This window comes from Pseudoalteromonas sp. SG44-1 (assembly GCF_014164315.1).
Classification (GTDB): Bacteria; Pseudomonadota; Gammaproteobacteria; order Enterobacterales; family Alteromonadaceae; genus Pseudoalteromonas; species Pseudoalteromonas rhizosphaerae.
Window position 1 is genome coordinate 57672 of record NZ_JACJEW010000003.1, and the last position, 57671, is coordinate 115342.

Genomic DNA, 57671 nt, shown 5'->3' on the forward strand with positions numbered 1-57671 from the left:
CGAATAAGCTAAATCTAATTGGGGCGCTTATTCAAATGGGTAAAAATGAGCAAGCAATCGAATTGATCGGCCAAGAAAGCCAAGGTTCACAAGCACAGATCCACCATTTATTAGAACGTATTCAAGATCCTGTGTTAGCCGGTTTGCTGGTGGGTAAATACCATAAAGCCCGCGAGTTAAACGTAGTATTGGAATTAAACCCAGAAAGTTTACTTGGTGCCATCGCACGTACTGAAATGTTAGAACGAGTAGTATCAATCTTGGGCAACTTAATTGATAACGCCATTGATGCGGCGATCAGAGCCAGTAAAGATCGAGAACCTCATGTACGAGTCACGGTTGATGAAACGAGTAAGACATTATTGTTTGATGTCGAAGACAGTGGTTTTGGCTTGGGTAACGACCATGAAGTGATATTTACCCCACAATACAGTTCAAAAGCAGGGGCAGAGCATGGCATTGGTTTATATTTAGTGAAAACTAATTTAGATTCGTGTGGTGGTAGTTTAGAAATTGGTGAGTCAGATTTAAAAGGCGCGCGATTAAGCGTCTATATTCCTAAATAACCCTAAGGTAATTTAGGCTAATAAGCAGTGGCCAAGCAAACAATAATAAAAGTAAATGGGCTAACATTGCAACGCTAAAATGAGTAATAAAAAATGACATATTCAGTAGTTATCATCGAAGATGAGCTCGAAGTTGCACAACTTCTTGCTCAATACCTGCTTTTACCGAATGGGGTTGCGGGGAATCAAACTGCCCGACAAAGCTTGCGTCAAGGTCAGTATCAAGTAGTTGGTATTGCAGCAAACTTAAGTACAGCTACCGCGCTATTACAGGCGATAGAGCCCGATTTGATCTTACTTGATATCCATCTACCAGATGGCAATGGCCTTGAGTTATTAACAGACTTGCGTCGGCGCTCAATTAAAAGCGAAGTGATGCTACTGACTGCCGCCAAAGAAGTCGAAACTCTTGAAAAGGCAATGCAGTTAGGGGCGTGTGATTTTTTGGTTAAACCTTTGATGCTTAATCGACTTGATCAGGCGTTAGCGCGATTTGAGTCACGCCAGCAGTGTTTGTCTGATGCTAACGAGGTGACCCAATCTATGGTCGACACTTTATTTGGCTCAAGCGAACAAAGTAAAGCACCGGTTAGACTGCCGAAAGGGGTTGATCAGCTTACTTTAAAAAAGATTATTGATGCATTTAAAGAGCACAAAAAAACGCCTTTTACAGCACAGCAAATGGGCGATCTTGTAGGAGTAAGTCGCTCAACTGCACGCCGTTACTTAGAATATTTACTAGAGGCAGAGCAAGTCAGTGCCGACCAAAGCTATGGCAGCATAGGTCGGCCAGAGCGCTGTTATAAAATGGCTTAGTTATCTGGCAAAGCGCTTAAGTCTACCTCAGGCGCTTGACCAACTGGGCGTTCAAATTCACTGTGTAATTTAGTTGGGCCTGTAAAAAAGCCAGTGTTGCGTAAGTAAAAACCTGCGTTTTCAGTGCCTCCTTGATAATCCATTCTCGATTGCTTGGCAGCCGTTGCATCATAAGTAAATTGTGCTTTATCAAGAGAGTGCCATTGGCCTTGAGTATCTCTGAGCCACTGATTACTGTATAACGCTTTGCGCTCGAATTGCCCTGCATCAGGGATGAAGTTTTCTAAGAAGCTGTGTGGCCTTGCCACATATGTATCTGTACTAGGGCGTCTAAATGAAGCAATGAACAGCCACTTTGCGGCGATAGGGTCATAAAAATATGCGCTGTAGTCGGTATGATTAGCAAGGTTTTCAGTCGGATTTACTTTCAATAAAAAGCGGTAGGTTTGTTCTGCTTGCCAAGGGAATACTAAATAGCTTTGCCCGCCAGAACCTTCATTACCAAACTTACCGGTATACACATCATGTCCTTTAGCTAATTGCTGAATACGCATTTCCACAGGAATAGCAGCTGGATCATCGGTCTGAAAAGGACTCCATACTGAAAATAATACTCGCCGTTCAGTGTCAGAGTTTACTTGCATACCAAAGTAACCCTCAGCAAAACCATTGGCCATAAAATACGAGCCTTGATGATCATACCCTTGTGGTACGCTCAGCTCTGAATAGAACCATTGATAGTTTTTAGTCTTGTCAGGTATGGGATAGTTTAAATGCACGGAAGGCCCGCGACGACCCCAATAAATATCATCTTTTACATATAAAGGCGCCGCCGACTCTTTATCTAGCGTGACAATAAGACCTTGAATATCAGCAAAGGTGTCAGCTGTTTTAGCGATACCGGTAAGTTGCAACTGTTGGTATCCGATTTGATCTGGCAGAAACTCGCCAAGATCGATATCTTGAAATTGCTGATTAGTGAGCGTAATTAACTGACTCTGTTGATTAAAGTCGACTTTAAGCTGGCTGCGATCGCCTGCAACTTTTACGCGCAACTTTAAATTAAAAGCCGCTTTTGTTGGCAGGTAAAAGTAGTGATTAACTGGTATTGCAGAGTCTTGCCAGTGCGTGATCCCCACATCACTAATCAGTTTTTTATTTGCTGCGATACTATGGCTAGTAGCACTATTACCATAACTGGGAATAAAGTAATCCGTGGTTTGGTTTGCCACTGCAAATGGCGAAAATGAAGTCCATAATAATGAACCAATAAATAGTAAAACTCTCATAGTGAGCTCCATAAAAAGCGCCGACAAACGGCGCTAATATAAGAGGGTATACCCAAGCCTCCTTAAGATGTGAATTCTGCATCTTGAGGTGGTTTGGGTATAAGCTTAAAATGATGCTGAAAAGCCAAGGCTAATCGAGCGACCATAGCGCGCTAAGCGACGAATTTGTTCTTCTGTTTTTACGTATGACCACTGTCTTTCATTGGTTAAGTTGGTTACGCTTAAATCAACTCGCACTTTCTCAGTGATATTGTAACTGGCACTGAAATCGTATTGGCCGTAGTCTGCCGCCCACTCTGGTCCGCCCCATGCATCAGGATAGACTAAGTAGTCGTCGCGCCAGTTATAAGCAATACGGGTTTGATAATCACCTTTTTCATAATAAATAACCGCGTTATACGAGTGCTCAGACATCCCCACAAATGGCAGATCATTTAGCTCTTCGTCGTCATAGCTGCTGTCTGTGAAAGTATAGTTTATTTGTACACCCAGGCCATCGAATGGTGCTGGAAGTATTTCGTCAAAAGACTGCTGATAAGCTGTTTCAAAGCCTAAAATTGTTGCGCCTTTTTCCGATGTAGGTGAGATTTTTGTAAAAACTGGGCCTTCTACAGCCACTCCATCTTTAAAATAATTACCCACTTGCGCAGTGCCTACTCGGCCGCGGGCAATCACTGATTCGATGTCTTTATAGTAGGCTGCAAAGGTTAGTGCACCATAGTCAGAGAAATACCATTCAATCGTCGTATCTATTTGATTGGCTCTTAGTGGCTTAATACCCGGGTTTGAGGCATGGTATTCGGCATTATTAAAATCTAAGTAGCTATAAGGCGATAGATAATCTAAGTTTGGGCGTGTGATTACTTTAGCCGCACTAAAACGATAGAGTAAGTCATCACGTAGATGCAATTTAAAGTTTAAGCTCGGTAGTACGTCTGTGTAGCTTTCTTCAGTGGTAGAGCGGGTGTAATAATCTTCAATTTCACCCTCAACGCGATAGCTTAATGCGCCATCTTTTTCGGTTATATTGTAACGAACATTATCAACATCAAAGATGTAACCATCTGATGTGACATCGGTTTGTATTACACGGACGCCCATGTTTAGTGCAAAAGGCAGTTTAGCAATATCGCCTTGTAGATTTGCTTCAACAAAAGCCGCTAGGGTCTGCTCAGTAAGGGCGAATGAATCCTTTGGGCTGTTCTTTGCGACAATTTTATCTTGCGCCGCTTGTGGATTAATTGATTCATAAAAAGCATACAGTTTGTCGTAATTAAAGCTTGCCCATGGATCCGGATGTTTACCAGGCTCACCATCTAAGAAGTTATCAAAGTTAGCTGGCACGAGTACATCTGCTGGTAAACGAAATAGGTTTAAGCCGCCTAGCTCTTCAACACTTGAGTCGTCAAAACTGTCGTATTCTGAGTTTTTAAAATAAGCGCCACCATTACTGAACATTGATGCGTTTTTTGATTTATAAACACTGCGTTCTTTGGTTTGTTTGCCGTAATGAACGCCAAATTGAATATCTTTCACTAGTTCAAAAGAGGGAATATAGGTTGCTGCTAAGCGCACCTCTTCTATTTGGTCTTTCACATCGGTGCCTGAATTGTAGCTGTAATGCGCACCAAAAGGTTGTGCTGCACTCAGTGCTGGGGTCATGGTCACATCTGGCAGCATATTACTACCGGTTTGGTCGATAGTGATACCATCAACAAAACCACGTGCAACAATAAAACGATTGTTACCATTGCTGACATTTTTAGCTTGTGACTGTGAAATATCTAAATCAACCGTTAAGCTCTCTGTGGCATACCAAACCGTATTAAAACCCCATTGCCAAGTATCTGTATTACGTGGCACAGACACATTTAACAGCTCAGCCATTGCGCCATCAACTAGTTCTACATAATTAGCATTACCATCTTCATTGAACTTTACTTCACCGATAGCGGGGATCCCCGGTGTCCAAGATTCATCATAGGTTACAAATGAAATTTGATATTGCTCACCATTGGTTTCGTATTGTGAGTACATGCTGTCAAAGTTAACATCTATACTATCTGACGGGCGCCATTGCAGCGCTAAGCTTGCACCCAGTCGCTCACGCGTATCCTGCCAATTTGAATAACGTACATAGCCTGGAATAATCGATGGGTATGATTGCTCATTATCTTCAAGCTTGCCGTTACCGTTACTATCGATTGGGATACGTACATCAACATTCTCGTCTGGATCATAAAAACCTTCACCTTCATAAGAGTCTTCACGCTGTGTACGTTCAGAATATACCGCTGTAAACAGCGCTCCAAAGGTATTATCAAAAAAGGTATCACTAATTAAAAACGAAGCTTGTGGATTGGTGTCGCCAGTACGTTCTTCATAAATGCCTTTGGCACTGCCTGATAAAGTGAAACCATCTAAATCCAAAGGTTTGCGGGTTTTGATATTGATAACTGAGCCAATGCCGCCTTCTTGTGTTTTACTTTGTGGGGATTTGTATACTTCGAGGGATTGGACTATTTCGGGGGCGATTAAATCAAAATTAAAGTTACGGCTAGAATGCTCTGATGCCATGCGTCGGCCATTAACGGTGGTAACGTTGTAGTCACCACCTAAACCTCGCACGGTAACATTTTGGCCCTCGCCGCCGTTACGCGTAATTGCAATCCCCGTCATCCGTTGCAATGCCTCGGCAATGTTTTGGTCGGGAAACTTACCGATATCTTCAGCAACGATAGCATCCATAACCCCCACAGCTTGTTGTTTTAAATACAGGGATTCTTTAATACTCGAGCGAACACCTCTAACTTCAATTACTTCGACTTCTTTTTCTTTTTTTTTGTCTTCATCAGCTGCCAGCGAGGTGCCACTGAAGATGGCGCTCATAGACAAAAACAGTGTGGACAGTTTTAGTTGTGCTTTCATAATAGTTACCTGTATTTTACTTGTTGATGGTTGTTTTTTATTGAGTTATTGCCACGCGTGTTGAGTGTATTTTTCTCCAACACGCGTGAGGTTAATTACGAAATAATGCCAAGTGGTTTTGCTTGCTGCCAAAGACCACGGGTGAAATCTGGGAAGTCTTTGCTGTTACTTCTATCGGCTACAGAATCAACAGATAGCGGGAAAACAGCTGACCATGCGGCTGCGTCATACACATCTTGATCAAGTGGTTCGCCATTGCGTAGGCAAAAAATAATCCGCCAAAACATCAAGAAGTCCATGCCACCATGGCCGCCGTTGCGTTCAGCCTCAGCGCCCATTTTTTGCCAGAGCGGATGATCGTATTTGTTATACCAATCAGCCATGTCGTAATCCCACTCGTGATAGCTTTTACTGCCACCTTGCTCAAGTGCGATCCTATTTGGAAAGCCAGCAAACACACCGTTAGTGCCTTGAATTAAGTTATGACGAGAATAAGGACGTGGGGTGGTGGTATCGTGTTGCACCATAATGCTGCGACCTTTAACCGTTTTAATAATGCTGGTATTCATATCACCCGCAATATAGTTAAGTTTGTTGCGGCTATGATCTGCGGGGAATTCTTTTTTAGCGTAGGCTGCACGGCCTAATGATGGCGAGCTCATCGAGCTTATATAGTCAAAACGATCGCCACGATTGATATTCATGTATTGTGAAACAGGGCCTAAGCCATGAGTTGGGTATAAATTACCATTAACTGCTGCATGCCATGGTGTACGCCAAGAACCTGTTTTATGGTCAATTTCTTTCATTTGCCAGCGTAGCTCATGGATATATGCTGCTTCACCATGCAACAATTCACCAAAAACGCCTTGGCGAACCATATTAAGAACCATTAATTCGTCGCGTCCGTAGCAAACATTTTCCAACATCATGCAGTTTTTCTGAGTTCGCTCAGAGGTGTTTACTAGTTGCCATGCCTCTTCTACAGTCACTGCTGCTGGTACTTCAACAAAAGCATGCTTGCCGCTTTCCATGGTATCGACAGCCATCGGCGTATGCCACTGCCATGGTGTTGAAATAATAACAATATCAATATCTTGTCTCTCTAGCATACGGCGCTAATCGTGATCGTTTTTGCCATAGGTGTCTGGTTTTTTAAAACCTTTATCAACAACAATCTTCACGGCCCTGTCTACAACGGCCTGATGGGTATCACAAATTGCTTTAATTTCAACGCCATCGAGATGACAAAAATGCTTAACAGCACCAACACCACGTTCACCCACGCCAATAAAACCAACCCTTACTACGTCCATTTTTGGCACAGTTAAGCCAAGGGTTGAACGTCCTTGTTGTGCAGTTCTTAATATCGATTTGGAATTGGTGGTAGAAGCACAACCCAAAGCCGCGCTGGTTGCTGCAATTGCGGCCATTGATTGTAAAAATCGTCTACGGTTGAGATCGCCCATAACATTGCCCTTATTGTTTATTATTTGTAAATTTGTTTTCGCAGGCTTTTATTTGTACACACAACAAAATGTCAATGCAAGATAAAAATCTTTCGTTTGCTTTCATTTTAAAGGGTGTTGTTTTTATTTTTTATTTTAAAGTCTTTATTTACAGTGGCTTAATTGCGTTTTTTAATGTTTAAAGATAAATGTAAAAAATTGAATTGAAAGTAAACGAAAGCTGCGTACAATGAATGAAAGTTAACAATGAAAGAGAGCGGACATGCTTAACACTATCGAAAGGCGTCATGAGATTGTGCAATTGGTCTACAAACAAGAGCGGGTGCAGGTTCCTGAGTTGGCTCAGTTGTTTGGTGTTTCAACGGTAACTATCCGTAACGACTTAAATGAGTTGGATGAAAAAGGATTGTTGGTACGGTCCCGTGGTGGTGCAGTTGCCAGTAATCGCTTAACTCAAGAATTATCATTAAAAGAAAAACACGATGCAAATCGCGGTATTAAAGAGCGCTTAGGTAAATTTGCAGCGAGTCTAATTAAGGATGGTGAATCGATTATTTTAGACTCAGGGACAACAACTGAAGAAGTCGCTAAAAATCTAACCAGCCACCACGGCGTAGTTGTCATGACCAATGGCTTAAATGTGGCGCACTCACTACTTAATGCGCCATCGGTTGAAGTGTTAATGACTGGTGGCACGCTACGTAAAAAATCACTGTCATTTTATGGCCGCCAAGCTGAACAGCACTTACAACAATATCACTTTGATAAGTTAATTTTGGGTGTTGATGGCTTTGAAAAAGATATTGGTATTACAACGCACTTTGAGCTTGAAGCTCTGCTAAATCGGGTGATGTGTGAAGTATCGCGAGAGATCATAGTAGTAACAGATTCTAGTAAATTTAATCGTAAAGGCGTGCATAAAATTATTGCCGCCAGTGAAATAAACGTACTGGTTACAGACAGTGGAATTCCAGCAGAGATAAAAACCGCGCTCGAAGATGCAGGTGTGCGGTTACATATTCCCGATCTTTAACTTTCATAACTAAACAAAGATTATCTAACGAAGAGGCTTGCAATGACGATATTACAGCAATTAATCGCAGCGAATAAACGCGGCGAAAAACAGGGTATTTATGCCGTTTGTTCGGCTCATCCATTGGTGCTAGAAGCTGCCATATTGCAAGCCAAACAAGATAATAGTTATTTATTAATCGAAGCAACCGCTAATCAGGTCAATCAGTTTGGTGGTTATACGGGTATGTTACCTGCTGATTTTATGGAATTTATTGAGCAGCTGGCGACAAAGCAAGAGTTTGCAATTGATAAGCTGATCCTTGGCGGTGACCATTTAGGCCCTGTGTGTTGGTGTGATGAAAGCGCTGAATCGGCGATGCAAAAAGCTGAGCAGTTGATCGCCAGTTATGTTGGTGCAGGATTCAAAAAAATTCACTTAGACACCAGTATGCGCTGCGCCGATGATGAATTAATTTTAGCAGATGAAACAGTTGCAACACGTGCGGCGCAGTTGTGTGCAGTGGCTGAACAAACAGCATTAGATACCTTTGGCCGCAGTGACTTAGTTTATGTTATTGGTACTGAGGTGCCGCCGCCCGGTGGTGCCGATGAGCAAATAGATACGCTTGCAGTCACAGAAACTGACCATGTTGCTAGTACATTGGCATTGCATCACGATGCATTTTTACAGCAGGGGTTATCATCGGCATGGCAGCGAGTGGTTGGCTTGGTTGTACAGCCAGGTGTGGAATTCGATAACACGCAAGTATTTGATTATGATAGCGCTAAAGCGCAACAGTTAAAGCAATATATAAAGGCCGTTGATGGCATTGCCTTTGAAGCACATTCAACTGATTATCAAACGCCCATCGCGTATCAACAATTAGTAAATGATCATTTTGCGATTTTAAAAGTGGGCCCAGAGCTTACCTTTGCTTTGCGTGAGGCATTATTTGCATTAAGCCATATTGAAGATGCGCTAATAGACACTGAGCAATGTTCACATATACGCACTGTTATTGATGCTGATATGCAGCAGTTTCCGAAAAATTGGCAGCGTTTTTATCAAGTTGATAAATCAGTGCAGCAACTTTATCGTCGCTTTAGTTTTAGTGACCGAATCCGTTATTACTGGGGACAACAAGGCAATCAAGCTGCCGTTGATAAGCTATTTAGTAATTTACAAAAACAACCGATACCACTGCCGTTACTAAGCCAATATATGCCATTGCAGTATCTTGCAGTGCGAAATAACACCCTGCAAAACAGCCCTAAATCTTTGGTACTTCATCACATAATGCAAGTAACCAGTCGCTACGCAGATGCGTGTTTTAAACAACAATAGACGTAAGTGAGGTAGTAATGTCTAGTTATTTAGCAATTGATGAAACCCTTTTAGAAGCTAAAAATAGTTTATGGACTGCAAAAGAAATTATGCAGCAGCCCGATTGTTGGCGAGCAACGCTCAGTATTGTAAAAGCTGCACGAGCGCAGCTAGATAGTTGGCTTGCGGGCGTATTAGATAAGCCAAATGCGCAAATAATTTTTACCGGTGCCGGTACCTCAGCTTATGTTGGTGAGGCGGTTGTTGGTTACTTGAATCAACAATTGGATATTGCTTGTCGAAGTGTTAGTAGCACAGAGCTTGTTGCCTGCCCAGAGCAGTATTTACAGCCAAATAAGTCAACTTTATTAGTGTCATTTGCACGCTCTGGCAATAGTCCTGAAAGTGTTGCCGCTGTTGATGTAGTGAATAACTATGTAAAACACTGCGCGCATCTATTTATTACTTGTAACCCCGATGGAGCACTGCATAAACAAGTAGCGCAAGATGAAAACTATTTCTCGTTATTGATGCCTACGCAAACACTTGATCACAGCTTCGCTATGACCAGTAGTTTTACCTCAATGTTGGTGGCAAGTGTGGCAATATTTAGTGATGCAGATAACGCTGTTTTAACTATTGCAGAAGCGGTTGAAAAAAATATTGCTGGTAAATTAGCTGAACTAAAAACATTGGCTGAACTGCCTATGCATCGCTTAGTGTATTTAGGCGCAGGATCCTTAAAAGGCTATGCGCAAGAATCAGCATTAAAATTATTAGAATTAAGTGCGGGTCAAGTTATGGGGTATTTTGAATCCCCGCTTGGTTTTCGTCACGGCCCAAAATCATTGGTTGATGATAAAACTTTAATTGTTTTATTTGGCTCAACTAATACCTATACCAAGCAGTACGATATTGATTTGTTGAATGAGTTACGTCGCGATAATAAAGCTATTGATGTTCACGCCTTGACGCTGCCAGATGACGCGGTGATGCAGCAATTAGACGATGTATTTAATGGCTTATATTATATGGTCTGCGCGCAAATAATGTCGTTCTATAAAGCGTGGCAATTAGGCATTACAGTAGATAACCCATGCCCAACTGGTGAAGTAAACAGAGTGGTGCAAGGGGTGACGATTTACCCGCTAAAACAAGGTGATATTAATGACTAAGCAGTATATTTATGGCATTGATATTGGCGGTAGTAAAATTGAACTTGCTGTATTTGACGCTTCATTAAAGCAACTTGAATCATGGCGCATTGCGACTCCGCAAAATAGTTATCAAGACTTTCTAAATGCGTTAGTTGGTATGATTTTAAGTGCTGATCATAAATATCAATGTCACGGTGCGGTCGGTATTGGTATGCCTGGCATTGTTAATGCAAACCAACAAGTACTGTCGGCTAACGTGCCTCATGCGACCGGTAAAAATGCCGCGCAAGATTTAGCTCAGTTAATAAATCGCCCGGTTGCGATCGAAAACGATTGCCGCTGTTTTGCACTCTCAGAAGCGCGCAGCAGCGTTGGTTTGCAACATACCCGAGTGTTCGGTGCAATTCTTGGTACTGGTGCGGGTGGTGGGCTGTGTATTGATGGTCAATTGTATAAAAGCGCCCAGGGAATTGCAGGTGAATACGGTCATTACGCACTTTCTGCAGTGTTACAGCAGAAGTACCAGTTACCTATTTTAAAATGTGGCTGTGGTTTAACAGGGTGCATTGAAAGTTATATTGCAGGCCCTGGCTTGGCGAGAATTTACCAGCACTTTTCTGGCGAAGTATTAACTACTTTTGAAATTGTTGAAGGGTTGAGAAAAGGCGACGTATTTTGCCAACAAAGCTTTGCCTGTTATTTGGATTTAATTGGCAGTACTTTTGCGGCAATTATTATGGCCTATGACCCTGAGGTGATTGTAGTTGGTGGCGGTATGTCTTTAGTTGATGAACTAATGAGCAAGCTTGAAGAGGCAATCGTACCGTATGTATTTGCTGATATTCGGGTGCCAAAAATAGTGCTTGCTGAATTTGGCGATGCCAGTGGCGCTCGCGGTGCCGCTATTTTGGCCAAAGAACAAGTGGGAGCGCTGGCATGATTGGATCCGTGTTTTACGTCAAAGCTGATGTAATTTATTGTCAAGAACGAGTACTTAAAAATCACTTCATGTTAGTTGAAAATGGCATTATTAGTCATTTTACGCAAAACCCTACAGCCGGTGTGCCTATTGATGATTATGGTAATGCTGCAATTATTCCAGGCTTAATTGATTTACACATTCATGGTCGCGAAGGTTGTGATGTGATTGATTGTAAAATGAGTAGTATTGAAACGATTTCATGCTCACTTGCAGAGCATGGAGTGACAGGCTTTTTAGCAACGACTGTGACCACCGATTGGCAACAAACACTTAATGCTATGAGTGTAATTGGTCAGGCATACACGCAGCAACCTAGCGGGGCACAGGTGCTAGGTGGCTATAGTGAGGGCCTGTTTTTCAGTGAAGTTCATAAAGGCGCGCACAATCAAGATTACTTTTTAGAGCTATCGCAGTCGCATCTAGAAGCGATGATTAATGCAGCCATGGGTAGCTTAAAAGTGGTTGCGTTGGCGCCAGAAAAGCCAGGCGCAAATGCATTAATTGAATACCTGACAGCGCAAGGAATTAGGGTAATGCTTGGTCACTGTGATGCCAATTATGAACAAACTCAAAGCGCACTTGAGCATGGCGCATGCGGTGGGGTGCATGTTTTTAATGGGATGCGTGGCATTCATCATCGTGATCCAGGTTGTGCCGGCGCGGTATTGATGAATGATGACGCATTTGTTGAAGTGATTGCAGATGGTGTACATCTTCATCCTACAATTTTAAAGCTGATCTATAAGCTAAAAGGTCCACAAAAAATCGCTTTGATCAGTGATTGTATCAATGCCGGTGGACTAAATGATGGTGAGTATAAATTGGGTAAAATGGATGTTGTTGTGCAACAAGGTGTGGCGAGAACTGCCTCCGGCTCGTTAGCTGGCAGCACTTTAACGCTTGAGCAAGCAGTTAAAAATATGCATCAATTAGGCAGTGTAGAGCTACGTGAGGCGATAAATATGGCCAGCATTGTGCCCGCGCAATTTCTTAATATTGCCAGCCAAGTTGGTTCTTTAGCGGAAGGTAAGCATGCGAATTTTGCTATTTTAAACAGCGATTTTAGTATTCAGGCGACTTATGTGAAGGGTCAGCGGTGCTTTTTTAAAAGTGCATAAAATGGCTAAAGCGCTCGGCTTTAGTGTGGCTATGCGCTTCAAAACCCATAGAAAGTAAAATATTATAAAATTGATTGCATTTTAAGCGACATGTATGGTGATGTTCGCTATAAGTAATGCTATACTCCCGCCGAATAATTTTTCGACTTTATTAAGAGTAAAATAATGGCAGATTTATCGAAGTACAGAAACATTGGTATTTTCGCGCACGTTGATGCGGGTAAAACCACGACTACTGAGCGTATCCTAAAGCTTACTGGTCAAATCCATAAAACTGGTGAGGTTCATGATGGTGAATCAACAACTGACTTCATGGAACAAGAAGCTGAGCGCGGTATTACTATCCAGTCTGCGGCTGTAAGCTGTTTCTGGAAAGATCACCGTTTTAACGTTATCGATACTCCTGGACACGTTGACTTCACAGTTGAAGTATACCGTTCATTAAAAGTACTTGATGGCGGCATCGGTGTATTCTGTGGTTCTGGTGGTGTTGAGCCACAATCAGAAACTAACTGGCGTTATGCTAACGAATCAGAAGTTGCACGTGTTATTTTCGTAAATAAATTAGACCGTATGGGTGCTGATTTTTACCGTGTAACAGAGCAAGTACGTAAAGTACTTGGCGCAAACCCACTAATCATGACGTTACCAATCGGTATCGAAGATGAGTTTTGTGGTGTTGTTGATGTTTTAACTAAAAAAGCATACATCTGGGACGAAACTGGTCTTCCAGAGAACTACACGATCGAAGACGTTCCAGCAGACATGGTAGACAAAGTTGATGAATACCATGAAATGCTAATCGAAACTGCTGTAGAGCAAGACGATGACCTAATGGAAGCATACATGGAAGGTGAAGTACCTTCTTTAGAAGATATCAAGCGTTGTATCCGTAAAGGTACTCGTGACCTTGCTTTCTTCCCTACATACTGTGGTTCTGCTTTCAAGAACAAAGGTATGCAATTAGTACTTGACGCTGTTGTTGACTACTTACCATCTCCTACAGAAGTTGATCCTCAACCGCTTATGGATGAAGAAGGTAACGAAAACGGCGAGTTTGCAGTTGTATCTGTAGATGAACCATTCAAAGCGTTAGCGTTTAAGATCATGGATGACCGTTTTGGTGCATTAACTTTCGTACGTATTTACTCAGGTAAACTTAATAAGGGTGACACTATCCTTAACGCGTTTACTGGTAAAACTGAGCGTGTTGGCCGTATGGTTGAGATGCAAGCAGACGACCGTAACGAATTAACTAGCGCACAAGCTGGTGACATCATTGCAATCGTAGGTATGAAAAACGTGCAAACTGGTCACACTCTTTGTGATCCTAAGCACCCAGTAACACTTGAGCCAATGGTATTCCCAACTCCAGTAATCTCGATTGCTGTACAGCCTAAAGATAAAGGCGGTAATGAGAAAATGGGTGTTGCTATCGGTAAAATGGTTGCAGAAGATCCATCTTTCCAAGTTGAGACTGATGAAGATTCAGGCGAAACTATCCTTAAAGGTATGGGTGAGCTTCACTTAGATATCAAAGTTGATATCCTTAAGCGTACTTACGGCGTAGACCTTATCGTTGGTCAACCACAGGTTGCTTACCGTGAAACTATCACTCGTGAAATCGAAGATAGCTACACGCATAAGAAACAATCTGGTGGTTCTGGTCAGTTCGGTAAAATCGACTACCGTATCAAGCCAGGCGAAGTTGCTTCAGGCTTCACGTTTAAATCATCAGTTGTTGGTGGTAACGTACCTAAAGAATTCTGGCCTGCAGTTGAGAAAGGCTTCAAGTCAATGATGAGCGAAGGTGTGTTAGCTGGCTTCCCAGTGCTTGACGTTGAAGTTGAACTTTTCGACGGTGGCTTCCATGCCGTGGATTCATCTGCAATCGCATTCGAAATCGCTGCTAAAGGCGCTTTCCGTCAATCGATCCCTAAAGCGGGCGCACAACTTCTTGAGCCAATCATGAAAGTTGACGTGTTCACGCCAGAAGATCACGTTGGTGATGTAATCGGTGACCTTAACCGTCGTCGTGGTATGATGAAAGACCAAGAAGCTGGTTTAACAGGCGTTCGTATTAAAGCTGACGTTCCGTTATCAGAAATGTTCGGTTACATCGGTTCATTACGTACAATGACATCAGGTCGTGGTCAGTTCTCTATGGAGTTCTCACACTATGCACCATGTCCACAAAACGTAGCTGAAACTGTAATCGCTGCAGAAAAAGAGAAAAAAGCTGCTAAGTAATTAGCCTTTAAACTCTTAAAAAAACCCGCACCTGTTGCGGGTTTTTTATTGCCAGAAATATTATCCCTCCAACAATCGAATACTTTTTTGTTGTCATGCTAGTAATGAGTCGTTAGCACTCTTAGTCGCTATTTAAGCAAACAGTTAAATAATAGAAAAAGAATCAACTATTTATTACTGCAGTTTAAACGTCATTCCACTCATAAGTTGTAGTTTAAAAGCTGGCTGTTTTACTAATTAAACTAGTTATTTATAACTAGGTAAAAAGTAGTGCAATTACTTGAATCTTAGTTACTAATACAGGTAGAATACCCGCTTATGCCACCCATATACGCATATTAGAGAAATGGAAGTCTCTCGAATAAAGAGACATATATGTGTACTTTTTTAGGACGTTTATATGAATGCAATTAAATTGAGCCCAAACTGGCTGTTGCAGTTAGTTATGATACTAACCCTTTGTACAGTTGCTTTTTTGCTAACAATCATCTTTGCTGTTAATCAGACTTTTTTAGCCCTAATTATTGTTCCTGTTATTTTTATTATCTCAATTTTAAGTATCGTCAACTTACGTTTTATGCATTGTTATAAAGCGGGTATTTATTACTCTCAAGGGTTAAGTAAAAAATATATTAATGCAGATGAAATTGTTGATATTCAATTTAACTCATTAAAATTACTGACTGTATTATCGGTTTCTTTAGAAAATAACAAAGAAATTTGTTTTTATAACTGGCAGTTTGACGAGCAAGCCCAGCAGTCAATTAGGTGTTGGTATAGCAAAAAGAAGAATCGCTGTAATAATTCACAGCATACTGAATGTAATGCATAGAAAAGGCCGCAGTTTAGCGGCCTTTTTACTAATCTGAACTCTGCTGAATAAACCTATTCAAGCAGAGTTTAGTTTATACTACGCTTTTTTACGGCGCAGGAGTGTTAGTGGTAACGCCAGTAACGTTAACCAAAATAATGAACCTGAGTCATCGTCTTCGTCATCAGTCTCATCATTAGCTATATTAATGTACACAAGCTGTGCATTTGATAAATTACCAGCACTGTCTTTTGCTTGTACCATTAATGTGATTTTTCTTTCAAACTCATAGTCTAAATCACCAGCAACGATTAGTTGTCCTTGCTCATTTATAGTCACTGCATTGTGGCCAGAAACAATAAAGCCAATAACGGGTGTGTACTGTGCATCTGCATCGCTAAAGCTCAATTGACCAATGACAGTGCCAATAGGGCTATTTTCACTGATGTTAAAACTCTGCTCAGGCTCTAGCACTGGAGCTTGTGGCTCAGGCGTTGGCTCTACAGCAGGAGTAGATTGAATATCAATAATTACAGGATCATGATCAGAGGCACGATAAGCACTCTCTGAATACAAGCTAGCAACTTGAGAATCAGATTTAAACTCTACGTTATAATCCAGACTAATCGGCTCATCAGCATTGATATGCCAATCTGTCGCTGCGACAACTTTAGCAAGTAAACTTGGACTAGCAACAGCATGATCTAAGCTACCCATGCGGCCAGAAAAACTATATGAATAGCCAAGAGTATTACCATCTAATTCTGCGACGACATTTTTAAATCCTTTATCTGCAAATGCACGTATTGGATCTTCCATCGCATAGGCATTCATATCGCCGACTAAAATGATATCTTCATCGTCTACACCGGTTGGCTTGCTATCAAGCCAGTCAGCATAAGCATTGGCACCCGCTACACGGATCTCATTCCAACATGCTTGGCCATCACCTAAATCAGCATTGTTGCCATCAGCACTGCCACAGCTACCTTTGGATTTTAAATGCGCTACAGCAACAGTAAATACTTCTTCTGATTCAAGTGATTTGAAGCTTTGTGCAATAGGTGGGCGGTTACTGTAGTCAAATGGATATTGGGTTGTGATAGCTGCGGTGCCAACTTGTGCGACTTTATTTGCACGGTAGATCAGTGCGGTGGTAATTTCATCAGTACCAATTTTATCTACGTTAAAATTAACAAAGGCGTATTCATTATTGCTATCTTCATCGTTTAACGCATTAACTAGACTAGCAATAGCGCTATTTGCACTGAAACCATCGTTTTCGATTTCCATTAAGCCGATAACATCAGCTTCTATAGCAATAAGTGCACTGACAATTTTCGCTTGTTGGCGAATAAATTCAGCTTCACTATCGGCGCCACGACTGGTTGGGAAACCAGCACCTTGGCCATCACCATTGAAGTAGTTAAGCACATTAAAGCTTGCAATCCGAAGATCTGCATCAGCGTGCAGTTCTGGTGCATCTGTACGTGGATTAGTTGCAACAAAAGTTGGTTGTACTGTTGGGTGAATGCGATAGCGATCAAAGCTGTAACCCATTACACCAGTGATTGCGTTCACAGAATCACCTAAACGTAATGTGTTATAAGCGTCTAAGCCAGTACCTGGGTAAGAAACTGGGTCAAGATTTTGTTTCGTTGAACCATCATCAAGTAAGATTTGTTTCTTGATGTTTTCGGCTTCAACAGCGTTAGCAGCATCACCGGGAAGGGCTATTTGTGTACCTTGATATAAACGTTCTGTGGCAAGACCTACTTCACCATAACGGCCTAAACCATAGTTGTTGCTAACGACCAGCGGTTGTTCTAGTGAAACCAGCATGCCTTCATAAGCTTCTAAATCGGCTACATTATTAACAGGGAGAGTGATGCTTGTTGCTGTTGGCGTTAAGCCTTTAGCACATACTTCCACTTGACTAACATCACCAATTTGGGTGGCATTAAAGTATTCAGCAACACTGCCTTTGACGCGCACATGGTCACCAACATTGACATCGGTATCAGCAAAATAAACAAAGACACCTTCAGAAGTAAGTGGGTTTGTATCAATATCTGCATCAAGTGATGTAATAAAGAAGCCACTTAATTGCTCACTACCTTGAAAATCAGCAGTTACTACGCCTTCCAGCTCAATTTCTGTGTTTAATAGAGGGCTATCACCGCCTTCACCTTGTACAGCGCTGATCAAGGTTTTAGCTGCGCCGCATTCTAATGGTACTAACGGCTCCGGTTCTGGCTCGGGATCTGGTTGGTTGTTTTCACCGTGGAAGCCTAGGCCAGAAAAGTCATCTTTATCAAATTGTAGCCATTGTTCACTAGGATCAAACGCGCTAGTTGCATCAGTGCGACCAGAGGTGACATCTGCCTTACGACGTAGAGTCTTATCTTTAGTAGTTACCCCTCCCGCTGTCCAAACTTCTTGCACACCTACCTGTCCAAAACTATCAATAACAGTATCACCGAGCGTAAGTGTGAAAGCGTCATCACCATTAAAGTTAACAGCACCGCTACGTAAATCTGCTTTAGTTGTTAAGTCATCTAAAGCACGGGTGTCCGTTGTTACAATAACAAAAGTACTATCAGCAGCAAGAGAGCCTGACAATTCTTCACTTGTTGAAACTGTATCACTGCCATTTGAATATAAATTAAGGGTATAGCCGTCGAGAGATATAGCTGTTGATGAGGTGTTGTAGATTTCAATTGCTTTATTGTAACCGCCACCTTCAACATATTCTGAAATAATTAGATTAGCTGAGGCTGGTGCACTGAGGCTTGCAATAACAAGCGCCAATGGCGTTATTTTTGTTTTGAACATTATTATTTTTTTCCCGTGTATTGTGTCCCGAATGGGACAAACAGTTTAAGGAAAATTTATGACAAAGAAAATACAAAATGTTAATAATATGAAAATAAAAAGGGCGGTGAATCGCCCTTTTCTAAATTAAATATCTATGAGGCTTATCTTTTAAGTAGTTGTGCAGCTTGTTTTGCAAAATAGGTAAGAATACCGTCAGCGCCAGCACGCTTGAAAGCAAGCAATGACTCCATAATCGTGGCTTCTTCAGCAAGCCAGCCATTATCTATCGCTGCTTTATGCATAGCGTATTCGCCACTCACTTGGTAAGCAAAAGTAGGTACACCAAACTCATCTTTAACCCGGCGTACAATATCTAAATAAGGCATACCAGGTTTGACCATCACCATGTCAGCACCTTCTTGTAAATCCAGCGCTACTTCACGAATGGCTTCATCAGAATTAGCAGGGTCCATTTGGTAGGTTTTTTTGTCCGCACCTTTTAAGTTACCAGCAGAGCCGACGGCATCACGAAATGGTCCATAGTAACTTGAGGCATATTTAGCTGAATAAGCCATAATGCGTGTATGAATGTGACCTTCGGCCTCGAGCGCTTCGCGGATCGCGCCAATGCGGCCATCCATCATATCTGAAGGGGCAACAATATCTGCACCCGCTTGTGCATGAGATATCGCTTGTTTAACTAATATTTCAGTCGTGATGTCGTTAATTACATAGCCATTATCGTCGATAATGCCGTCTTGTCCATGCACAGTAAATGGATCAAGCGCCACATCGGTGATTACCCCTAATTCTGGATAGGCTTCTTTGAGTGCGCGTACAGTGCGTTGTGCCAGTGCATCATCATTGTAAGCTTCTTCAGCAAGCAATGATTTTTTGTCCGCAGGGGTGACCGGAAAAATAGCGATTGCAGGAATACCTAATTCAACCAACTCTTTTGCTTCAATCAGCAGTAAGTCAATCGATAAGCGATCTATGCCTGGCATCGATGCAATGGCTTCACGGCGATTGTTACCTTCAAGTACAAATACTGGATAAATTAAGTCATTTACACTGAGTTGATTTTCGGCCATCAAGCGGCGCGAAAAATCATTGCGGCGCATTCTGCGCATGCGAGTATAAGGGAAAAGGTCGAGACCTGATTGGGCCATTATTTGCTCCTAGTCTAAAATTGGAAAACTAACTACACGATTACGCCCACTTTGCTTGGCATGATAAAGTGCTTTGTCGGCGCAGTCGGTGAATAATCCCGGATTATGAATGTCTTCTGCAATGGCGCTATATACACCAGCACTAATGGTAAACTTTATCTGGGTGTTTGCCACTGTAATTGTGGCATCCATGATTGCTTGGCGGATTTGCTCTGCTATTTCTACTGCACCGCCGAGGATGGTGTTAGGTAGTAAGATCACAAACTCTTCGCCACCATAACGGGCTACTTCGTCAAGTGGGCGTTTTAAATGGCTTTTTATAATGTCAGCCACAGCACGGATAGTTTGGTCGCCAATTAAGTGCCCGTAGGTGTCGTTAATGCTCTTAAAGTGATCAATATCGAGCATGACCACACTTAAAGGCGTTTGCTCTCGACGAGAGCGACGCAAGTCCATTACTAGCTTTTTATCGAAATAGCGGCGATTTTTTATTTGTGTTAATGGATCTTCCATATTGATTTGTTCAAGTGCGCGATTCTTTTCTTCAAGCTCTCGCAGGGTGACCTGAAGTTCAAACGTTCGCTCTTCTATATTTGCTTCTAAATCTAACCTAGCTTGTTCTTGTAGTGCTAAACGCTCTTGCAATAAAGCATCTTGTGCTTCACTTTGGGCTATTTTACTCTGCTGTGCAGTAACTTGAGCATCGCGTTCGATTAAAAAGTGTTTGATGGTAGCAAAGCTTAAACTGAGTGAGCAGATTAAAAAGCTAAAAAATACAAACGGTAAACCACGGGTATTAAAATCATAGATGTCAAATACGACAATTATTAGATAGATCTGCGCAGTTAAGAACATTAACATACTACATAAAAGCGCACTCAGAGGCTGCGTTCGCTGTTGCTTAATATCGATCCCTAACGCAGTTATGTGTAACAACATAATCAACACCGGTGCAATTAGGCTGTAATAAAGCATGATATTTGTAGGGAGCAACCAGATAAAAAATAAGCTGATAAAAAGTAACCAGTTACTCCATTTGTGTAAGGGTTGCAGCGCTGTTTTTGTGGGCAGGCGCAATTGTTCAAATAATAGCTTGAATAAGCAAGTGGTTAATATCAGCATGCTAGGCACGGCTAGCTGCTGCAAACTAGGCAAAGACGGGTGGAAATAGCGATAACCAAAGCCATATAAGTAAATCAGTAATAACCATAACGTGATTAAAATACTGCCACTGAGTGCAAAGTAACGTTTTCGTGAAAAGCCAAACATGACCAAGCAAGTGACTGCCAACGATAAAATAAATCCGACGAGCAGGCCGTACATTAAATTAAACTTACTTTTATCTTTTAAATATTCGTCATGCTGCCAAAGACTTAACGGCACTCTAACACCATCTAGACTTTCAACTCGAAGCAGTAATGTTGACTGACTTGCCGGTGGCAGTGTTAGCTTTACTAATAATGATTCTGTATTAATTTGTCGGTTATTGAGTGGTAATACATCACCAATTTCTTTAAACAATAATCTGTTTTGCTTAAAGTAATGGTATACAGCAACTTTATCTAATAACGGATTATCAATGGACAATAAAATTGGTAGCTCTGAATTCTCAGCGTTAACCAGTTGCAGGCGTAGCCATACGGCTTGATTAGTGAGTCCTAAATTGAGCGATTGCTCTGAAAGCTGTTGCCATTGCTGATTTGAAGTGAGCTTGGCTTGCTCTGCTGTGAAAGGCTGCAGGGAATATTCGAAAGGTATATTCACAAGGTGTTTGAAGTGCTTATCTAAGGTGATCTGCGTTGCGTTGGCCGTAAATGAAATAAATACAAAGCTATAAAGCAGCAACCAAACACGCTTCATTATCAGCCCTTGTGGTTGAATAACTGTTGGAAGTTAAGTGTAGTTTGCTTTGCAACAGTTGCAAACTCTAGGCCTTTTAAGGACGCGATAGTTTGGCATATATGTGGTAAATAGCTTGGCTCATTGCGATGCGATTTAGGTTTTGGTGTTAACGAGCGAGGGATCAAAAACGGTGCATCCGTTTCTATTAATAGGCGCTCTAATGGCAGCATAGGCATCAGTTGTTGCAGTGATTTACCGCGACGTTCGTCACAGACCCAACCGGTAATACCAATGTATAAACCGAGCGATAAATACTGTTCTAAGGCGTGCTGATCACCAGTAAAACAATGTAATACTCCACGCACCGAATATTGTTGCAATATTGCCAGCATATCTTCGCTCGCATCGCGCTCATGTAAATATACCGGAAGGTTTAACTCTACTGCCAAAGTGAGTTGTCGGTGCAACACGGAACGTTGAGTCTCGCGGGGAGAAAAGTCGCGATTGTAATCTAATCCACATTCGCCAATCGCAACAACCTCAGGGTGTGCAGCGAGAGTGCGCAGTTGTGTTTCTAGTTTTCCATCGGCTGATTTTGCGTCATGGGGGTGAACACCGGCGGTAGCAAGTAGCTTGTACTGTTGTGCTAAGTTAATCGCTTGCTGACTGGAGTTTATATCGCAGCCAATTAACAGCATTTGGCTAACATTTTGCGCTTTTGCGCGAGCAATGATAGCCGAATGTTGAGCATCAAATTGATGATTGGTAAGATTTACGCCTGCATCAATGAGTGATGTGGTCATTAATTAGTGCGCTTAACGCGGATCGAACGATTCTGGCCTGCTTTTTTTAATAAAAAGGAGTTGAACATACCACGTTCAATAATCACGGTATCATTTTGGTCGATACGCAAGCTATCTGAGCCAATTTGACGCCATTGTTGACCGTTGTCTAAACTAATAATTAATTCACCGTATGGCGCTTCTTTGACGTTGCTAACGACGGCTGATATTTCATTGTCATTATCTCTTGCTACTTCTTTGTGTTCTAAACCAAAATCGTCATTTTTAGTCTTAGCTATTTGCTCATTGGCTACTGCTGCAGCTGTTGGTGCGCCAACGTTAGGGGCTGCTGAGTTGGTAGGTGGGGTTAAGGTTTTTGTTGTTGCTGGCTTACTTAATGATTTACCCGCCATAGTGTTGTCATAACAAAGCAGACGATTGAAGTCATTTTCTACAAATGTACATGCTTGTAAAGCTTGTAAGTTAACTTCATTGGCATGAACAGTAGGAATGCTTAATAAGGCAAGTATTGGTAGTAGTTGTTTTTTCATTTATTCCTCAGACTCATTTTGCTGGGGTTTAGCGCTATAAAAGGATGCTAAGATTAAACCCAATTCAAATAACAGTAGCATGGGAAATGCTAATAATGTTTGTGATAGTACATCCGGTGGCGTTAAAAACATAGCTACAACAAAAACACCGACCACAATATAAGGACGTTTTTCTTTTAAACTTTGTGTTGTGGTAGCGCCACTAAAACACAGCAGCATTATCGCTACTGGAATCTCAAAAGCGACCCCAAAAGCAAAAAATAGCTTCAACGCAAAACTTAAGTAGCTACTAATATCTGGTGCCAACGTCATCATTTCTGGGCCAACGCTAGTAAAAAAGCCAAGAATTATGGGTAGTACTACAAAGTAACAAAATGCGATACCGCTATAAAAAAGTATAATGCTAGATGCTAAAACAGGCATTAGCATGCGTTTTTCATGTTGGTATAACCCTGGCGCAATAAAGCCCCATATTTGGTGTAATATTAATGGAAACGCTGCAAATAAAGCGACAAATAAGGTTAACTTAAACGGCGCAAAAAATGGTGCTGTTACATCAGTAGCGATCATGGTTGCTGTACTTGGTAAGTGCGCAACTAATGGGGCCGCTACAAAACCGTAAATATCGTTCGCAAAGTAAACCAGCGCAATAAAAAATACCAATATAGCTAATAAGGCTTTCATAAGCCTATTTCGCAATTCAATTAAATGACTTACAAAGCCTGATTTAACTTGTTCAGTCATAATTTAACTCGTTACCGATATATAGACCATAGCCAACAAAAATAATTTCATTTTTGTTCATCAATATTCACTTTATCTGTTTGCTCAGAAGATCTTTTTTTATAACTGTGGGTGACTGAGTCCGCTGCCTTTTGTAATTCGCTGACCGAGTCTTTTATTGCTGGACTTAAGTCTTGCATGCCTTGTTGTTCAGCTTTTTTTAAATTTTGGTGTAACTCATGCACTCTTAATTCTTCGTTGACTTCAGCCTTAACAGAATTAGCCAACGATTTTATAGTTTTTACCCAACGGCTAACAGTACGAATAGCAACCGGCAAACGCTCAGGGCCAAGTACCACTAAGCCGACGATTAACACCACAACAAGTTCCCACATACCCATGCTAATTAAGCCTTATGGTCTTCTTTATTTTTATCAACAGACTCTTTGTTTTGTATTGGGTTATTTGCTTGTTCAATTGGTTCTGCTGGTTTATTTTGCTCATCTTCAGAGACTGCTTTTTTAAACCCTTTTACAGCGTTACCTAAATCACCGCCAATGCCACGCAATTTTTTTGTGCCAAAAAGTAACACTATGATTGCTAAAACAATTAACAATTGCCAAATACTAATGCCGCCAAAACCCATGATGTTCTCCACTTATTTAAATACTGTGAATTAAAATTATTGTACTGATTATACTCACCGAGCACTAAATAGCACTTAGTTTATGTTGCGCTGCGCCAAGCAAGTATAAAGCCGCTTAAAGAGCATATCCCAGCAATACCTGCAGCGACAAGGTCATGCTGCAAATAACATAACCCAGAGACTATCATTGCTGAACCAGCAAAAAGACCAAGTAATAATGGCTTGTATGATGGCTGTGGCAGTGGTGCAGGGCTGTTGCGCTGTTGTTTTAGGTTGTGATAAATCAAATCAGGTAACTCAGGCATTTTTTCTGCCCAAAATGGCAAGTTTGCGTATACCTGTTTCAATACCGACCAAGGACCAACCTGTTGCTTTACCCAGTCTTCTAAAAAGGGTTTAGCTGTTTTCCATAAATCTAATTGTGGATATAGCTGACGCCCAAGGCCTTCAACATACAACAAGGTTTTTTGTAGTAGAACTAATTGGGGTTGAACTTGCATATTAAAGCGACGAGCGGTATTAAATAGATTAACTAAGACATGGCCAAATGAAATCTCTGCTAATGGCTTATTAAAAATCGGCTCGCAGACAGTGCGAATGGCAAACTCAAATTCTTCCACGCTGGTGTCTTTAGGTACCCAGCCAGAATCGACATGTAATTGTGCGACTTGACGATAATCGCGATTAAAAAAGGCAATAAAGTTTTCGGCTAAGTAACGTTTGTCTTCTTTGTTTAGCGTGCCCACGATGCCACAATCGATACCGATAAATTTGGGGTTTTCAGGGCTTTCATAGGATACAAATACATTACCAGGGTGCATATCAGCATGAAAAAAACTATCACGGAACACTTGGGTGAAAAACACCTCCACACCGCGTTCAGCCAGTAGTTTCATATTGGTGTTTTGCGCAACTAATGCCTCAGTATCAGACACTGGAATGCCGTAAATTCGCTCCATGACTAGTACATTTACGCGACTATAGTCACTGTAAACATAGGGAATATAAAGCGAATCAGAACCTTCAAAATTACGCTTTAATTGAATGGCGTTTGCGCCTTCACGCATCAGATCAAGTTCATCAAGTAAGGTTTTCTTATACTCTTTGACTACTTCAACAGGGCGTAACCTTTTCGCTTCATTGATTAACTTGGCCACTATTTTAGAAAATTGTTCCATTAATGCTAAATCAGCGTCAATTTGTTCTCTGATATCAGGGCGAATGACTTTGATAACCACCTTTTGTGGTTGATTATGTTCATCCACTAAAGTGGCTGTATGTACTTGGGCAATGGATGCTGAAGCTAAAGGGGTTTGCTCAAAATCACTAAAGTATTCACTGATATCATCGATTTCGAGTGCATTTTCAATTAGTTGTTGTGCTAACACACCATCAAATGGCTGTACTTGATCTTGCAGCAAGGCCAGCTCTAAAGCGATGTCTAGTGGTAATAAATCGCGCCGAGTAGATAGCATCTGGCCAAACTTTATCCACACCGGCCCCAATTGCTGTAATGCTAAACGCAGTCTTAACCCTGCTGGTTTTTCTGGGTGTTTATTGGTTAGCCAAAATAGACATGCACGGCCAACTTTGCCATACCAAGGTATTTTTTGTGATGGGATCAGTTCATCCAAACCATAGCTAAGGAGGGTTTTTGTGATGTTATAAAGCCGAGCAGCTGACACAGATAATCCTTACTGATTCATTTTGCTTGAAGTAGTTGGTTGATACGTAACTCAAGTTGCGCAACATGTGCTTTGAGTTGACGCGTGTGTTGCTTAAATTGCTCAAGCTCTAAAGGATGAATAGTCACTTTGAGCTCGTCTTGGCATAAAGTAGTGAGCGTTGTAGAGAGTTTCTTGTTGGCTTTTTGACCTTGCTGTTGAGTTTGTTTAACTAATTGCCATAGTTGCTGTGCCGCTGCGTCACCAAGATAATCAGATAAATGTTCAGGCCAATCGATATTAAGCGCAGCGAAAGCATTACTAAACCCTTGTGCAATATTTAGATCACCTTGCAAATCGAGTTTATCTTGGCGGATTAACTGAGTCAGCATTGCAGGGTTTTTAAGTGCCATTAACGTATTAATATCGGCGCTTATCATGCAGTCATATTGCGTTTCGGTAGTGTTGTATAAATGCAGTTGTTGGCCAGTAAACACCACTAAAAACTGCTGTTGCCAATCGCGTATATCAATTAATAAACGTTGTTGGGATATTGACGACAGTCTATCGCTAAGAGTGGGATCGAGTTTAAGCGCCGTATTTAAAACCCTTTCGACGAGTGCGACCATGAAATTATTTAACATACAATACCTTAGCAATAAACTTTACTAGCTGGTGTGACGCTTAATATTTAAAGCCACGATGTAATGCTACAATACCACCGGTGAGGTTTTGATAGGTGGTTTGCTCAAATCCAGCCTCGTTCATCATTGCTTTTAGTGTTTCTTGATCTGGGTGCATACGAATTGATTCAGCTAAATATTTGTATGATTCACCGTCGTTAGCAACTAACTCACCCATTTTAGGTAGTAAGTTAAATGAGTAAAAATCATAGGCTTTACTTAACACTTGATGCTCTGGTTTGGAGAACTCCAATACCAGTAGACGACCACCAGGCTTTAAGATTCGGTACATCGAGCGAAGTGCTTTATTTTGATCTGTAACATTACGTAAACCAAAGGCAATGGTAATTAAATCAAAACTATTATCAGGAAAAGGCAGTGCTTCAGCATTCATTTGTACGTAGTCAATATTACCGACAAGACCTAGGTTATGTAGCTTTTCGCGGCCCACTTTAAGCATTGATGAGTTAATATCACCTAATACTACTTGCCCAGTATCACCAACCAGTTGACTAAACTTTGCCGTTAAGTCGCCGGTACCACCTGCTAAATCCAGCACATGATGGCCTTTACGCACACCTGAGCTGGCAATGGTTTGACGTTTCCATAAACGATGAATACCAAACGACATGAGATCATTCATTACGTCATATTTAGTAGCAACTGAATGAAATACATCGGCAACCATAGAAGCTTTTTCGGTTTCGGCAACGGTTTTATAACCAAAATGCGTGGTCTTTTCAGGATTCTCGTTCATGATTAATCTCTATCGTGGTAATAAAGACTAGTGTACTTGATTGTTACGCCATGGTGCAATTTGAATATGGGGGAAATTGCTTGTGGATCAAGCTTTATTATTTATTCGTTGTGGCTCACTGTCCGGCAATAAAGCTGCTTTGGCCAAGCGATCTTGCTTTATGTGCTGCATTGGAGGCTTTACGGGCAAGATTATTAAAATCTTTTTCGTCTAAGTGCTTGGCAATCCCTAATGACAGGTTGATTGCTGGTAGCTTAATACCGTTTTTAGAACTGACGAATCGCAGTTTCTCGACTCCATTACGGACTTTTTCAGCAATTACATTCGCAGTTTCAGGGTCGATATCGGCCAGTAATACAGTAAAAGCATCTTTGCCAGTACGCCCTGGCAGGCCACTTTCAAATACATACTTTTGAATTTGTTTAGCTACTTTACTTAAAATTACTTCACCAATGATATCGCCGTAGTTATCAATAAAGTGATCTAAGTTATCGATTTGGATGGCAATTGCACACACAGATTTTTTTTGGTTTAACCATAATTGTGTTTGCTGGTTTAAATAATGACGTTTAAAAAGGCCTGTTTGCTGGTCGGTGATGTGTTGTTTACGTAATTGTACGAGTTGTTGTTGGGTTTTCTCTTGTAATCGCTTTGCTTTGATCAGCTCTATTTTAAATTGTTTATGTTGAGTGAGCAGGTGGGCAGTTTGCTTATTTAATGTCTCAAGTGCGAGTTTGCTTTGGCTAACATTATTTTCATCTAATAAATGCACGCATTCGCTGACCTGACTTGCAAAGCGGATGATATCTTTTTCGGTTGAATGCGCGCTACGTGATAATGAATTAATAACATCATCAACATTGCGTACCATTTTGGTTTCAGCTTGATGAGCTTGATCCATATAATCGAAATACAGTTGCTCTATATAAACACAGTCAATTTCTTGGCCTTGAGCAATTGCACGATCGATAGTGGTATTTAAATCAGAATTAACTTGGCTGATATAGGTATAGACAACGTGATAATTGAGAGGGGTCGGTGGTAATATATGGTGTTCTAAAAAGATACATACCTTGGTCATTTTTTCTTGAGCAATAGCCATGGAATCATGGAACATCATTGTATACACCAATTAAATACACGTAACAGCGAAATTAAATAACCTTCTCCATGAGGTCTTGACGCGATCCTAGCGTATGAGATTGCCTTACATTAATCTGTATCGGGGATATTTAAAAGCAAAAATATGTAATTTGGCAGCGAAATCTCCATTTTTCTCGTTCATTAGCTGGTTTTCTCGACAATCTTATTAGGCAATAAAAATGCTGATTAACTACTAGCCAATAGTCGCGGTTAATTTAACCTTATATTTATCGCCCTTGGTCGCATTTTTTTGGTTATTTGATCTGCCTAGGTTAGGTTAAACATCACGTTTTAAGTAGCAGATCCCTATTATTATGAAAAAATCACCTTCATCGGTTATGCGTCATTCCCTGTTAAGTATCGCCTTGGTATGTACATTAAGTGCGTGCCAAATGACCACGATAGATAGTGACCAACAATTTACGCAAGTGGCGCAATCAATTGTTGATTACCGTAAAAGTATTAGCACGTATAGCAACCCCGAGGGGGTTGATGGCTATTTGTTAACTAATTTATCTGCGGAGTTTCTTGAAAAGAAATACCAACATAACACTGAATTATTAGCGCAGTTAGATGCAATAGATAAAGATAAACTCAGTGATGAAAACCGTATTAATCTCACTATAATTCGTGGCCAAGTACAAAATAGTATCGATGAATATGTATTTAACAGCCACTACATGCCGCTTACTTCTGAATATGGCTTTCACTCGAGTTTATCTTTTATGGTGTCGAGTTCAGATTATAAAAAACTAGCTGATTACCAGCTTTATCTACAGCGTTTGCAGCAAGTTCCTCGGTTTTTTGCGCAAAATATCGGTTGGATGCGTAAAGGGCTGGAAGTTGGCTTAACTCAACCTAAGGCTGTATTAATTGGTTATCAAGATTCTATCAGTGCATATATTGTTGATGACGTTACTGAGTCTGAATTTTATAAACCATTTTTAAATAATACCGCTGGTTTGAGTGATAGTGAGTTTTTTGCTTTACAGCAACAAGCTAAAAAAATCATTAAAGAACAGGTGATTACTGCTTATAAAAATTATTTAACGTTTTTTAATGAAGAGTATCAGCCAGGTGCGCGTACTGAAATTGGTATCTCTGCTACACCAAATGGTGCTGCGTTTTATGCTAATCGTGCCAAGTATTACACCACCACAGATATGACACCAAAAGAAATCCATGAACTGGGGTTAAAAGAAGTGGCACGTATTCGTGCTGAAATGGATAAGATTATTGAGCAAGTTGGTTTTAAAGGCACATTTGCTGAATTTGTGCACTTTTTACGTACTGATCCGCAATTTTACGCTAAAACACCGGAAGAGTTATTAAAAGAAGCATCGTACATAGCTAAAAAAATGGATGCACAATTACCTAAGCTATTTCACACCTTACCACGCATGCCTTATGGTGTTGCACCTGTGCCAGCAAGCATAGCGCCTAAGTACACGACTGGCCGTTACTCTGGTTCGAGTCGTGATGATCAAGCGGGTTATTACTGGGTAAACACTTATGCACTTGATAAGCGCCCTTTATATGTTTTAGAGGCACTTACTTTTCATGAAGCTGTACCTGGGCATCATTTACAGATTTCCCTTAATGCTGAATTAGAAAACCTACCAAGTTATCGTCAAGATGCTTATTTATCAGCATTTGGCGAAGGATGGGGATTATATTCTGAATACTTAGGTATTGAAGCGGGCTTTTATCAAGATCCATATAGTAACTTTGGTCGTTTAACTTATGAAATGTGGCGTGCAGCCCGTTTAGTGGTTGATACTGGCATGCACATGTACGGCTGGAGTCGCGATCGTGCGATGAAATTTATGAGCGAAAATACAGCATTGTCTTTACACAATGTGAAAACCGAAACTGATCGTTATATTTCATGGCCAGCACAAGCACTATCATACAAAATTGGTGAGCTGACTATTAAACGCTTACGCAAAGAAACAGAGCAAGCATTAGGGCAAGACTTTGATGTACGCGAGTTCCATCATCAAATACTTCGTCATGGCTCTGTGCCAATGTCAGTATTAGAAGATCAAATCCATCGATACATTGAAACTGAGTTAACTAAACAAAAAAGCTAGCTTCTATCGACATGGATCGCTGCATTCAGTGCAGTGATCCATTAAAATCCTTTGCTTGAAATTTAATCTGCTTATATGCTCTCTACTGTAATAAGATTTTTACTAATATATTCGCTACTTAGCTTAAGTTTTTAGTATAAGTATTAGTGAAATGAGAAAACAACCAGCAAGGGGCGCTGCATGAGTAATTTAATAGTTTTTAGCATTGATGTGTTTGCCAGCTTATTTATAGTGGTATTTGGGTGTTTAGTTTTAGTTGTTATTTATTTTTATATCAGTGATGTCACTCAATCTAAACAAGCGATTAGACGTAATTATCCGGTAATAGGTCGGTTTAGATACTTTTTTGAGCGCCAAGGTGAGTTTTTTCGTCAATACTTTTTCGCTATGGATCGCGAAGAAATGCCATTTAATCGCGCCGATCGTAGTTGGGTTTATAAAGCGGCTAAAAATGTTGATCGTACCACCGCCTTTGGCTCAACTCAGAGCCTAGAAGTTACCGGGACCGTGATGTTTATGAACTGCGCGTTTCCTACCTTGGACGAAGAAGCGCTTGAACCTAGTGCAGTTACCTTAGGGCCGCATTGTCCAAATCCTTATATTACTAAATCGCTATTCAATATTTCAGGTATGAGTTTTGGTGCGTTATCAAAACCTGCTGTACGTGCGTTATCGCAAGGTGCCAAACTCGCTGGTTGTTGGATGAACACTGGTGAAGGTGGTTTAAGCCCTTATCACTTAGAAGGAGGTGCCGACATTGTGTTTCAAATTGGCACAGCTAAATATGGTGTGCGCGATGAACAAGGTAAATTAAGTCATGAGAAGCTCAAGCAAATAGCTGCGCATGAACAAGTAAAAATGTTTGAAATTAAAATGAGCCAAGGTGCGAAGCCTGGTAAAGGCGGTATGTTGCCAGGCAAAAAAGTGACTGCTGAAATTGCGGCTATTCGTGGTATCCCAGAAGGTCACGATTCAATTAGCCCAAATGGTCATCCTGAAGTTAAAAACCCTGCAGATTTACTTGATATGATTGCCTCGGTGCGCGAAACGACTGGCAAGCCAACCGGCTTTAAAGCGGTTATTGGCGCTTATGCATGGCTGGAAACCTTGTTTGCTGAGATCAATCATCGTGGTATTGAATCTGCGCCCGACTTTATTACTATCGATAGTGCTGATGGCGGTACCGGTGCTGCACCACAACCGCTGATGGATTCGGTGGGTTTACCACTGAAAGAAAGTTTACCTTTGGTTGTTAATATGCTCGAAAAGCATGGCCTGCGAGAGCGAATTAAAGTTATTGCGTCAGGCAAACTGATTGTGCCGTCTAAGGTTGCATGGGCGCTCGCGCTGGGCGCAGACTTTGTTGTATCGGCACGTGGTCATATGTTTGCTTTGGGTTGTATTCAAGCGCTGCAATGTAATAAAGACACTTGCCCAACAGGGATAACCACACACAACGAGCGGTTGCAACGTGGCTTAGATGTCGCCGATAAAGCGCAGCGCGTAGCAAACTACAATAAGTACATTCATTATGGTGCGGGTTTAATTGCTCACTCATGCGGGGTATTTAGTGCCCGTGAACTTGGCCGCCAGCATGTGCGCGTTGTGCAAGAAAACGGCCTGTCAGAGCCGCTTGATAAAATGTATGAAAATTATCAGTAATTTAAAATACTAGGTAATAGAAGCTAGGTCCCGCCCAAATAGGTTGATAAAAGGCACTAAATAAAGTGCCTTTTGCTATTTTTATAAATTTAATTTAGTTGGCTTATCAATAAAGAGAAAAACTCTTCTTTGTTATTGCAAGTGTGGGCGTTGAGTACTAACTGCTCACCCAGCGCTAAAGTGTGGCGTTGTACGTCTAAACGCGCCTGCGCATCTTCAATGCCATCAATGTCAGCAACGTGTGCTAAGCCGATAGTGCGGCGTATTAGTTCTGTCCCACAGTAACCAATCGCGTCTTGTAATACTTGTTGCATAAAATACTCGCCATAACCAGCGGCTTTTAAATTGTTATCTGTGGTTTGCTCTGCAATAAATGTCAGCCACTGTTGTTCAAACAAAGAATAACTCTCTTGCAGGCAAGTCAGTAAATGGGTGTGATAGTTACGGCGTGTAACAAATTCACTAATACGAGCATTTTGCGCGCAGTAGTTTAATAATAAATTGCCGATAAATGAGCCGATATCAAAGCCAACTGGGCCAAAAAAGCCAAATTCAGGGTCGATCATCTTAGTGGTGTTTTGATCGACAAAAATACTGCCGCTATGCATATCACCATGTAATAGCGTCTGCGGGCATGATAAAAATTTAGCTTTTAGTTTTGCGATCGCTAAATGTAATGCGGTGTTATTTTGTAATTTATAGACTGTACTTTGCAACTCGCTTGGGTAGTTATTACGCTCATGTTCACGCAAGATATCGTTGAAAAACAAATCTTCAGTAATTTGGCACAATTCTGGATTAGTAAACTGACTGACTTTGGCTTTTTTATCTTGCGCGGTTAGGTAAAAGTCTGAGTTATAAAAACCGGTATGGCTTAAGTAGTGAGCCACATGTTGACCTAATAGCGGAAATTGCTCTGCGTTTATTTGTGCGCTACGCAAAATTTGTAAGTGACCAAGATCTTCTAAAATGGTCAGTGCTTGCTCTGGATTATGATGCAATACTTTTGCTGTGTAGTCAGGGCTTAATGCGCCGTGATTGAGTAAAACCTCAGCTTCAATGCGTGCTCGGTCAAGCGTTAATGGCCATGACTCACCCACACAGCGCGCATAAGGCAAGGCTTGCTTTAAAATAACGCTATTACTTTGCTCGTCGCTTATTCTAAAAACGAGATTTAAATTGCCATCTCCAAACTCATACGCCGATAACGTTTGGTCAGGATCAAACAAATCATATCCATCTTTAGTTACAAGATTTTTAATATAATCAATCGCATGCTGTGCATTAAAGGCAACGTATTCGGCCATCGGCGTACTCTCAGAAAATGATAAACGATAGCATTCTATACCTTCAACCGTTTAGATGTCTACACTTCTGGGTTGTGCGTTTTAAAAACTACTGTAAAATAACCTCAGCCTAACGATTATTCAGGATCAATCATGCAAGACCTCATAGCGAGCAGTTTAAAATATCAAAACAATACACTAAGCGTGTTAGACCAATACCTACTGCCGCATCAGCAGGTATGGCACGAATGTGATGATGTAGCCAGTATGAGGGATTTAATTCTAAGCTTAAAAATACGCGGCGCACCGCTAATTGGTTTAGGAGCAAGTTTGCTAGTTGCCCATTTGGCAGAGCAAGGCACCGCTAAAGTAGCATTAGCGCAGGCGATTGATGATTTAGAAGCCACTCGGCCAACCGCGGTTAATTTAATGCATTGTATGGCAAAGTTACGTATTGCGTTACAACAAGATGATTATGTAACGGCAATTGTAAGCGCAGCTGTTATCCTGTTTAATGAAGATATCGCCTTGTGTGAAAGCATGGCAAATCATGGTGCTGCATTGGTTAGCAGCGGCGATAATATTCTCACACATTGTAATACAGGCGCCTTAGCAACCGCAGGTATTGGTACTGCTCTTGGTGTTATTTATAAAGCGCAGCAACGTCATGGCGATATTCATGTATGGGTGGATGAAACGCGGCCATTATTGCAAGGCGGGCGTTTAACCGCGTTTGAACTTGAGCGCTGGCAAGTACCTTACACCTTAATTTGCGATAATATGGCAGCGAGTTTAATGGCTGATGGCAAGGTTGATAAAATTTTTGTCGGTGCAGATCGTATTGCTGCAAATGGTGACTTTGCTAATAAAGTAGGCACTTATAACTTAGCAGTACTGGCGCATTTTCATGACATCCCATTTTATGTAGTAGCGCCGCTAACAACCCTCGATGTAAACACAGCATGCGGTGCAGACATTGAAATAGAACAACGTAACAGCGCAGAAGTGCGCGGTGTAAGCGGAAGCTTTGGTGAAGCGCTATGGGCACCTACAAATGCTAACGTATATAATCCCGCATTTGATGTAACCCCCGCTAAGCTTATTACCGGCTGGGTACTCGATACTGGCGTTTATGACCAACAACAAGTTTTAGTTGGTGAATTAAAAAGGCTGGTTTAACAGCCTTTTGCCACATACACCCATGCATTAATGCCGCTGCTAAATGACTCTTCAATACGGATGTAGTCATTAACTTCGTAGCTATCCGCGTTAGCAAGTTCCTCTAAGGTGATAGTAAAAATAGTGCCAGTTACTGTATCTGTTGGCAGGCCTGTTTTAATTAATGCTGGATGAAAACGCTGGCCGCTGCTTTTGTACACGGCGGCGTCGGTGATCTCAACTTCGCCTACTACGTAACCTTGTAGTGTATCGGCTTGGCCTTCGAGCAAGCGGCCAAAGGTATCAAGCTGTACTTGCTCTAATTGCAGTGTGCCGTATGAAAACAACTTTTCCATTTAAACTCCATTATTAACAGATATTTAGTCCAATAAAGGAAACTGCTTAGCAATCTCAGATTCGGTGCTTTGTGCCACCCAGCCTTCGGTATTATTGAATAAACGGATCGCAGTAAATTCAGGATCGCTGCCCATATCAAACCAATGGGGAGTAAGCTCTGGTACTGAAATTAAATCACCCTGCTTGCAAAGTACTTGGTAAACCTTGTCGTTAATATGCAGGCAAAATAATCCTTGGCCTTTTACAAAAAAGCGTACTTCGTCTTCACTATGGGTGTGCTCAAATAAAAACTTAGCACGTAATTCTGCAGCGTTCGGATTGCCTTTTGCCAGCGAAATAACATCTACAGTTTGATAACCACCTTGTTGCTTTAAGCTTTCAATATCAGCGTTATAGGCGGAAATAATAGCTTCATGGCTAGTATCAGCAGTAATCATTTTTGTTGCTTGCCACTGCTCAAATCGTACATTTACTTTATTAAGCTCGGTGGCAATTTGTGCTGTATCTTGAGTGTTTAATAAAGCATTATTGCCGTTACAGTCAGCAAAAATAGTCAGTTGGCTCATGCTAAATGCTCCACAGTGAATTGGCTAAAATCGTTAATATAGTTATGCGCAGGCGAGCTTGCTTGACCATCACGGATCAGGTGCAAGGTTTTTAAACCTGCGGCTTTGGCGGCATCAAGCTCGGCTGCCACATCACTTAAAAATAACACTTCATTAGCGGCAAAAGGTAGTTGCTCAATAATATTGTGATATGAACGTTGCTCTTGTTTAGCGCCGACTTGAGTATCAAAATAATCAGTAAATAAGGAGCGAATATCACCAAAGTCAGAGTAGTTAAAAATTAAATGCTGTGCTTTTACTGACCCTGATGAATACACATACAACTGCTGGCCGGCTTGTTGCTGTGCAACTAAAAAGTGGTAGGCATCTGGGTATAAATGGCCGGTAAAATCGCCATTTTCATAGCCAGTTTGCCAAATCAAACCTTGTAACTGTTTTAATGGAGTGATTTTTTTATCGTCACGGATCCATTCAAGTAAAGTGTTAATTACGACATCAATACTGGCATCTGGCTGTTCAATAACCGCTTTTACGGCATAAATTTGTTCAGCTACAGCGCTTTGCTCTTGATGAGTTTTTACAAATTCGGGGAGCTGCTTTGCGGCATATGGAAATAGTACGTCTTTAACAAACGAAATACGGGTAATAGTGCCTTCAATATCGGTCAGCAGTGCTTTGATCATGATTCTAATCCTACTAATTTTAAGCGTTCTATCTCACATGCAAATAAAAACTCAAGGCCTTCTAATTGACGGCGTACTTCACCAATAGTGCGACCCACTACATACAAACCGTGGCCGCGAATAAGCACGCCGTGCTCAATAGGCGTGTGTAAGTGGTGATCGCTCACTAATAAACTCAAGCGATCAATATCTTGGTCGTTATCAAAGATTGGAATACTCAAGGTGTCTAAATGTGAAGTAATGCCGGTTAGTGACTTTTGCATTTCGTAGCCGTGTAAGTCTAGGCTGTGACCTTTAATAACCCGAGATAATACCGTCGCAGCAACCGAATGAGTGTGCAATACATAATTAGCAGCAGGAATAAGTTTATACATGCACAAATGCAATTCGGTTTCAGCTGAGGGTTTGGCGGCGCTAGCGCTACGATTACCGACATGATCCAGTTCAATAAAGGTATGCGACCCTAATTGACCTTTGTCAAAACCGCTGGCAGTAACCACAAAACCGGTGTTAGTTCGCGCTGAAAAATTACCACCCGTAGCTGGCACCCAACCACGTTGACTGATCCACTTTCCTGCTTCTATAAGTTCTGAAATAGCGGTATTGTTATGCATACATTCCTCATACTTCTTTAGACGGCTATACATCTGTTAACAGCAATGATAGCATCGCTTTGGGCGCAAAACCATCATTAAGGGTAACCAGTGTTTGAAAGTAAATTGCCAAATTTAGGCACCAGTATTTTTAGTCAAATGACTGCTTTAGCAAATCAATTCGAAGCGATTAATTTATCGCAGGGGTTTCCTGAGTTTGATGCGCCTGAGCTACTTAAAAAACAGCTTAATCATTATGTACTTGAAGGAGTTAATCAATATTCACCTTCATCTGGTGTGCCGCGCCTGCAGCAACAAATTGCCCAGTTAGCAAAACGAAAATATGCAGCTGAAATAGATGCCGCGCAGCAAGTAACGGTAACCTCTGGCGCGACCGAGGCCTTGTTTGTTGCCATTCAGGCGCTGGTGCGCGAAGGTGATGAAGTCATTGTGTTTGACCCCGCTTATGATTCATACCAGCCAGCGATTGAATTGGCCGGTGGTAAGTCAGTCAATATTGCTCTGCATGCTCCGAGTTATGCAATTGACTGGCAAACGGTGGCTGCGGCTATCAATAGCAAAACGCGGGCTATTATAATCAACACTCCACATAACCCAAGTGGTAAAACGTTAAAACAGCACGATATTAATGCTCTAAAAGCCTTAGTAATTAAGCATGACTTATACCTGATAAGTGATGAAGTATACGAGCATATTACTTTTGATCAGCAACCGCATTTAAGTGTGCTGCGTGATAACGAATTGTTTGCTCGCAGCTTTGTTATCTCAAGCTTTGGCAAGACTTTTCATAGCACAGGCTGGAAAATGGGTTACTGCATCGCACCCGCTGCACTTGCGGTCGAGTTTCGTAAAATTCACCAATATGTGACTTTTTCAAGCTTTACGCCGGCACAACATGCATTAGCCGATATGTTAGAACAGCAAGGTGAGCATGTGGATGAGCTCAGTGAGTTTTATCAACAAAAGCGTGATGTACTTAGTAAAGCACTAAAAGATAGCCGCTTTACCATTTTACCAAGTGAAGGCACCTACTTTTTACTGCTTGATTACAGCGATGTATCGGATTTAAATGACGTAGAATTTTGCCAGTGGTTAGTAGAACAAGCAGGCGTTGCAGCCATTCCACTAAGCGTGTTTTATCAGCAACCAAGCAACGATAAAGTTATTCGCTTATGCTTTGCCAAAAATGACGCCACGCTATTACAAGCCGCGGAGATTTTATGTCAACTTTAACTATAGCACTGATACAAACATCGCTTAATTGGTTAGATAAAGACGCCAACTTGGCACACTTTGGCAATAAAATAGCTGATATAGATAAATCAGTAGAGCTTATTTTATTGCCAGAAACCTTTGCCACCGGCTTTGCTATTAACCTTGATTGCGCAGAGCCGGATCATCAGTTAAAGCAAGGCAAAGTGCTTGATTGGATGATCGCGTCGGCAAAATCAAGCAATGCGGTAATTGCAGGCTCGGTATTGGTAACGCAAGGAAATAAAAAAGCTAATCGCTTTTATTGGGCATGGCCCAATGGCGAAGTGAAGTATTACGACAAACGGCATTTATTTTGCTTGGGCAAAGAGGGCGATTTTGTAACCGCAGGGCAGCAACGTGAAGTGTTCACCCTTAATGACTTTAGAATTTTACCGCAAGTTTGTTACGACTTACGTTTTCCGGTCTTTCAGCGCAATCGCAATGACTACGATGTGATGGTTAATGTCGCCAACTGGCCTGCTGCAAGGCGCAAAGTATGGGACACCTTACTAATGGCGCGGGCGATGGAAAACCAGTGTTATGTGATTGGCGTTAATCGTATTGGTGATGATGCTAATGGCGTCGCGCACAATGGCGGCACGGCAGTGTATGACTTTAAAGGTGATACGTTAGCAGCCGCTACTGATAACAAAGCTGATGTTGTTATTATCACTTTGGACAAACAGCCGCTTGAGCTCTTTAAGCAAAGTTTCCCGGCGCATTTAGATGCCGATGGGTTTAGTTTGGGTTATTAAGATAAAGAGACTGTTTAGCCTCTTTACCCGTTTTACACAGAAGCACTGTAGGTGAGTTTGATCGCAGCGAAACCCGACAACATACAAAAAAAATAATCTACAGGCTTGTATCAATACAAGGCCGTTTATCTGCGATGAATTTTTACCTGCTCACCCAATCGTTACGAGAGAATACCTAGGCTAGGTTAAAGTATTGATTTAATAGGTAGCAACCTATTGCATTACTATGATGTATCAGTTAGTTATCCGGTTTTTTATCTGCATTGTGATTATATGGTTGGCACAATATCTGAATTTCGTGATGCCCATCATATAATTTAAATAACTCATCGCCCCCAGTTTTGTTAAAAAATTGAGATAGGGTTATTTTGTCCTGCTCATACTCCATTAGTAACCAAAAGCCGTAAAAACCTTTAAACCAAAAATAATAGAATATCGCTGCGAAAAAAAATACTAGATAGGCTGCTTTACCTACTTTCTTTTTATATTTTAAACAACTAAGGAACAACCAAATACAACTCAATATTGCTAAAATTAAGAATGCTGAAAAAGGAGTAATAACTACTTCAATGTTGTCCCAGCGAGAGCTTAGACAAGAAGCATATCGGTCTGAAACTATTGTGTAAATTAAAGTGATTTTGAAAAGGAAGTACAATAATACAGTTGTAAAAACTGCATATAAAATACCACTTTCTTTGTCCTCACTGTTATTCAACTTGTAGCCTTAGAAAATATTTTGGTGTTTTTAAAAAGAAAAGTCAGAACGATTTTTGAATTTGGTTTAAGAGCTGACTTATGTGTTCTATTTGATATTACATTACACAACTTAGCGGAAGGGATCTAGAGTTTAGTTTTCTGGCCGCACTGCGTGCGTTTAACTTTGTTCCAGACAAAGTTTGGTCGAACCCTAGTCGAGGGTTCTCACCCGCCTTCATTGGTGTAAAGGTTACGGACATAAAACAATAGGCTTTTCATTCTGAAATTTGTGTCAAACGTGGGGATGGGCTTGCTTACGTCCATGTAACCAATCGCTTCGCGACGCTTGCAGCGGCCTAAAATGTTCCTGACATTTTATCGAACCCTGGTCGAGGGTTCTCACCCGCCTTCTGCCATTTTTAACAACAAAAAAAGCCCCACAATAAATTGCGGGGCTTTTTTCGTTATTAAATGGCGGAGAAGGAGGGATTCGAACCCTCGATAGAGCTACAAACCCTATACTCCCTTAGCAGGGGAGCGCCTTCGGCCACTCGGCCACCTCTCCGGCGCATAAATTGTCATTTTGATAATCGAGTGAACCACCAAAACGTAATAATGGTGGAGAGATAGGGATTTGAACCCTAGAGGGGCTATAAACCCCTGCCGGTTTTCAAGACCGGTGCATTCGACCACTCTGCCATCTCTCCGTTGGGAAAGAATAATACGCAGGTGATTGGGGTGTGTAAATAGGAAAAAGATCGTTTGCTGTTTTTTTGTTCTAAAAAAGAGGTTTTTTTATAAAAAAGGAGTTTTTAGGGAGTTTAAAGAAGGGGTTGCAGCAAACGAGGGAGCTAAATAAGTAGTTTCATTTAGTGGTTGGGTGTTTGCTGCACCGCTAAAGTAATCATGGTTGGGTGATTACTTGTATTGAACTGCGCCGCCAAGAGCTAGCTTTTTGCCGAAACGGTTAAGTCTGGCAAGCATTTTTGCTTTGCGGTTGGTCGGTTTTACTGCAACATGAGTAGCTGCATTTTCGTTTAATGTATTTACTGGGTTCATTACTTTGCTCCGAGTTATGTCTGTTTTGACAACACGGCTATTCTGAGCTTTTTTTGCACAAAAATAAAACGATAAAAATTAGGGTGGTCGGATAGAAATAACTAATCCGAATTGTTTTTATTAAGGTATGATTCAGATAGTACGTACTGAGTATTATGCATGGTTATGAAATTTAAAGTCGCCTAAATCACTTGTTTAAAAGCAATATTACACTGCCACTGATATTTTAATGCATTAGATAATAAATAAAGTGACTAATTATTCAGATTAATTTATTTTTTGAAAATGTCTATTTCCCTACTTTTGAATAGGCTGGTATCCAGATGCTAATAATTATTAAACCAAGTACGCAAAAAAAACATAAAAAAAATTGCACTTGGTTATTAGAGCAGTGTCAAAAACGTCAAATTAGTTACACTGTTTTTTACACCACAGGACATTTTACCAATGATTGCCAAAAAATAACGGTTTTGGCTCAGTCACAAAAGCGCGTTGTTGTGCTCGGTGGTGATGGCAGCCTGCATTTGGCTGTAAATGCATTGATGGGATTGAGTTGCTCGTTGGCGTTATTGCCTCAGGGGACGGGTAATGATTTTGCACGCGGCTTTGGCTGTTCAAACTCAGCTTGGCGTAATGCTATTTTTAGTGAGCATCAAGTAAAAATCGATATTGGCCAAATAAATAGCCGTTACTTTATTAATATTGCGGGGGTTGGCTTTGATGCGCATGTAGTACAGGCATTGCAAACCAAGCCTGCATTATCCGCTTTAAGTTATAGTTTAGCTGGCTTTAAGTGTTTATTCGTTTATCAGCCTTCTCGCTTGGCTGGGAGTTTTGCAGGGCAGCAATGCGAATATGGTAATTTGATTACTGTATTTGCAAATCATCATTATTTTGGTGGGGGGTTGATGATAGCGCCAAAAGCACAATTGAATAGTGGCTATTTAGAGTGCTATCGCGTGCCTACGCGTGGTTTGTTAGGTAACCTCTACAGTTTTGTGCGCTTATTGCTACGTAAGCACCACGGTATGAAAGAGCTCAACTACCAGCGCTTAGAAATTGCTTATATAAATACGCCTGATTTACCAATCGAAGCAGATGGTGAGCTGGTAGGCGTTACCCCAGCGTTGGTGACTATTCATCCGCTCGCGTTGCGTTTTTGTATGCCCAATGCTAAATGACGAGTAATATGTTAGTAATAAAAAAGCGCCTAACAAGTAGGCGCTTTTGGCGTTAGTTGCGTATATACGCATTCTAACTGGGGATGGAGCGTTTATTAGCAAATGATGCTTTATTAGACTCAATAAACGCTTTAATTCTTTTTGTTGGAGTCAGTACAATAGCATTACCAAGCAGTACTAAACTAAAGCCGATAAACGTATTGGCTTGCCAACTAAAACCTTCAAATAATGTACTTAAAGTCACTGCAACTAATGGAAATAACACAATCACATAGCTGGCACGTTCTGGGCCGATATTTTTTAGTAGTGCAAAGTAACATGCAAATGCAATAACCGTCCCAAACACCGATAAATAAACTAATGAATACCAGTAGCTTGCTGGGGCCGACAGGCTAAAATCGGCACCGCTGATGATTACATATACAAATAAACCAATAGCGCTGTATAACATGCCCCATGCATTGCCCTGCATGACGCCAATACGTTGTTGAGAGTTACGCACGCTGATCATATTCCCTAATGAAGCCACAAAGGTGCCAGCTAAGGCTAGTAGCAAACCGACCAACGCCCCATTACTCAAGTCGAACTGCTGTAATTGTGGCCAAAACAGACTGATGATGCCTAATACCCCTATCAATGCACCTGTATAAATACGTTTAGCGATGGGTTTACCAAAAAATAATCGGGTATTTACAATGTTCATTAATAACAACATTGAAAAGGCGATTGATGCCATGGCTGACGTTAAATAATGTTGTGCCCAGTAAAGTACTAAGTAATTAAGGCCAAAGTTACACAATGCTAGTAATACGAAAAAGCCATGATCGCGACGACTATAATTCATCGGTAATTTTTTAATATTCACCCATACCCACATTAGAATTGCAGCCAAACTAAAGCGATAAAATAGTGAAACTTCAACGGCGATATCGCCAAGTTGAAATTCGATTGCGAGCCAGGTAGAGCCCCAAATTAAAACGGTTAGTGCATAAAGCACGATACTTTTCATGGCCTTGGTCCATTATGTCGATTAAGTGTTTATTTTAAGATACTTCTGTATACTTAACATACACAGAAAACTATAAATGCAACCTATACAGATTGTACGGCTTTAAGGTGTCTACTATGTCGCTGGTGATCAGCAAAACCAACCATGACTTTTTATATCAGCAAGTAATGCAGCTGGTGCGTGAGCTGAGTGAGCAGGGGACACTATTACCAGGCGAAAAACTCCCCTCATTACGTAAAATGGCCACTAAGCTGAATGTCAGTATTCCGACGGTGAAATTGGCTTACCAATCACTTGAGGCACAAGGTTTGGTTGAAGCACGAGAAAAGTCAGGCTATTTTTTAAAAACGGCACATACCCAGTTAGCGCGGCCAAAGCGGGTTAAACTCAATCGTGAGCCAGTTTCGGTCAACATGCAGGTATTAATTGAGCAAGTGTATGATGCAATTCATCAAGCCGATGTCGTACCGTTTGGCATTGCTAATCCTGTTGCTGCCGCTCCAACTGATAAAATGCTAAGTCGTACGATGCGCCGGGTTATGTCGATTGCCGGCAGTCGCGCCATAAATTATGGTGCGATGGATGGTTTTGCACCATTGAAAAAGCAGTTAATCCATCGTTATTTAGATTTTGGCATTGGTGTTGACTCGCAAGAACTTGTGATCACCAACGGTGCTCAAGAAGCACTGGCGATCGCGCTAAAATGTGTCACTAAAGTAGGTGATGTGGTGGCGATCGAGTCACCTTGTTATTTTGGTATCATTGAATTGATCGAAAGCCTGGGCCTCAAGGCGCTCGAGATCCCGCTGTGTCCTGATGATGGGATCTGGCTTGATGATCTGAGCCAGGCTTTACATGATCACGATATTAAAGCCTGTGTGTTCTCTACTTCGATCAATAATCCTGTGGGTAGTTTTATGCCTGATCATAAGCGTAAACAATTAGTAGAGTTATTGGAATCTCAAGATGTGGTGCTAATTGAAGATGATGTGTATGGTGATTTACATTTTACCCCGCAGCGTGGTACACCCGCTCAGGCTTACTCAACAAAAGGGTTGGTATTAACCTGTGCTTCGTTTTCTAAAACTGCGGCGCCGAGTTATCGTGTTGGCTGGTTGATTGCCGGAAAGTTTGCTGCCAAAGCGCGTCGCTATAAGCGTGCATTGAGTTGTTCTACTTCACTGATCAATCAATGGACGTTATATGAATTTATAGTCAGTGGTGATTATGATCGTAATATAAAACTACTGCGACAGCGTCTACGTTCTAATAAAGAACGAATGATCTGGTGTTTACAACAGGCCTTTCCGAGTACCGCTAGGATCAGCGATCCGCAAGGCGGATGTGTGATCTGGATTGATTTAGGTGCGGCTTACGATAGTGTAAAACTATTTCAACTGGCATTAGAAAGTGGCATTAGCATTACTCCGGGCTATATTTTTTCAGCCACCAATAAATACCGCAGTTGTATTCGACTAAGTTATGGTTTGCCATGGGGTGAAAAAATTGAACAAGCTATTATAAAGCTAGGTGAGTTAGTGCATTTAGCGAAGAAATAGCATGGCATAAAAAAGCAGCACCTTTAAAAAAGAGTGCTGCTAAAGGGATATCAAACTTTTAGCGTTTAGAACCTGAGTTCAAGTTAGTTATTTTGTTTATAACTAAATAATTGGTAGTCTTTCAATTCTGGAACTAGTTTAACTAATTGTTGCTCTTGATCAGCAATGGTTGAAAAATTACCGCACAGTGCATCAGCGCGTTTTTCAAGTTGGTTAGCTTGTTGCTCAACTTTGGCTTCAATTTCAGCCCCCATATTTTCCATGCGTTGTTCAAAGGCTTGCATATCGCCACCAGAGCCCATTAGTTCTGAACCTACAGCCATTAAAATACTACCCATCGATTGCATCATCGCAGCTTGTACAGCGCTTTCTATTTGCTCATCAAATTGGCTTTCAAAGTTTTCGCCAAACTGGCTAAAGCTTTGTTGGCCCATTACAAAAGCGCCTTGTTGGTAAAAGGTGTTTTGTACTTCTACCTGAATATCAGCCATTAATTCATTAATGCTATCTAGGCCATCGATATTAAATGCATTGGCGACTTCTTCAATGGCGACCCCGGCAATTTTAACGCCTTCAAGAGCAATGTTCGCGACTTCTGGTAATTGGCTACGCAGACTGTCTGAATAATTACTGATCGCTTGGTGTTGTTGACTGTTGAGTGTCAAAGTTTGGCCATCAATCATTAACTCGCCACTATTTATAAAAGTCATAGTGTGGTTATCAGCTGTAAAAATTTCTAATTCATTTGGCTTAATACGCACATCATTTTTAAATTCAACGTCACATGTGTCGCCGCTAAAAGAAATATTCGTCTCATTATCATTGTGTGCCATTGCCCCTGTGGCAATGAATAAAGAACTTATTAATAGTAATTTTTTCATTTTTATTTCCTGCTAATTTGTTGATTATGACCAGTACGCATTTAACGTATTTAATACTTATCAAGTTTAATGCCAATAATTATTGGCATTTAAAAACAATGAGTTAATTGTTTTTTTCCCTTTTTTAATTACATTTAAATGTTATAAAAAAGCCATTTTTTAGTCATTTTGACTAATTTACATTAATACATAAAAGATACTTATCGTTTCGATAAAAAACTCTCACTTTCCAGAACTCAAATTTAGCGCTATTTATTCACAATATCGACATAACACTATTTTAGAATTGCGTTATGGCTTTATTTTGGTGCTTTTTCATACGGTGAAATAGTGCTGAACATTTTTAATTTACCAATGATAGTGATAAAAAATCCTTAATTGGTCTCAAACACTTTATGGAGTGGGTTGTGGGTAAGACATTTAGTTACGATGCGCTAGATGACGATTTTGTTGAAGACGAGTACGAAATGGTCGGGCGTAATCAACACGACAAGAATAAGCAAAAGGTTAAGAAAAAGTTGGAAGACTACCTTGAGCAAAAACGCTTGCGTAAAAACTTGGGCGATGATGACTTAGATGAGTATTTAAACGACTAAGAGATAATTTAAATAAAGAGGCAATTTGCCTCTTTATTGCTTTTAGAGTTTAGATATTACTGCTTTTAAGGGCTTTGATAATAGCACCTTCGATTTGTTGCGGTTTGGTAAATGGTGCAAAGCGTTTAATTGCCTCGCCGTCGCGGCCAACTAAAAACTTAGTGAAATTCCATTTTATTTTGCGGGTTAAAAATCCAGGTAAGGCTGATTTTAAATGCCTGAATACGGGGTGGGCGTTTTCGCCATTAACATCAATTTTGCTCATCATCACAAAATCAACACCGTAGTTAATTAAACAACCTTGCGCTATTTCTTTTGCGCCGCCAGGCTCTTGTTTGCCGAATTGATTGCACGGGAAACCAATAATTACTAACCCTTGATCAGCGTATTTTGCATGTAATTGTTGTAAACCTTCGTACTGTGGAGTGAAGCCACATTTACTGGCAGTGTTGACAATTAACACAACTTTGCCTGCGAAATCTGAAAAATCAATGCTTTGGCCTTGCAGATTGCTGGCTGAAAGTTGATAGAAGTCGTTCATGTTGCTCTCTTGTTATTGTTGTTTGTTAAATTCTATCCTGAGTTGTGACAGACATACAGCTTAAATTATCATCATATTGCATAGACCATTTTATTTTAACTTGCATGATTAAAGCTTGTGAGTAAATGTTCAATCAATAATCGCACTCTGTACGGCATTAAATCTTTACGTGGATACACTAACCAAGAGGCATTGTCTGTTACCTGAAACTCATCAAGTAAGGTAATTAGTTGCCCGTTTTCAATATACTTATCAACAATATCAGTGGCTAAATGGGCAATGCCTAAGCCTGCTAATGTCGCAGATAATAGTGCGCGCGGATGGTTACTGCGCCAGTTGCCGGCAACTTTTACCTCTTTAATATCGCCGGCAAAATTAAATCGCCAACGTTTCCCCATGGCAATTAAGCAATTATGAGCGGTTAATTGTTGAGGCGTAGTTGGGGTTGGGTGATGTGCTAAATATTCTGGACTGGCAACGAGAGTCATGATTCGCGGGCTAAGTGGTCGTGCAATTAAGTTAGAGTCTTGCATGCGGCCAAAACGGATCGCTAAATCAAAACCTTCTTCAACTAAGTCGACATTACGATTGTTGAAGTCCATATCTACTTCAACCTCAGGGTAGCGTTTTACAAACTCAACAATTTTAGGTGCTACATGACATGCAACAAATTCACCAGCACCAGAAATTCTAATGATCCCTTTGGGTTTACGTTGCTCACCTTGCAGTTGATTATTAGCATCAATTAGCTCTTGTTTAATTGCTTTGAGCTTTACGGCATATTCGCGGCCGGCATCGGTGAGGCTTATTTTTCGGGTAGTACGTTGAAATAGCAATGAGCCTAAGCGGTTTTCAAGTTGCTGTACTTGGCGGCTAATATGTGAAGTTGATACTTCCATGACTTTGGCTGCTTTGGTAAAGCTGCCATGTTCAACCACATGTAAAAATTCATCAAGGCCATGCCACATAATTTAGTTCTCAAATATTAAGTAATTATAGTTTATACCATCTATTGTTGCAGCTGTGCAAAAGTGATTCTCTGAGCTTAGTCTTTAAATTAATGCTTAAATCCCTACAATTAGATGGTCACCAAATTTTAGCTCACACTAAATAATGAGCATCTCTAAGCAATGGAGCAAGCATGTTAAATTTCAGTTTTGCAAACCCAACCAAAATTCATTTCGGCGAACAACAAATCGCTTTAATTAAAAATGAGATCCCTGCAGACGCAAAAGTATTAGTTACTTATGGTGGCGGCAGTATTAAAAGTAATGGCGTCTATGATCAAGTCGTCGATGCGTTAAGTGAACATACGTGGTTTGAGTTTGCCGGTATTGAGCCTAACCCAAGTTATCAAACATGTATGAAAGCCGTTGCTTTGGTTAAAGAAAAGCAAGTTGATTACATTCTTGCAGTTGGTGGTGGTTCAGTCGCTGATGGTAGTAAATTTATTGCCGCAGCAGCTAATTATGACGGCGAGCCATGGGATATTTTATCAAAAGGTGGCGAGATTAAATCTGCTATTGCTCTTGGTGTGGTATTAACGTTACCTGCAACGGGCTCTGAGTCAAACGGCAATAGTGTTGTTTCAAATCTTGACACTCACGAAAAACTTGCATTTGCTAGTCCATTTGTATTGCCAAAATTTGCAGTACTCGACCCTGCAGTGACTTTTTCATTGCCTGAGCGCCAAGTGGCGAACGGTATTGTTGATGCATTTGTGCATACTATGGAGCAGTATTTAACCTACGATGTAGGTGCTAAGCTGCAAGACCGTTTCGCTGAAGGTATTTTAATGACCTTAATCGAAGAGGGCCCTAAAGCGTTCAGTGAGCCTGATAACTATCAAGTACGTGCAAATATTATGTGGTCAGCAACGATGGCATTAAACGGCTTAATTGGAGCGGGTGTACCACAAGATTGGTCCACTCATATGTTGGGCCATGAAATGACTGCGATGTATGGCCTTGACCACGCGCAAACGCTTGCGATTGTATTACCTCGTATGATGGCTGAGCAAACAGAAACTAAGCGCGGTAAAATCTTACAGTACGCAGAACGCGTTTTAGGATTAGATATCAGTGATGAAGATGCAGCAATTGAACAAGCAATTAATGCAACTGAAGCGTTTTTTCACAGTGTGAATATGCCAACGCGTTTAAGTGATTATAACTTAGGCGAAGAAGTCGCTGATAAAATTGTTGAGCAACTTGAACGCCACGGTATGACGGCTATTGGCGAACGTGGTCAGGTCACTCTAGATAAAAGCCGTGCTATTTTATTAGCCAGCGTTTAAAGCTACTTTTAGCGCATTACTAATGTGCTAATTTAAGATCAAAAATAAACCCATACCAACCAGTGTTGTGTAGTAAATGTTGTGCGTTTTATACGCGACAATAATGGCTGCTATTGCCGCACTGAGGTATGGGTTTTGCCAATCTAAATTTATTCCCTCATCTGTTACAAACACAATAGGTACCCAAATCGCGGTAAGTACCGCCGGTGCGCTAAAACTTAGAAACTGCTGCATTTTCGGGCCAACTTTAAATGGTAGGTCACGATGTAAAAATAAGTAACGGGTAAAAAAGGTAATACACGCCATAAGTAAAATAGTGCTCATCATCAGTTATGCTCCAATTTATCTTGGATACGGCTAATAAGGTAACCGATAGTCATCGCCGATAGTGCCGCGGCTACTAACCATAGTTCAAACCCCTGGCTTTTTAAAACGGTAGCGACAACACCAGCGCTTACAACCGTTGCCAATGTAGCGAGATTTTTAATACCAGGAATTACTAATGCAATAAAAGTTGCAGCAATAGCAAAGTCTAAGCCTAAATTAGTGAGATCAGGTAGCAGACTGCCCGCTACGATGCCAATTAATGTCCACAAGTTCCAAGTAATATAAAAGCTAAAGCCGGCACTGAGCGCGTAGATCAAGCGAGTTTTAGTTCGATAAGCTTTGCGATGATGGGAAAACGCAAACAGCTCATCAGTGAGTACAAAGCTTACCGGTAAGCGCCAACGCAGCGGCTGATCAATCACTTTATGACGCACCGCTAAGCCGTATAAAAAGTGCCGTGAGCTAATTATGAAGGTGGTGAATAAAATAGTTAATAAAGGCGTATTGCCAGCCATTAGCTCTATAGCGACTAGTTGGGCGGAACCGGCAAACACTAATAATGACATAGCTTGGGTTTCAAATGCGCTAAAGCCATTTTGTATTGCCAGTGAACCACATAAAATCCCCCAGGGGATCACTGCTAAACACAGTGGTAGCATATCTAAAAAGCCTTTTAGGAGTGCGCGTTTGGTGCTAAGTGTCATTAATATTATTCATTACGGTAATTAATGCCCTTAGTCTGCCATAGATCAATTAACCCTGAACAGCAAAGATGCTAAATTAACAAAAGTTTGAAATAATAAGCTTTTACGCAAAAGAGGTTAAGCATGCATAAAATTAAAGTATGGGATGGGTTTATTCGCAGTTTCCATTGGTTGTTAGTTATTGCAATTGCGGCGCTGTATTTTAGTGCTGAAGAAGGCATGATGGAATTACACTTTGTGGCTGGCTTTTTCACCTTAGCGCTACTAGTAACACGCCTTATTTGGGGCTTGATTGGTAGCAAAACAGCTAAGTTAAGTGCATTGTTTCATTTACCTAGCGCAGCACTAAAATCATTTAAACAAACAGATAATAAACCTGGCCATGGCGCAGCGGGCAGCTACATGGTGTTGGCATTTTTTATTTTATTACTGGCGCAGTTAGTAAGCGGCTTAATGACCACTGATGACATTTTGACAGATGGCCCATTAGTGCAGTATGTATCAAGTAATGTAGTTGAATGGGCCGGCTGGGTGCATCATAAAAACTTTGATTTATTGTTGTACGCGATTATTCTCCATATTGTGGCAATTGTAATTTATCGCATTAAAGGCAAAAATTTAGTCAAAGCAATGGTTACGGGCTATGCCGCTGAAAAAAATAATGATAGTAATGAAGAGCTAACAAAATCACCGTGGACTGCGATAATTATTTTTGTCGTTGTATTTGCGGCATTACTGATGACATGGGGCGCAGAACCTGTGGCTTACTTGTTTAGTTAAACGGTTCAACAGATCAAAAACGGCGCTAATTAAGCGCCGTTTTAGTTTTAAGATGATCGCATTAAAGATTAGTCTTTAAATGATGTGTGGCAATCTTTACAGCCTTTAGCCCATGGGCCAAATGCTTTAGCAATTACTTTTTTATCACCTGTTTGCGCGGCAACGGCTAGTTCATCAGCATATTGTTGGAATGCTACCGCTTTTTTCATAAAGGTTTCGTTATCGCTCCAAATAGCAGGTAATGCAGATGTTTCGCCTTTATCACTGCCTGCAACGAATGCTTCCCATGGCATTTTTGATAATGCAGCGGCATTATTTGCACGGTGCTTAAAACGCTCAGCATCAAAAGGTACTTTGCCCTTTAGCATGTCACCCATATCACCAATTTGGACACGGATCATTGAAAACGCCGCTTGGCGGTACTCAATGGCGTCACTAGGCTCTTCAAATACAGAGTTTGCTGTTGCACCAAATGTTAGTGCACAAAGTGTTGCACCTAAAAATAATTGCTTTAACTTCATTCCTTTTGCCCCTTATATGTAATTCATTGCTTGTATAGCAGCTGTTGTATATCAGCAAGTCAGATTATTCAAGTGTATTGCGGTTAAACTGAACTGTTATTGAATTATAAAACTAAGATCATGCCTTAATTATTTATATCAATGTCAGCAAAGATCATTCCTCTGCGCATACTACGGGTTGCTAAAAATACTTCACCCAGTAATGACATAAATGCACAAATAAGTAGTGCCATTGCGCCAACAAAACAACTGCCGATGGAAACACCTAAATTAACTGATTGGATATGAGACAAAAATAACAGCATGACCACGGCGCAAACAAGTACCGCACTTAATACACTTAAACTAAAGGCAATATGGATACAGCGAGAGCGTTTCAGCAGTGCTCGTAGCTCGGTTGTTAGCGATGAATTAAACTCTTCATCGGTACTTACCTTTAATTTTCGTTCAAGTTGACGAGCACGGTCGGTAATTCGAGCTAAGCGATTAGATAAAACGCCCAGCGTAGCAGCAATACCAGTAATTAAAAAAACCGGCGCAACGGCTGTTTGGATTACTTTTGCCATTGTTAAAATATTTATAACATCAGAGTTCATTGGTTCCCTTTTAGGTATATTGGTGTGCTTTAGTTCTATTTGTTTACAAACATTTACATTTTCACTTTTCAGTTTTTAAACATTAAAAACAGATGTTTAGTGTTATTTTTTCGGTTTTCTATTTGCCTTTGTAATTTTAATGTAATCGAGTTGTTGTTATTTTGGGTGTTGAAGTTCTATATTAGTCTCGCACTTAATTTATGATCACCAATAAATACAATAATACATAACATATCCTAGGGGAAATCATGTCTAAGAATCTAATAAAAAGAACGGCGGTTGCAACCGCTGTAACAAGTATCTTAGTTACAGGCGCTGTAAATGCAAATACAATAAATAACAGCGTACTTAAGCATACCAGCTACACGCCAGTATCACAGACCGATATTGTAAATAAAAATCAACCATCAGCATACCTTGTTGTTTTAAAAACAAAAACAGCAGCTGATATGATGGAGCAGGGTGTCTACAATGTTTCTGATGCTCGTCAGAGCTATAATCAAGTTGCAACGTTACAAAGCCAAGTTCAAGATAAGCTATTTACCCTTGATAGCAATGTAAAAGTACTTGGTTCAACTAAAATTTTGGCGCCGACGTTAATTGTTCAAGCAAGCCAAGGTGCACTAGATAGAATTGCAAAAGACTCGCGTGTAGAGCGTGTTTTACCTATGTTTGATTACGACCTTCATGTTGCAGCAACTGCTGACTACATCAAAGCGTCACCATTAGTAACAAATGGTACAGTAACAGGTGCAACGCAAACTGTTGCAGTACTAGATACAGGTATTGATTATACTCACAAAATTTTTGGTGGTGAAGGAACTGTTGAAGCTTATGAAGCAGCTCAAGCAGATCCAACTGCAGTGACTTGGCCACAAGGTCAAGTTATGGGTGGTTATGACTTCATGCGTGATGATGCTGATCCAATTGAAAATGATCCAGCTACTCCAACAGAAGAAGATGCAGCAACTAGCCATGGTACATCTGTATCTCACTCTGTCACTGGTATTGCACCAGCGGTGGAGCTATACGTGTATTCAGTGTGTGGCGGTGGTTGTCCAAGTGCAGCACAGGTTTCGGCATTAGAAGCCGCTATGGATCCAAATGGTGATGGTGATTCAGAAGACCGAGTTGATGTAATCAATATGTCTTTAGGTGGAGAGTTTGGTGACACATACATCGGTGGTGGTACGCAGTTTTTAATTCAGCAAGCCGTAGATGCAGGTGTGAACGTTGTTATTTCTGCTGGTAATGATGGTGATAACCCATTCCGCATTGGCGGTCCTTCTACGACGCCAAATGCACTCTCTGTTGGCGCGATGACGCATCCTGCAAATGATGTTGGCGTTGCATCTGGCACAGTTGAAGGTGCAGAGACCACAATTCAGCCGTCAGGTTTTGGTCCACAAACTGCGTTTGTAATGACAGATGCCGATGCTGAAGTTGTTTACCCTGAAGAAAACCAAAATGGCTGCGTGGCATTTTCTGCTGAAACTGACTTTACTGACAAAGCGGTAATTATTGACCGTGGTGCCTGTAATTTCACTCAAAAAGTATTAAGCGCTCAAGATCGTGGTGCTAAGTTTGTATTTGTAGCAAATAATGTTGATGATGGTACGCCTGCGCCAATGGGTGGCTTTGATGCAGCAGTAACAATTCCTAATGTCGGTATTAATTTTGCTGCAGGGGCAGCAATGAAAGCTGCTTTAACAGCCGGTGAAATGCCAACATATAGCATAACGATTGAACGTAAAGTGCTAGCGGGTGCAGTTGCATCGTTCTCATCTCGTGGTCCATCAATGGATGGTTTACTAAAACCTGAAATTACAGCGCCAGGTACTGATATCATGGTAGCGGCAACTGGTACACAAGATCAATTAGCACCCGCAACAGGTACTTCATTTTCAGGTCCGATCACTGCTGGTGCTGTTGCATTAGTTCGTGAAGCGCATCCAGATCGTACTGCACTTGAAATTAAAGCGACAATCATGAATGCGGCTGACTTAAATGTAACCGTAGAGCCGATTAGTACTAACCCAGATTCTCCACTTGCACCAATTAGTTCTATCGGTGCAGGCTTAGTAAATGTTGACAAAGCTGTTAACTTACCTGTTGCGGCATGGGTTGAAGATGAAACATTCAAAACTAAACAAGCGGCGCTATCGTTCGGTTTAGAACGCATGACAGAAACAACCAGCTTTACAAAAACAGTGACGTTGAAAAATTTCTCTGATGCAGACAAAACATATGACCTTCGTATTGAAGAGCGTTATATGAATGATGTGGATACTGGTGCTGTTAGTTTTGATATTCCACGTAGCGTAACTGTTGCGGCAAATACGGTAACAACATTCGATGTAACCATGACAGTTGATCCATCTAAACTGCATAAGTGGACGTTAGAAAACCCATTTAGCCAAGAGGATCTAGCAGCTCGTAGTCCGTCACTGACTATGGCTGAGTTTGATGGTGCGCTGGTATTTGATGATACTTCAACAGCCGACACAGATCATGACTTGCACATTGTTTACCATGCGATACCTAAAGCCGGTGCTGAATTAGCTTTTTCATATGAAGAAGTTAATGGTGTTGGTGAGTTGGTTGTAACCAATGTGGGGGCGACTACGATATTACCAACTGCAGAATCAGTGGTTGCTACAAGTGAAGAGAACCGCGACGCTGACTTTGATATTCTCTCAACTACATTTGCTGCTTATACGTCTGAGACATGTGAGTCAGGTGTGTTCATTACATCTTCAATTCAATTACGAGATGAAATTACCCACATGCGTCAAATCGGTGTTCGTATGAATCTCGATATTGATAATGATGGTGTTTATGATCACTTTATGATGAATATTAATGATGTTGGCCGTGATGCAGCAATACCTGGGCGCAGCCGTACATTAATTGGTGAAATCGATGCCGCAGGTGAGGATGTGTGGCAGTGGGGTACACCGATGTATCATGCTGCTGGTGAAGATACAGTGACCTTCTCTGGATGTAGTAATTTGTTAGGCTTAGATGCAAATATGCTGGGCAGCACAATTAACATTGCAGCTTCAGTTGGTTATCCAAATTATCAAGCCGGTGTGTTCTCTGAAACCGATAGTGTAGTTGGTTCTACTGTGTTTACAGGTAATCCGGTGGTTACTTTGGAATCGACAGAAGACGCTGAAACTAAATTATCTGAACTTGCTCCAGGTCAGAAGGCTGTAATTAGAGCTGATGGTAATTTCGCATTGACCTCAGCTACAGGGACAGATGTATATACTAATTCAGTAACTGGTGTTCCGGCTGTTCCAGCTGTGCCTAATCTCGTTGTAGAAGAGTTTACAATTAATGAAACTGCACTTGATGGTATTACTATTGGTAGACTTAGTTTTGAAGATACTCCAGCACTACGTATAACAAACTTTACTGTTGTGAGTATGTCTGCTCCAGGCTTAATGATTGATGCTGAAACTGGCGATATCATGGTTGAAGATACGAGTATGTTGGATTTTGAGTCTGACATTAAAGAAATCATTTTAACAGTGAAGGCGACTGATTTACTTGGTACTGAATCTGCAGCAGCCGATATTAAAGTAACGATTACCAATGATGCAGATGAGTTACCAGTTGTAGCAAAAGGGCAAAATTTCAGTATTATTGAATCCGCAGCCGAAGGTACAGTGATTGGCATGCTTGATCATAGTTTGTTTGAAAGTGCGGCAACAATGGTTACTGGTGGTACGGTTGCAAACACAAACTTAATTAGTATTAATAATAAGGGTGAGCTAGTTGTCACTGGCAGCCTAAGTTATTATGCAACTCCAACTATGACTCTTGATGTAACAGTAATGGATGACAGCGGCTTAGAGTCTGAGGTTGTGCAAGTTATGTTGAATGTAACCGCCGATCCTAAATCTCATGCCCCAGTCATTGAGGGTGGTCAAAAATTCAGAACTGATGAAAATGTTGCCATTGGTACCGTGTTGGGTCAATTGGTATTCTCAGACCCTGATATGGATATTTCGCCAATTACTCGTTTTATTGTATCTGGAACAACATTAGTTAGTGTTCAGTTAGATGGTTCAATTGTGACTATGGGTGAAATTGACTATGAGTTTGATAAAGAGATTGTTTTCAGTGTTCAAGCTGAAGATAGCAAAGGTTATGTATCGAAAGCGGTAAGTGTTGAGATTGACGTTAACAATCTACGTGCGAACGATGATGACGACAATGATAGCTCTGGTTCGCTAGCGTGGTTAACGCTGCTTGTAGCACCGTTTGCATTTATGCGTCGCCGTAAACAAAAGTAGTAATATAGCCTCTAAAGGCATATAGCTTTAGTTAAAATACCGCCATTGGGCGGTATTTTTTTTGTTTTAAATTTATTGTTATTACCTAAAATGGTTACATTTTTTGTTTCAATGTTGTTTTTTTGTTTCTTGCTGGTGTAGTATTCGGGACTTAATGTTTCTTTTTGGGAGCATTTAATAACAATAATCTCATCAGAGGAATTTATGTCTAACAAGTTAATAACAAAAACAGCCTTATCAATTGCAGTATCATCAGCACTAATGGCGGCATCGGTAAATGCACAAACAGTGCAAGCAGCACACAGTATTACCGCTCTCAATAATTTCTCTACAGCTACATTTAATGAAACCGATGTTAAAGAACAGTTACCATCAGCTCATATGATTGTGCTAAGAGCGACAACCGCTGCCGATCTAATGGCGCAAGGTATTTATCAAATAGGTGACAGCCGTGCAACCATTGCACAAATTGAGCAAGTGCAAAGTGCAGTGACAATTGAACTAAGTAGTCTAGATTTTGGTACAAAAGTAATTGGCCAAACTAAAGTGCTGGCGCCTACTTTGATTGTACAAGCAAGTCCTGAGGCGTTAGAAAAAATTGCCCGTGACTACCGAGTTGAGAAAGTGCTGCCAATGTATGATTATGAATTACATGTCGCCGCATCTGCAGATTATTTAAAAGCTTCACCATTGGTTGCAAATGGGGTTGTAACAGGTAAAGGTCAAACGGTAGCGGTACTGGATACAGGTGTTGACTACACGCACAACGTTTTTGGTGGTGCTGGTACCGTAGAGGCGTATGACGCAGCTCAAGCTGATCCTACTTCTGTAGCTTGGCCGCAAGGCATCGTACATGGTGGCTACGACTTTATTCGTGACGATGCTGATCCAATTGAACATGATCCTGTAGTCGTGATCCCCGATGTTGATGAACCGACCAGTCATGGTACGTCTGTTTCTCACTCTGTTACTGGAATTGCTCCTGAAGTAGAGTTATATGTGTACTCAGTGTGTGGTGGTGGTTGTCCAAGCGCAGCACAAGCATCAGCATTAGAAGCGGCAATGGATCCTAATGGTGATGGCGATATCTCTGACCGCGTAGATGTTATTAATATGTCTTTAGGTGGCGAGTTTGGTGGCACTGAAACTGACGGAGGTACTCAATACTTAATTCAAAAAGCGGTTGATTTAGGTGTAAATGTTGTTATCTCAGCAGGCAATGATGGCGATCATCCTTTTCGTATTGGGGGACCAAGTACCACGCCAAACGCACTTGCAGTTGGTGCGATGACGCATCCAACATTAGATATTGGGATTGCTTCAGGTACCGTGCTTGGAGAAGAGGTTGTTTTTCAAGTTTCAGGTTTTGGTCCGCAAACCGCATTTGCTATGGCAGATACCGATGCTGAACTTGTTTACCCAACCGCAAATCAAAATGGCTGTGAAGCATTTTCAGAAGACACCGATTTTAATAATAAAGCGGTGCTTATAGACCGTGGTGAATGTAATTTCACGAAAAAAGTACTGCATGCACAACAGCGCGGCGCATCGTTTGTATTTATTGCAAATAACGAAGATGACGGTACTCCTGCTTCAATGGGTGGATTTGATGCCACGGTTACTATCCCAAATATTGGCATTACTTATGCTGCCGGGGCAGCGATAAAAGCGGAGCTTAAAGCATCAGGCAAG

The 57671-nt window shown here is 41.0% G+C and carries 50 protein-coding genes, 2 tRNA genes and 1 pseudogene (2 of these 53 cut by a window edge); 21 read left to right on the forward strand and 32 right to left on the reverse strand.

The features are described 5' to 3' along the window. Together H5187_RS02085 and H5187_RS02090 are read left to right on the forward strand one after the other, a co-directional pair. Positions 1-566, forward strand: the 3' portion of a protein-coding gene (locus H5187_RS02085) for a sensor histidine kinase (protein WP_182797501.1). 1057 nt of this gene lie to the left of the window's left edge; 566 of the gene's 1623 nt are visible here — the last part of the coding sequence; its start codon lies off the left edge, out of view; its stop codon occupies positions 564-566. Between the two features lie 93 nt (positions 567-659). Then, a complete protein-coding gene (locus H5187_RS02090) occupies positions 660-1382 on the forward strand; it encodes a response regulator (protein WP_149982231.1) in 723 nt (240 codons plus the stop codon). Here the strand turns inward: H5187_RS02090 and H5187_RS02095 are convergent. The 3 genes and pseudogenes from H5187_RS02095 to H5187_RS02105 form a co-directional block, all read right to left on the reverse strand. After that, positions 1379-2671, reverse strand: a complete 1293-nt coding sequence (locus H5187_RS02095; RefSeq protein WP_182735022.1) for a DUF3472 domain-containing protein — start codon at positions 2669-2671, stop codon at positions 1379-1381. The genes H5187_RS02090 and H5187_RS02095 overlap by 4 nt on opposite strands. A 105-nt stretch (positions 2672-2776) precedes the next feature. Beyond that, a complete protein-coding gene (locus H5187_RS02100; protein WP_182797502.1) occupies positions 2777-5599 on the reverse strand; it encodes a TonB-dependent receptor in 2823 nt (940 codons plus the stop codon). A gap of 95 nt (positions 5600-5694) precedes the next feature. Then, positions 5695-7068: pseudogene (locus H5187_RS02105) on the reverse strand (Gfo/Idh/MocA family protein). A 262-nt stretch (positions 7069-7330) separates the two neighbouring features. Between H5187_RS02105 and agaR the strand changes: the two are divergent. The 7 genes from agaR to H5187_RS02140 all read left to right on the forward strand — a co-directional run bounded on the left by agaR (position 7331) and on the right by H5187_RS02140 (position 15745). Continuing rightward, entirely contained in the window at positions 7331-8101 is a 771-nt protein-coding gene (gene agaR, locus H5187_RS02110; protein WP_182797503.1) for a transcriptional repressor AgaR, read from the forward strand. Between the two features lie 42 nt (positions 8102-8143). Next, positions 8144-9427, forward strand: a complete 1284-nt coding sequence (locus tag H5187_RS02115; RefSeq protein ID WP_182797504.1) for a D-tagatose-bisphosphate aldolase, class II, non-catalytic subunit — start codon at positions 8144-8146, stop codon at positions 9425-9427. Positions 9428-9444: 17 nt separating this feature from the next. Continuing rightward, on the forward strand, positions 9445-10581 hold the full coding sequence (locus tag H5187_RS02120) for an SIS domain-containing protein (protein WP_145240078.1): 1137 nt from the start codon (positions 9445-9447) through the stop codon (positions 10579-10581). Continuing rightward, complete coding sequence (locus tag H5187_RS02125) at positions 10574-11503, forward strand: ROK family protein (protein ID WP_145240076.1); 930 nt, start codon at positions 10574-10576, stop codon at positions 11501-11503. The genes H5187_RS02120 and H5187_RS02125 overlap by 8 nt, the downstream gene beginning before the upstream one ends. Then, positions 11500-12663, forward strand: a complete 1164-nt coding sequence (gene nagA, locus H5187_RS02130) for an N-acetylglucosamine-6-phosphate deacetylase (RefSeq protein WP_182717505.1) — start codon at positions 11500-11502, stop codon at positions 12661-12663. The genes H5187_RS02125 and nagA overlap by 4 nt, the downstream gene beginning before the upstream one ends. A gap of 165 nt (positions 12664-12828) precedes the next feature. Next, positions 12829-14913 carry an elongation factor G gene (gene fusA, locus H5187_RS02135; RefSeq protein WP_182717504.1) on the forward strand — a complete coding sequence of 695 codons (2085 nt, stop codon included), beginning with the start codon at positions 12829-12831 and terminating at the stop codon, positions 14911-14913. Between the two features lie 400 nt (positions 14914-15313). Beyond that, the gene (locus H5187_RS02140) at positions 15314-15745 is read left to right on the forward strand and encodes a hypothetical protein (RefSeq protein ID WP_182797505.1); all 432 of its coding nucleotides are present in this window, start codon (positions 15314-15316) and stop codon (positions 15743-15745) included. 78 nt (positions 15746-15823) lie between these two features. Here the strand turns inward: H5187_RS02140 and H5187_RS02145 are convergent, their stop codons facing one another. The 12 genes from H5187_RS02145 to H5187_RS02200 all read right to left on the reverse strand — a co-directional run bounded on the left by H5187_RS02145 (position 15824) and on the right by H5187_RS02200 (position 28460). After that, on the reverse strand, positions 15824-18559 hold the full coding sequence (locus H5187_RS02145; protein ID WP_182797506.1) for an ExeM/NucH family extracellular endonuclease: 2736 nt from the start codon (positions 18557-18559) through the stop codon (positions 15824-15826). A 143-nt stretch (positions 18560-18702) separates the two neighbouring features. Beyond that, entirely contained in the window at positions 18703-19710 is a 1008-nt protein-coding gene (gene hemB, locus H5187_RS02150) for a porphobilinogen synthase (protein WP_182717501.1), read from the reverse strand. A 9-nt stretch (positions 19711-19719) separates the two neighbouring features. Then, positions 19720-21570 carry a diguanylate cyclase gene (locus tag H5187_RS02155; protein WP_182717500.1) on the reverse strand — a complete coding sequence of 617 codons (1851 nt, stop codon included), beginning with the start codon at positions 21568-21570 and terminating at the stop codon, positions 19720-19722. 2 nt (positions 21571-21572) lie between these two features. Further along, the gene (locus tag H5187_RS02160; RefSeq protein ID WP_182717499.1) at positions 21573-22355 is read right to left on the reverse strand and encodes a TatD family hydrolase; all 783 of its coding nucleotides are present in this window, start codon (positions 22353-22355) and stop codon (positions 21573-21575) included. Continuing rightward, positions 22355-22885 carry a hypothetical protein gene (locus tag H5187_RS02165; RefSeq protein WP_182717498.1) on the reverse strand — a complete coding sequence of 177 codons (531 nt, stop codon included), beginning with the start codon at positions 22883-22885 and terminating at the stop codon, positions 22355-22357. The genes H5187_RS02160 and H5187_RS02165 overlap by 1 nt, the downstream gene beginning before the upstream one ends. Beyond that, on the reverse strand, positions 22886-23629 hold the full coding sequence (tatC, locus tag H5187_RS02170; protein ID WP_149982219.1) for a twin-arginine translocase subunit TatC: 744 nt from the start codon (positions 23627-23629) through the stop codon (positions 22886-22888). Between the two features lie 47 nt (positions 23630-23676). Beyond that, positions 23677-24009 carry a Sec-independent protein translocase protein TatB gene (gene tatB, locus H5187_RS02175; RefSeq protein ID WP_149982218.1) on the reverse strand — a complete coding sequence of 111 codons (333 nt, stop codon included), beginning with the start codon at positions 24007-24009 and terminating at the stop codon, positions 23677-23679. Positions 24010-24014: 5 nt separating this feature from the next. After that, positions 24015-24254 carry a Sec-independent protein translocase subunit TatA gene (gene tatA / locus H5187_RS02180; protein WP_149982217.1) on the reverse strand — a complete coding sequence of 80 codons (240 nt, stop codon included), beginning with the start codon at positions 24252-24254 and terminating at the stop codon, positions 24015-24017. Between the two features lie 80 nt (positions 24255-24334). Then, positions 24335-25939 (reverse strand): ubiquinone biosynthesis regulatory protein kinase UbiB, encoded by a 1605-nt coding sequence (ubiB, locus tag H5187_RS02185; protein WP_182797507.1) that lies wholly within the window; start codon positions 25937-25939, stop codon positions 24335-24337. Between the two features lie 17 nt (positions 25940-25956). Continuing rightward, positions 25957-26562 carry an SCP2 domain-containing protein gene (locus tag H5187_RS02190; protein WP_182797508.1) on the reverse strand — a complete coding sequence of 202 codons (606 nt, stop codon included), beginning with the start codon at positions 26560-26562 and terminating at the stop codon, positions 25957-25959. Between the two features lie 40 nt (positions 26563-26602). Continuing rightward, positions 26603-27358 carry a bifunctional demethylmenaquinone methyltransferase/2-methoxy-6-polyprenyl-1,4-benzoquinol methylase UbiE gene (ubiE, locus tag H5187_RS02195; RefSeq protein ID WP_145240051.1) on the reverse strand — a complete coding sequence of 252 codons (756 nt, stop codon included), beginning with the start codon at positions 27356-27358 and terminating at the stop codon, positions 26603-26605. Between the two features lie 115 nt (positions 27359-27473). Then, a complete protein-coding gene (locus H5187_RS02200; RefSeq protein WP_149982319.1) occupies positions 27474-28460 on the reverse strand; it encodes a diguanylate cyclase domain-containing protein in 987 nt (328 codons plus the stop codon). 355 nt (positions 28461-28815) lie between these two features. Here H5187_RS02200 and H5187_RS02205 point away from each other — a divergent pair, with 355 nt between their 5' ends. Together H5187_RS02205 and H5187_RS02210 are read left to right on the forward strand one after the other, a co-directional pair. Then, entirely contained in the window at positions 28816-30594 is a 1779-nt protein-coding gene (locus tag H5187_RS02205) for a DUF885 family protein (protein WP_182717496.1), read from the forward strand. A 180-nt stretch (positions 30595-30774) separates the two neighbouring features. Continuing rightward, complete coding sequence (locus H5187_RS02210; protein WP_182717495.1) at positions 30775-32256, forward strand: FMN-binding glutamate synthase family protein; 1482 nt, start codon at positions 30775-30777, stop codon at positions 32254-32256. A gap of 89 nt (positions 32257-32345) precedes the next feature. On the opposite strand, the gene mtnK is transcribed toward H5187_RS02210, so the two are convergent. After that, positions 32346-33563, reverse strand: a complete 1218-nt coding sequence (gene mtnK, locus H5187_RS02215; protein ID WP_182717494.1) for an S-methyl-5-thioribose kinase — start codon at positions 33561-33563, stop codon at positions 32346-32348. 132 nt (positions 33564-33695) lie between these two features. On the opposite strand from mtnK, the gene mtnA reads away from it, so the two are divergent. Further along, positions 33696-34721 carry an S-methyl-5-thioribose-1-phosphate isomerase gene (mtnA, locus tag H5187_RS02220; protein ID WP_182797509.1) on the forward strand — a complete coding sequence of 342 codons (1026 nt, stop codon included), beginning with the start codon at positions 33696-33698 and terminating at the stop codon, positions 34719-34721. On the opposite strand, the gene H5187_RS02225 is transcribed toward mtnA, so the two are convergent. From H5187_RS02225 to H5187_RS02240, 4 genes are read right to left on the reverse strand one after another with little or no spacing between them, the layout of a single operon-like run. After that, positions 34718-35056 carry a gamma-glutamylcyclotransferase family protein gene (locus tag H5187_RS02225; RefSeq protein ID WP_182794330.1) on the reverse strand — a complete coding sequence of 113 codons (339 nt, stop codon included), beginning with the start codon at positions 35054-35056 and terminating at the stop codon, positions 34718-34720. The two genes, mtnA and H5187_RS02225, sit on opposite strands and share 4 nt — an antisense overlap. 24 nt (positions 35057-35080) lie before the next feature. Beyond that, complete coding sequence (locus H5187_RS02230) at positions 35081-35623, reverse strand: acireductone dioxygenase (protein ID WP_145240039.1); 543 nt, start codon at positions 35621-35623, stop codon at positions 35081-35083. Then, the gene (mtnC, locus tag H5187_RS02235) at positions 35620-36306 is read right to left on the reverse strand and encodes an acireductone synthase (RefSeq protein ID WP_145240037.1); all 687 of its coding nucleotides are present in this window, start codon (positions 36304-36306) and stop codon (positions 35620-35622) included. The genes H5187_RS02230 and mtnC overlap by 4 nt, the downstream gene beginning before the upstream one ends. Further along, a complete protein-coding gene (locus tag H5187_RS02240) occupies positions 36303-36920 on the reverse strand; it encodes a methylthioribulose 1-phosphate dehydratase (protein ID WP_149982209.1) in 618 nt (205 codons plus the stop codon). Before H5187_RS02240 ends, mtnC begins: the two co-directional genes overlap by 4 nt. A gap of 90 nt (positions 36921-37010) precedes the next feature. Between H5187_RS02240 and H5187_RS02245 the strand changes: the two genes are divergently transcribed. Both H5187_RS02245 and H5187_RS02250 read left to right on the forward strand, forming a co-directional pair. Next, positions 37011-38153, forward strand: coding sequence for a methionine aminotransferase (locus H5187_RS02245; RefSeq protein ID WP_145240033.1), 1143 nt, complete (start codon positions 37011-37013; stop codon positions 38151-38153). Further along, complete coding sequence (locus H5187_RS02250; protein ID WP_182717490.1) at positions 38141-38929, forward strand: amidohydrolase; 789 nt, start codon at positions 38141-38143, stop codon at positions 38927-38929. The genes H5187_RS02245 and H5187_RS02250 overlap by 13 nt, the downstream gene beginning before the upstream one ends. Positions 38930-39167: 238 nt before the next feature. Here H5187_RS02250 and H5187_RS02255 read toward each other — a convergent pair whose 3' ends face one another. From H5187_RS02255 to H5187_RS02270, 4 genes are all read right to left on the reverse strand, one after another. After that, positions 39168-39644 (reverse strand): hypothetical protein, encoded by a 477-nt coding sequence (locus tag H5187_RS02255; protein WP_182730731.1) that lies wholly within the window; start codon positions 39642-39644, stop codon positions 39168-39170. Positions 39645-40097: 453 nt separating this feature from the next. Next, positions 40098-40190, reverse strand: a tRNA-Ser gene (locus H5187_RS02260). Positions 40191-40241: 51 nt separating this feature from the next. Next, positions 40242-40332, reverse strand: a tRNA-Ser gene (locus H5187_RS02265). Positions 40333-40543: 211 nt separating this feature from the next. After that, positions 40544-40684: a hypothetical protein gene (locus tag H5187_RS02270; protein WP_169019719.1), complete on the reverse strand. Its 141-nt coding sequence runs from the start codon at positions 40682-40684 to the stop codon at positions 40544-40546. 323 nt (positions 40685-41007) lie between these two features. Between H5187_RS02270 and H5187_RS02275 the strand changes: the two genes are divergently transcribed. After that, positions 41008-41865, forward strand: a complete 858-nt coding sequence (locus tag H5187_RS02275) for a diacylglycerol kinase family protein (protein WP_220493222.1) — start codon at positions 41008-41010, stop codon at positions 41863-41865. 73 nt (positions 41866-41938) lie between these two features. On the opposite strand, the gene H5187_RS02280 is transcribed toward H5187_RS02275, so the two are convergent. Beyond that, on the reverse strand, positions 41939-42874 hold the full coding sequence (locus tag H5187_RS02280; protein WP_145240025.1) for a DMT family transporter: 936 nt from the start codon (positions 42872-42874) through the stop codon (positions 41939-41941). A 116-nt stretch (positions 42875-42990) separates the two neighbouring features. Here H5187_RS02280 and H5187_RS02285 point away from each other — a divergent pair, with 116 nt between their 5' ends. Further along, the gene (locus H5187_RS02285; RefSeq protein WP_145240023.1) at positions 42991-44433 is read left to right on the forward strand and encodes a PLP-dependent aminotransferase family protein; all 1443 of its coding nucleotides are present in this window, start codon (positions 42991-42993) and stop codon (positions 44431-44433) included. Positions 44434-44516: 83 nt separating this feature from the next. Here H5187_RS02285 and H5187_RS02290 read toward each other — a convergent pair whose 3' ends face one another. Beyond that, on the reverse strand, positions 44517-45314 hold the full coding sequence (locus tag H5187_RS02290) for a YggN family protein (protein WP_145240021.1): 798 nt from the start codon (positions 45312-45314) through the stop codon (positions 44517-44519). 407 nt (positions 45315-45721) lie between these two features. On the opposite strand from H5187_RS02290, the gene H5187_RS02295 reads away from it, so the two are divergent. Beyond that, complete coding sequence (locus H5187_RS02295) at positions 45722-45910, forward strand: PA3496 family putative envelope integrity protein (RefSeq protein ID WP_145240019.1); 189 nt, start codon at positions 45722-45724, stop codon at positions 45908-45910. A 49-nt stretch (positions 45911-45959) separates the two neighbouring features. Here H5187_RS02295 and H5187_RS02300 read toward each other — a convergent pair whose 3' ends face one another. Beyond that, on the reverse strand, positions 45960-46451 hold the full coding sequence (locus H5187_RS02300; protein ID WP_145240017.1) for a glutathione peroxidase: 492 nt from the start codon (positions 46449-46451) through the stop codon (positions 45960-45962). Positions 46452-46546: 95 nt separating this feature from the next. Beyond that, positions 46547-47419 (reverse strand): LysR family transcriptional regulator, encoded by an 873-nt coding sequence (locus H5187_RS02305; protein WP_149982204.1) that lies wholly within the window; start codon positions 47417-47419, stop codon positions 46547-46549. A 173-nt stretch (positions 47420-47592) separates the two neighbouring features. Between H5187_RS02305 and H5187_RS02310 the strand changes: the two genes are divergently transcribed. After that, positions 47593-48747, forward strand: a complete 1155-nt coding sequence (locus H5187_RS02310; protein ID WP_149982203.1) for an iron-containing alcohol dehydrogenase — start codon at positions 47593-47595, stop codon at positions 48745-48747. A 27-nt stretch (positions 48748-48774) separates the two neighbouring features. Here H5187_RS02310 and H5187_RS02315 read toward each other — a convergent pair whose 3' ends face one another. Then, positions 48775-49074: an AzlD domain-containing protein gene (locus tag H5187_RS02315; protein ID WP_149982202.1), complete on the reverse strand. Its 300-nt coding sequence runs from the start codon at positions 49072-49074 to the stop codon at positions 48775-48777. Then, positions 49074-49778 carry an AzlC family ABC transporter permease gene (locus H5187_RS02320; protein WP_259398451.1) on the reverse strand — a complete coding sequence of 235 codons (705 nt, stop codon included), beginning with the start codon at positions 49776-49778 and terminating at the stop codon, positions 49074-49076. The genes H5187_RS02315 and H5187_RS02320 overlap by 1 nt, the downstream gene beginning before the upstream one ends. A 123-nt stretch (positions 49779-49901) precedes the next feature. Between H5187_RS02320 and H5187_RS02325 the strand changes: the two genes are divergently transcribed. Next, on the forward strand, positions 49902-50558 hold the full coding sequence (locus tag H5187_RS02325) for a cytochrome b/b6 domain-containing protein (protein WP_182717488.1): 657 nt from the start codon (positions 49902-49904) through the stop codon (positions 50556-50558). 68 nt (positions 50559-50626) lie between these two features. Here H5187_RS02325 and H5187_RS02330 read toward each other — a convergent pair whose 3' ends face one another. Next, the gene (locus H5187_RS02330) at positions 50627-51079 is read right to left on the reverse strand and encodes a cytochrome c (RefSeq protein WP_149982199.1); all 453 of its coding nucleotides are present in this window, start codon (positions 51077-51079) and stop codon (positions 50627-50629) included. 125 nt (positions 51080-51204) lie between these two features. Continuing rightward, the gene (locus H5187_RS02335) at positions 51205-51675 is read right to left on the reverse strand and encodes a DUF2721 domain-containing protein (RefSeq protein ID WP_145240002.1); all 471 of its coding nucleotides are present in this window, start codon (positions 51673-51675) and stop codon (positions 51205-51207) included. Positions 51676-51923: 248 nt separating this feature from the next. On the opposite strand from H5187_RS02335, the gene H5187_RS02340 reads away from it, so the two are divergent. Further along, positions 51924-55979 carry a S8 family serine peptidase gene (locus H5187_RS02340; RefSeq protein ID WP_182717487.1) on the forward strand — a complete coding sequence of 1352 codons (4056 nt, stop codon included), beginning with the start codon at positions 51924-51926 and terminating at the stop codon, positions 55977-55979. Between the two features lie 204 nt (positions 55980-56183). Beyond that, positions 56184-57671: the 5' end (the start) of a S8 family serine peptidase gene (locus tag H5187_RS02345; protein WP_182794325.1), read on the forward strand. It continues 2904 nt past the right edge of the window; 1488 of the gene's 4392 nt are visible here — the first part of the coding sequence; the start codon lies at positions 56184-56186; its stop codon lies beyond the right edge, outside the window.

Bases quoted from the DNA above. Each gene is read 5' to 3' on its own strand.
- H5187_RS02090 (WP_149982231.1), top strand. From the start codon at position 660: ATGACATATTCAGTAGTTATCATCGAAGATGAGCTCGAAGTTGCACAA.
- H5187_RS02095 (WP_182735022.1), bottom strand. From the start codon at position 2,671: ATGAGAGTTTTACTATTTATTGGTTCATTATTATGGACTTCATTTTCG.
- H5187_RS02100 (WP_182797502.1), bottom strand. From the start codon at position 5,599: ATGAAAGCACAACTAAAACTGTCCACACTGTTTTTGTCTATGAGCGCC.
- agaR (WP_182797503.1), top strand. From the start codon at position 7,331: ATGCTTAACACTATCGAAAGGCGTCATGAGATTGTGCAATTGGTCTAC.
- H5187_RS02115 (WP_182797504.1), top strand. From the start codon at position 8,144: ATGACGATATTACAGCAATTAATCGCAGCGAATAAACGCGGCGAAAAA.
- H5187_RS02120 (WP_145240078.1), top strand. From the start codon at position 9,445: ATGTCTAGTTATTTAGCAATTGATGAAACCCTTTTAGAAGCTAAAAAT.
- H5187_RS02125 (WP_145240076.1), top strand. From the start codon at position 10,574: ATGACTAAGCAGTATATTTATGGCATTGATATTGGCGGTAGTAAAATT.
- nagA (WP_182717505.1), top strand. From the start codon at position 11,500: ATGATTGGATCCGTGTTTTACGTCAAAGCTGATGTAATTTATTGTCAA.
- fusA (WP_182717504.1), top strand. From the start codon at position 12,829: ATGGCAGATTTATCGAAGTACAGAAACATTGGTATTTTCGCGCACGTT.
- H5187_RS02140 (WP_182797505.1), top strand. From the start codon at position 15,314: ATGAATGCAATTAAATTGAGCCCAAACTGGCTGTTGCAGTTAGTTATG.
- H5187_RS02145 (WP_182797506.1), bottom strand. From the start codon at position 18,559: ATGTTCAAAACAAAAATAACGCCATTGGCGCTTGTTATTGCAAGCCTC.
- hemB (WP_182717501.1), bottom strand. From the start codon at position 19,710: ATGGCCCAATCAGGTCTCGACCTTTTCCCTTATACTCGCATGCGCAGA.
- H5187_RS02155 (WP_182717500.1), bottom strand. From the start codon at position 21,570: ATGAAGCGTGTTTGGTTGCTGCTTTATAGCTTTGTATTTATTTCATTT.
- H5187_RS02160 (WP_182717499.1), bottom strand. From the start codon at position 22,355: ATGACCACATCACTCATTGATGCAGGCGTAAATCTTACCAATCATCAA.
- H5187_RS02165 (WP_182717498.1), bottom strand. From the start codon at position 22,885: ATGAAAAAACAACTACTACCAATACTTGCCTTATTAAGCATTCCTACT.
- tatC (WP_149982219.1), bottom strand. From the start codon at position 23,629: ATGACTGAACAAGTTAAATCAGGCTTTGTAAGTCATTTAATTGAATTG.
- tatB (WP_149982218.1), bottom strand. From the start codon at position 24,009: ATGGGTATGTGGGAACTTGTTGTGGTGTTAATCGTCGGCTTAGTGGTA.
- tatA (WP_149982217.1), bottom strand. From the start codon at position 24,254: ATGGGTTTTGGCGGCATTAGTATTTGGCAATTGTTAATTGTTTTAGCA.
- H5187_RS02190 (WP_182797508.1), bottom strand. From the start codon at position 26,562: ATGTTAAATAATTTCATGGTCGCACTCGTCGAAAGGGTTTTAAATACG.
- ubiE (WP_145240051.1), bottom strand. From the start codon at position 27,358: ATGAACGAGAATCCTGAAAAGACCACGCATTTTGGTTATAAAACCGTT.
- H5187_RS02200 (WP_149982319.1), bottom strand. From the start codon at position 28,460: ATGGCTATTGCTCAAGAAAAAATGACCAAGGTATGTATCTTTTTAGAA.
- H5187_RS02205 (WP_182717496.1), top strand. From the start codon at position 28,816: ATGAAAAAATCACCTTCATCGGTTATGCGTCATTCCCTGTTAAGTATC.
- H5187_RS02210 (WP_182717495.1), top strand. From the start codon at position 30,775: ATGAGTAATTTAATAGTTTTTAGCATTGATGTGTTTGCCAGCTTATTT.
- mtnK (WP_182717494.1), bottom strand. From the start codon at position 33,563: ATGGCCGAATACGTTGCCTTTAATGCACAGCATGCGATTGATTATATT.
- mtnA (WP_182797509.1), top strand. From the start codon at position 33,696: ATGCAAGACCTCATAGCGAGCAGTTTAAAATATCAAAACAATACACTA.
- H5187_RS02225 (WP_182794330.1), bottom strand. From the start codon at position 35,056: ATGGAAAAGTTGTTTTCATACGGCACACTGCAATTAGAGCAAGTACAG.
- H5187_RS02230 (WP_145240039.1), bottom strand. From the start codon at position 35,623: ATGAGCCAACTGACTATTTTTGCTGACTGTAACGGCAATAATGCTTTA.
- mtnC (WP_145240037.1), bottom strand. From the start codon at position 36,306: ATGATCAAAGCACTGCTGACCGATATTGAAGGCACTATTACCCGTATT.
- H5187_RS02240 (WP_149982209.1), bottom strand. From the start codon at position 36,920: ATGCATAACAATACCGCTATTTCAGAACTTATAGAAGCAGGAAAGTGG.
- H5187_RS02250 (WP_182717490.1), top strand. From the start codon at position 38,141: ATGTCAACTTTAACTATAGCACTGATACAAACATCGCTTAATTGGTTA.
- H5187_RS02270 (WP_169019719.1), bottom strand. From the start codon at position 40,684: ATGAACCCAGTAAATACATTAAACGAAAATGCAGCTACTCATGTTGCA.
- H5187_RS02275 (WP_220493222.1), top strand. From the start codon at position 41,008: ATGCTAATAATTATTAAACCAAGTACGCAAAAAAAACATAAAAAAAAT.
- H5187_RS02280 (WP_145240025.1), bottom strand. From the start codon at position 42,874: ATGAAAAGTATCGTGCTTTATGCACTAACCGTTTTAATTTGGGGCTCT.
- H5187_RS02285 (WP_145240023.1), top strand. From the start codon at position 42,991: ATGTCGCTGGTGATCAGCAAAACCAACCATGACTTTTTATATCAGCAA.
- H5187_RS02290 (WP_145240021.1), bottom strand. From the start codon at position 45,314: ATGAAAAAATTACTATTAATAAGTTCTTTATTCATTGCCACAGGGGCA.
- H5187_RS02300 (WP_145240017.1), bottom strand. From the start codon at position 46,451: ATGAACGACTTCTATCAACTTTCAGCCAGCAATCTGCAAGGCCAAAGC.
- H5187_RS02305 (WP_149982204.1), bottom strand. From the start codon at position 47,419: ATGTGGCATGGCCTTGATGAATTTTTACATGTGGTTGAACATGGCAGC.
- H5187_RS02310 (WP_149982203.1), top strand. From the start codon at position 47,593: ATGTTAAATTTCAGTTTTGCAAACCCAACCAAAATTCATTTCGGCGAA.
- H5187_RS02315 (WP_149982202.1), bottom strand. From the start codon at position 49,074: ATGATGAGCACTATTTTACTTATGGCGTGTATTACCTTTTTTACCCGT.
- H5187_RS02320 (WP_259398451.1), bottom strand. From the start codon at position 49,778: ATGACACTTAGCACCAAACGCGCACTCCTAAAAGGCTTTTTAGATATG.
- H5187_RS02325 (WP_182717488.1), top strand. From the start codon at position 49,902: ATGCATAAAATTAAAGTATGGGATGGGTTTATTCGCAGTTTCCATTGG.
- H5187_RS02330 (WP_149982199.1), bottom strand. From the start codon at position 51,079: ATGAAGTTAAAGCAATTATTTTTAGGTGCAACACTTTGTGCACTAACA.
- H5187_RS02335 (WP_145240002.1), bottom strand. From the start codon at position 51,675: ATGAACTCTGATGTTATAAATATTTTAACAATGGCAAAAGTAATCCAA.
- H5187_RS02340 (WP_182717487.1), top strand. From the start codon at position 51,924: ATGTCTAAGAATCTAATAAAAAGAACGGCGGTTGCAACCGCTGTAACA.